Genomic DNA, 56,128 nt, shown 5'->3' with positions numbered 1-56,128 from the left:
CAAATCTCACATCGACTCTTGACGCCGACCGTGCTCGCCGGTCACTGTAACCCCCAGCCTAGAACCTAGAACCTAGATTCTAGGTTCTCGAGGTGGCCGCGGCCCAGGATGCGGTCCCCCGACTCCGCGGACGGCAATGACGCCGGTCCGCGCGATCCTCGACGCAGAGAGGCCACCCATGAAGGTCACCGACCAAGTCGTCCAAGGGAAGATGAGCGGGCTCCAGATCCGCGCCGTCGTCGTCACGGTCGCCCTTGTCGTGCTCGATGGCTATGACGTCTCGCTGACCTCGTTCGCCGCGCCCTACCTCGAGCAAGGCTTCGGGGTGTCGAAGGCCCAGCTCGGACTCGTCATGTCCGGAGCCCTGATCGGCATGCTCGTCGGCTCGGTCATCGTCGCGCCGCTCGCCGACCGCATCGGCCGACGCAAGATGGGCGTCATCTCCACGGTCACCATCGCCATCGGCATGCTCATCGGCCCGTTCGCCACGCCGGAGACCGGGACCGGCCCCCTCGTCGTCAGCCGCATCATCACCGGCATCGGCCTCGGCTCCCTGGTGGCCGTGGCCGGCGTCATCCTCGCCGAGTACACGGGCAAGCGCGTGTACTCACTGGTGATGGCCGTCTACGCCGCCGCGATCAACATCGGCGGGCTGCTCGGCTCCATGATCGTGGGCCCGATGCTGGGTGCGCACGGCTGGCAGCTGGGCTGGTGGGTCGGATTCGCCCTGAGCGCAATCGCCGCGGCCGCCACCTTCGCCTTCCTCCCCGAATCGCTCGCCTGGCTCTCCGAGGGCCGTCGCACGGACTCACTGCAGCGGCTCAACGCGCTCCTGACGAAGATGCACCGCCCAGCACTCGAAGCGCTCCCGGAGTCGGACTCGACGAGCGTCAAGGCGAAGGGCTCGCTGCGCACCGTGTTCACCGGCCGGACCGGCTTCTTCACGCTGCTGATGATCGTCGGGTACGTCGCGTACATGCTCAGCTTCTACTTCATGACGAACTGGGCGCCGAGCACCGTCGCGGACGCCCACCACAACCCGGCGCTCGCCTCGCAGCTCGTCACCTCCTTCAGCGTCGGCGGCATCCTCGGCAACGTGCTCTTCGGCTACCTCGGCGGCAAGTTCAACGTCCGCTTCCTCACCCCGATCTTCCTGGTCCTGGCCACCGCCTCCCTGTCGCTGTTCGGCATCGCCGGCCCGGGGATGCCGACCGCCTGGTGGACCCTGTTCCTGGCGTCGTTCTTCGTCTGCGCGGGCACCGCCGCCTTCTACGCGATCGTCCCGACGCTGTATCCGACGCTGGCCCGCTCGACCGGTTTCGGTGTCGTCATCGGCGCCGGCCGATTCGGCGGCATCGCGGCGCCGATCGTCGGCGGCGCGGCCTTCGACGCGGGCATGGGGATGGGGGCGGCCTTCACCGTCTTCGCGTTGCCCATGCTCGTCGCCGGCGTCTGCGTCCTGGCCCTGCACCTGGGCCTTCGCCGCTCCGACGCACCGGATGCCGCTCAGCCCGTGCTCGCCGGTACGTCCGCGTAGCAGCCGTTCACCACTCCACGAAATCCGCAGCTTTCGAGAAAGAGAGCCACTCCATGACGCTGGCCGTCGCAGCACTCTCCCATGCGCCGTCCTTCGGCAATGTCGACCCGGGCGGGGAGACATTCGCCGAGATCAATGCCGCCATCGACGAGGTCAAGGGGTTCGTCGCCGAGTACGACCCCGACCTGGTCGTGGTGTTCGGGCCCGACCACTTCAACGGCCAGCTCTACTCTCTGATCACCCCGTGGGTGATCGGTGCGGTCGCCGAGGGCATCGGCGACTACGGCACCACCGCAGGGCCGCTCCCCGTCGACGGCGACGCCGCCCGGGCCTTCCACACGGCGGTGCTGGGTGAGGGCATCGACATCGGGCGCAGCGAGCGGATGAAGGTCGACCACGGCGTGGTCCAGCCGCTCGACTTCGTGTTCGGGAAGGGCTTCACTCAGCCGATCGTGCCGGTGTTCGTGAACTCGATCGGCCTGCCGCTCTCCCCCATGCAGCGAGTGCGCCTGATGGGCGAGGCGTTCGGCCGGGCCGCCCAGGCCATGGACAAGAAGGTGCTGTTCCTCGCCTCGGGAGGCATCTCCCACAGCCCGCCGATTCCGCGCTGGGACGGTGCCCCCGGCACCGTGCACGAGCGCCTGGTCGCGTACGCGCCCTCACCCGAGGAGCGGCACGAGCGTGAGCAGATGATCGTCAAGGGCATCCAGGCGATCGCCGACGGCAAGGCGCCGAGCGACCCGCTGAACGAGGAGTGGGACACGCTCGTACTCGATGTGCTCCGCTCCGGCGACCTGAGCCCGGTCGACGGCTGGGAGAACGGCTGGTTCATGGCGGAGGGCGGCTCGGCCGCGCACGAGATGCGCAGCTGGATCGCCGCCTACGCGGCGCTGTCGACCGCCGGCCCCTACCGCTTCGCCGTCGACCGCTACTGGGCGGTCGAGAAGTGGGGCGCCGGCTTCGCGATCCAGGCGGCGGTGACCGCATGAGCCAGGCGGAGAAGACTCACTTCGCGACCTTGTGGGAAGAGATCGCGGACCTGGAGCACACGCTGCGGTACGTGGACGCGGGCGGCTACCGCACCCGGGTGCTCGACATCGCCGGAGCAGCCCCCGACGCGCAGACGGTCGTGCTCGCCAGCGGCACGAGCGGCCACATCGAGGCGTGGACGCAGAACGTCCGCGCGTTCGTGAAAGCCGGTTTCCGGGTGGTCGGCTACGACTACCCGGGCCACGGATACACCTCGCTGTCCGACCATCCGCTCGAGATCCGCGACTACGAGGAGCACCTGCTCGCCCTGCTCGACGCACTGGCGCTGGAGCGCGTGCACCTCGCCGGTGAGTCGCTCGGCGGCTGGCTCGCGCTGAAGTTCGCACCGAAGCACCCCGACCGCCTGCGCACGGTCATCCTGTCCGCACCGGGCGGGCGGGTGGTCGGGGAGCCGCAGCTGGACAGGACCCAGTCGGTGAGCGCCCAGGCGGTGAGCGAGCCGACCTTCGACAACGTGAAGAAGCGCCTGCAGGTCGTGATCCACGATCCGCAGAACATCACCGACGAGCTCGTACGCGTCCGCCAGGCGATCTACGCCCGCGACGGGTTCAGCATGGCGTACGTGTCCGCCCTGCGTGAGCCGGAGCGGCGCTGGCGCAACCGGGTCACGGACGACGACTTCGCGACGGTCCCGGTCCCGGCCCTGATGGTGTGGACCGACAACGAGCCGACCGGCGACGAGGCCGAGGGCGAGCGCCTGTGCGGACTGATCCCGGACGGCGAGTACCTGCTCGTCCGCGGCGCCGCGCACTGGCCGCAGTGGGAGGGAGCCGCGGAGTTCAACGCCGCGGCGGTCGCCTTCCTCAAGAAGCATGCCTGACGGGCTTCCTGAAGAAGCATGCCTGACGAAAGGACCGGAGTGAGCGTCACTCAGGAGACCATCACCCAGATCGCGCGCGAGCTGTTCGAAGCGAAGCGCGGCGTGTACACCGTGCCGTACGTGAGCCCCCGGCTCCCCGAGCGCGATCTAGACGCGGCCTACGCGATCTCCGCCGAGTTCGCCGCCCTCCGCGAGCGCGAGCTGGGCGTGAAGCTGGTGGGCCGCAAGGTCGGCCTGACCAACCCCCTCGTGCAGCAGCGCGTGGGGATCGACGAGCCCGACTACGGCATCATCCACGACGACATGGTGCACGCCTCGGGAACGCTCCTTCCGCTGTCCAGGTACAACCGCCTGCTGATCGAGGCCGAGGTCGCGTTCGTGCTGAAGAGCGACATCCTCGAGGCCAGCCGCGAGGCCGTCGAGGCCGCGATCGACTACGTGACCCCCGCGTTCGAGGTCGTCGACTTCCGCTACGACGGTTCGGTCGGGCAGATCGTCGACACCATCGCCGACAACGCCGGCTGCAGCGGCGTCGTCCTCGGCGAGGAGCAGCACCCGTACGGCGAGGTCGACCTGACCAAGGTGGAGATGGTCATCACGGGCGGCGACACCGAGATCACCCGAGGCGTCGGCAGCAACGTGCTGGAGGACCCGGTCAACGCGGTGATCTGGCTGGCCGAGACCGCGATCCGCACCGGCGAGCCGCTGCGCGCCGGCGAGGTGCTGCTGTCCGGGTCCATCGGCTACATCGAGCCGTGGCCCGCCGACGTCGAGTGCGTCGCCACCATCACCGGACTCGGTCGCGTCGTCGCGACCGCGGATTCGAAAGGCTGAACATGAGCGACTACCGCCCCGTCGACGCCATCACCCGCGTCGAGATCGAGCAGCTCATCGCCGAGATGCTCTACCGCCTCGACCACAACCAGGCGGACACCACCTGGGAGCTGTACACCGAGGACGGCGTCTCGGTCGGCCCGATGGGTGGCATGGACCGCGAGGCCATGAAGGCCTGGGGTGCCAAGCGCGCCAAGCAGACCGACATCGTCGGCCGTCACTTCATCGGCGGGATCCGCCTCGTATGGGACGGCGAGGAGGTCGAAGGAACGGTGCAGTACCTGACGTTCCGCGACACCAACGAGCCGCAGACGCAGCCCGCTTCCGTCGGCGAGTTCCGCGAGCGGTACCGGAAGGTCGACGGGCAATGGCGGTTCGCCCGCCGCGAGATCGTGCCGGTCTTCGGCGGCAAGGCGGCCGTGGCGCACGCCGCGCGGCTGGCCGGGCGGGAAGGGTCGGCGCAGTGAAGCAGGCAGCGCCCGGCGGCACCAACCCCGTCCTGTACCACCAGTCGGTCCCCTCGTTCTCGATGCCCGAGTGGGCAGCGGCAGCCGGCTACGACGGGGTGGTCCTCGACCTCCAGCACGGCGAGCTGGGGCTCGAGGCGGCATGCGGGATCCTGCGCTCGATTCCGCGGGACAACGCCTACGCGTACGCGCGCGTGGGCTCGCTGGATCCCGCCCCCATCCTGCGGCTGCTCGACAGCGGGGCCCGCGGCATCGTCGCGCCCACCGTCGAGTCCCGGTCCCAGACCGAGGCTCTGGTCGCCGCCACCAAGTACCCGCCGGTCGGGAACCGCAGCCTGGGTCCGTCCAGGCCGGCGCTGTACCCCGGCGACTCGTACACCGAGGCCGGCAACCGCGCGGTGTGCGCCATCGCCCAGATCGAGACGAAGGCCGGCGTCGACCGTGCCGAAGAGATCGTCTCGACCCCGGGCCTGGACTCCGTCTACATCGGGCCGGCCGACCTGGCCGTCTCGTACGGTCTGCCCGGACGCGGCGACTGGGAGGACGGCCCCGTGCGCGAGGCGATCGCGTACCTGCGCGAGGTGACGACCGCGCACGGCGTCACCCTCGGTATCTACTCCGGCCGGCCGGAGTACGCAGCCGGCCTGTTCGCCGACGGCCTTGTCGACTACGTGGGCCTCGGCATCGATCTCGTCCTGCTGAACCGCGCGTTCGGCGACACCATCGCCGGGCTGAACTCGGCACGATCCACTGGGAGCAATTCATGACCACCGCTTGCGACGTCCTCGTCGTCGGTGCGGGCCCCGTCGGCCTGACCCTGGCCAACCTGCTCGGGCAGCAGGGCGTCGACGTCCTGGTCGTCGAGCGGGAGCACGAGCTCATCGACTACCCGCGGGCCGTGGGCATCGATGACGAGGCACTGCGCGCGATGCAGACCGCGGGCCTGGTCGGCGAGGTGCTTCCCCACACCATCCCCGACCAGAAGATCTACATGGTCAACGGGGACCGCATGATCCTCTCCGAAGTGAACCCGACGACGCGCGAGTTCGGCTGGCCGCGCCGCAACGGCTTCGTGCAGCCGCTGGTCGACCAGGTGCTGCTCGCCGGCCTGGACCGCTTCCCGAACGCCACCGCGCGTTTCGGCGCCGAGGTCACCGACCTGGCCGAGGACGAGAACGGCGTGGTCGCCACCCTCGCCAACGGCGAGACGGTGCGCGCACTGTACGTCGTCGCCGCCGAGGGCGGGGCCTCGCCCACACGCAAGCGCCTGGGCATCTCGTTCGAGGGCGAGACCCGGCCGACCGACGGCATCGTGATCGACGTCGCCAACGACCCGATCGGCACGCCGCACGCCGTTTTCGGTGGGGATCCGGCCCGCAGTTACGCCTCCATCGCGCTGCCGCACGGCATCCGGCGCTGGGAGTTCACGCTCTTCGAGGACGAGACCGAGGCCGACGTCGACAACGACGAGTACATCTTCGGCCTGCTGGCACCCCACGTGCCGGACCCGTCCAAACTCGACATCATCCGGCGGCGCGTCTACCGGCACCACGCCCGCATCGCCGGGCAGTTCCGGCACGGGCGGATCTTCCTCGCCGGCGACGCCGCCCATGTCATGCCGGTCGTCGGCGGCCAGGGCTGGAACTCCGGGATCCGCGACGCCTTCAACCTCGGCTGGAAGCTGGCCGCCGTCGTCAAGGGCCTGGCGGCCGAAGGTCTGCTGGACACGTACGAGACCGAACGCCGGGGCCACGTCACGCAGATGGTGGCCGTCTCCCTCGGGATGGCGAAGGAGATGACCGACCACGATCCGGTCAAGGCCGCCGAGCGCGACCGGATCGCCGCCAACCGCACCCCCGAGGAGCGGGAGGCCCAGAAGCGGCAGGCATTCAAGCCCCAGCCGAAGTTCGAACAGGGCGTCGTGGTCCACACACCGCTGCCGACGTTCAAGTCGGTACCCGACCGCGACGTGCCGCGTCTCGCCGGCTCGATCTTCCCGCAGCCGCAAGCCACCGACGCGGACGGCATCGAGATGCTGCTCGACGAGGCCACCGGGCAGGGCTGGCGGATCCTCACCTGGAACAACGACCCGAGGGCCTTCCTGTCGGCGGAGCGGCTCGCCGTGCTCGATCGCCTCGGCGCCCGCCTCGTGCAGGTAGTGCCGAAGGTGCAGTTGCCGTGGGCGCGCAAGCAGGCCACGGCCGGCGTCACCGTCGTCGGCGACCTCGGCGGCGAGTGGGGCCTGCAGGCCTGGTTCGACGCACGCCCGGTCGGCGCCGTCATCATCCGCCCCGACCATGTGATCGCCGCCGAGTGCCTCGCCCAAGAACTCGACGACGTCGTTGCCCGCGTCCTCGGGGCCGCCCGCGTCGCGTGATCCCGGCATGTCCCCGAGAAACCCCGAACACGACGGAGGGCTGATGACCGACCCGAGCGAGGCCGCCCAGATCGACGATGTGTACTGGCGCGACGAGTACACGCACATCACAGAGGACGACGCCTTCCTCGAAGGCATCGTCGCAGAGGCCGACCTGCCGTCGCTACTCACGGCACTGGCGGCGCTGACCGGAGATCACACGCTGATTCCGGCGGAGCTGCGCCCCCCGCTTCCTCCCGTCGACACCACCCCGCCTGCCCACGGCGGCATGAGCGGGGCCGCGCAGGCGCATGCGCGTGAGCTCGCGCTGTCCGCGCTCAAGCGCGTCCGCGACGAGGGGCTCACCTGGCCCCGTCTGCTGGAGCCGGAGGAAGCACGCACCATCGTCGACTTCATCACGGGCGGGGCCAGTGCCGAGGACGCGGCACTGATGATGCACGAGCTCGACCTGGTCACGCAGCGGCCGGGAGCACCGACCTGGCACATCGACGAGGTCGCACCCGACCGCGACTTCGAGGTCGCGGTCATCGGCACCGGGATGAGCGGCATCGCGGCGATGTACCGCCTCAAGCAGGCGGGTATACGGTTCGTCGCGTTCGAGAAGCACCCCGAGGTCGGCGGCACCTGGTGGGCCAACACCTACCCCGGCGTACGTCTCGACACCCCGACCTTCGGCTACAGCTTCTCCTTCGCGCAGCGGGCCGACTGGCCCGACGCGTACGCCGAGGGCGCGGAGATCGAGGCGTACGCCCTCGAGATCGTCGATCGCGCCAAGCTGCGCGAGCACATCGAGTTCAGCACCGAGGTCGTCTCGATGACCTGGGACGAAGCATCGGCCACCTGGGCGGTCGTCGTACGGCGCGACGGCGTCGAGCAGTACCGGCGGTTCCACGCCGTCGTCGCCGCGACCGGGCAGCTGGAGAAGCCGAACATTCCGGAGATCCCCGGACAGGACGACTTCGGCGGCGTGCAGATGCACTCCGCGCGGTGGGACCACGACGTGGACCTGACCGGGAAGCGCGTCGCGGTGGTCGGCACCGGCGCCAGCGCTTACCAGATCGTCCCGAGCATCATCGACCGCGTCGCCCACCTCGATGTATTCCAGCGGTCCGGACCGTGGACGGTTCCCGCCCCGAACTACCACGACCCGACACCGCCGGCCCTGGCCTGGCTCAGCGAGCACGTCCCGCACTACGGGCAGTGGTACCGCTTCCAGGCGTTCTGGGGTGCGCGCACGGGACGGCTGCACACCGTCGAGGTCGATCCGGAGTGGGACCGCACCGACTCGGTCTCGGCGACCAACCTGCGGGTGCGTGAGGCACTCACCGCGATCATGCGCGAGCAGTGGGCGGACCGTCCCGACATGCTCGATGTCGTCGTGCCCGCGTATCCCCCCGGCGGCAAGCGGATGCTCCGCGACAACGGCGTGTGGGCGCGCGCCCTGCATCGGGAGCACGCCGAGCTCGTCACCTCACCGATCGAGCGGTTCACGTCCGACGGCATCGTCACCGCCGACGGCGAGCAGCACCCGGTCGACGCCGTGATCTACGCGACCGGGTTCAAGGCGTCCGACTACCTCGACCCGATCGTGGTCACCGGGCCGTCCGGGCTGACACTCAAGGAGCACTGGAACGGTGATGCGACGGCCTGGGCCGGTATCTCCGTGCCCGGCTTCCCGAATCTCTTCCTCGTCCAGGGACCCAACACGAACTACGTGGTGCACGGCCAGTTCCACTTCATGATCGAGTGCGGGGTCGAGTTCACCACCGAGGCGATCCACCAGATGCTGCGCCGCGGGGCGACGTCGCTCGAGGTCAAGCAGGAGACCCTGGACCGCTTCCTCGCCTGGATCGACCAGGGCAATGCCGAGCGTGCATGGGGGCAGCCGCAGGTACGCACCTGGTACAAGAACTCCCGCGGCCGGGTCTCGCAGGTATGGCCGTACAGCCATCTCGAGTACTGGAAGCTGACACGGGGCGCCGACTTCGACACCGACTTCACGCTCCGCCCACGACCGGAGGCGAAGCCGTGACCGCGCGGCGTGACGTGCTCGTGGTGGGTGCCGGTCCGATCGGGCTCGTCGCCGCTCTCCTGCTCGCCGATGCGGGGGTGCGTACGACGCTCGTGGAGAAGGAGAGCGAGCCGGGCGACCTGCCGCGCGCGATCAGCCTGCAGGACGAGTCGTTCCGCACCCTTGAGCAGCTCGGTGTGGCCGACGCGCTGAAGGCCGAGTCCCTGCTCGACACCGGCAGTCGCTACTTCGGGCTCGGGGGCCGCCTCCTGCTCGAGGCGAGGCCGGTCGCGTCGCGGCTGGGGCATCCCGCCAAGACCCAGTTCGACCAGCCGATCCTGGAGCGGCTGCTGTGGGAGCGAGCAGTCGCGCACGAGGGGCTCGAGTTCCTGCGCGACGCCGAGGCGACCGTGATCACGCAGGACAGCGACGGGATCGGCGTGACCGTGACGATCGGAGAGAAGACGCAGACTCTGACCGCCGACTGGCTGATCGGCGCCGACGGCGGACGCAGCTTCACCCGCCGGGCGGTCGGGATCGATCTGGCCGGTACCACCCAACCGCAGCGGTGGATCGTCGTCGATCTGCACAACGAGCCGTGCGCGCGGGACCCGTTCGCCGAATTCCACGGCGACGGGGAGCGGCCGTACGTGCTCGTGCCCGGCGTCAAGGGACGCCTGCGGATCGAGTTCATGCTCTTCGACGACGAGGACCCCGACGAGATGACGACGCCGGAGCGGATCCGCGCGCTGGTCGTGCCGCGCTTCCGGGCCGAGCTGACGCCGGATGACGTGCGCCGCGCGGTCGTGTACATCGCGCACCAGCGTGTCGCGCGGACATACCGTGCGGGGCGCACGTTCCTCGTCGGTGACGCCGCGCACCTGATGCCGCCGTTCGCGGGCCAGGGCCTGAACGCCGGTATCCGCGACGCGACCAACCTCACCTGGAAGCTGATCGAGGCGATCACCGGCGGCGCGACCGAGCGGCTGCTGGACTCGTACGAGGTCGAGCGCCGCACCCACGGAGCCGCGATGGTGACGGTCTCGCGCCGCATCGGCGCAGTCGTCATGGCGACCCACCCGGTGGTCACTCGCGTACGCGACACCGTAGTCCGCACGGTCAGCCTGATCCCCCGCGTACGCGAATTCCTCGCCAACATGCGCTTCATCGCACCACCCGACTACACCGCAGGGGTCGCCGTCGCAGCCCACGGCGTCACCCTCGACACCGTGACCGTCGGCCGCGCCCTGAGCCAACCGGTCGTACGCGACGCTACCGGTGCCGAACGCGGACTCGACGCCCACCTCGGGCGCGGGTGGGCGCTGCTGCAGATCGGAGGTCCGCCCGACGCGGCGGTCGATGCGTACTGGGACGCAATCGACGCGAACCGGCTGTGCGTCCGCGCACCGGGCGGCGAGCCGATCGACGGCATGGTCACCGAGACCACCGCGGTGCTCACCTCCGGCGCCGGCACCCTTCCGGTCTTCGTCGCGGTACGTCCCGACCGCTACGTCGCGGCGGTATTCGACTCCGCCGGCGAGCAACGCGTCGTCGAGCGCCTCCGCGCCTTCATCGACGACCGCTCCCGGCGGACTGATCCATACCCCGCAATCCCGCACTCCCGCACACCACTGAACAGGAACAACTGATGAGCAAGTTCGTCAGCTACTACCGCGCCGACCACAGCATCGCCTGGGGGCGTCTCGACGCCGAGACCGTCTATGACGCGGCCCCGACAGCACCTTCACTCGCTGAGGCCATCGCAGCCGGCGCCCTCGATTCCTTGGCGCACTACACCGATCGCCCAGTGGCGCTCAGTGATGTGCGGCTCGCTCCGGTCATCCCGGAGCCCGGCAAGATCATCTGCATCGGGGTAAACTACCGCACCCACCAGGAGGAGATCGGCAAGGCGGCTCCTCAGGCCCCGGTCGTCTTCGCCCGCTACGCCGACAGCCAGATGGGCCATGGCGAGGACGCCCTCAAGCCCGCGGACTCCGCGCAGTTCGACTACGAGGGCGAGGTGGCTCTGGTCATCTCCAAGCCCGCGCATCAGGTCTCCAAGGCCGAGGCCTACGACCACGTCGCCGGCTATGCCGTGTACAACGACTTCTCGGTGCGCGATTGGCAGCGTGCCGCCAGTCAGTGGCTGCCCGGCAAGACCTGGCCGGGGACCGGTGGCTTCGGTCCTTGCCTGGTGACAGCCGACGAGGTCGGCGATGTCACCGAACTCGAGTTGACCACCCGGGTCAACGGTGAGGTACGCCAGCGCGGCCAAGTCGCCGACCTGATCAACGACATTCCGTCGATCATCGAGTACGTCACCGCGTTCACGCCGCTCTCCCCCGGCGACGTCATCGTCACCGGCACGCCGGGCGGTGTCGGGCTCTTCATGGAGCCGCCGGGATTCATCGTCGACGGTGACGTCGTCGAAGTCGAAGTCAGCAAACTCGGGACGCTTCGCAATACCGTCCGCGACGTCTCCCGACCTGCGTAGGGCGGTAGCCCCAGGCAGAGGGTGGCAGCCCCAGGCATCAGAGCGGCTACCACTCCATTCCTGTAGGTGCGACACAGACGATCAGCCACGGCATCCTCCCGGCAGAAGAGACTCCCTCTCCACCGCACGGTACGGCGGCGTTCCGCCGGTCGGTGCCCGTCGATGTACGCCTGGTTGCGCTGCCGCGCCTCGGCCACCTTCTCCTCGCCGCCGGCCTCCGCGACAAGTTCGTCGCGGAGGCCGCTCCACGTCCGGACGCCCGTCATCGCTGCCGGGTCAACTATGCCGTCTCGCGCGTCAACATCGTCCCGCCAAGCCAGGCCATCGCCCGGGAGTCAAGCAAACTGCTCGCCGCGACTGGCCTGCACGGCTGATCGACCTACGCTCGTCCGGCCGTCAGGCGGCCGCCGAAGCAGACCGCCGCCCGGGCCCTGGTCCGTGCCGGACTCCAGGTGGCCCGGTGCACGGTCGAGCGGCTGATACGCAAGCTCGGCATCGAGGGCGTCATCCGCGGGCAACGCCGCCGCACCACGGTCCCGGAGCCAGCCGCCCCACGGCCTCCGAACCTGGTCAGCCGACGGTTCACCGCCGAGCGACCGAACCAGCTGTGGCTTGCCGACCTGACCTATATCCGTGCCTGGTCGGGTTGGGTCTACGTCGCTTTCGTCCTGGACGCTTGCTCCCGTCGGATCGTGGCCGACTACACCGTCCGTGGCACGGGCGCGGCCGGACACTTCACCGACGCGCTATGCATCGCCAACGCGCTGGGCGCGCACAGCCGACTCCTGGGGGCGCTGTTCGCCGTCGTGCTCCTGGACGCCTCGATCACCGGCGCCGCCGCGGTCACCCTGGCCACCAACTACCCTTTCGGCGACATGTTTAACCTGCGCCACTCCCTGCACCGCAGCTTCGGCAAGGCCAAGGCGTTCTAACGCCACCTACACCGGGATGGTCGCACTCGCCGCAGCGATCGTGCTGATCCCCCGTGCGCCCCTGGGACTGATCACCACCGCCGTGCAGGCCCTGGCCGGGCTGCTGCTGCCCTCCGCCAGCGTCTTCCTGCTCCTGCTGTGTAACGACCGGGCAGTCCTGGGTCCCTGGGTCAATCCACGCTGGCTCAACACCCTGGCCGCCGTCATCATCGCCGTGCTCCTCACGCTGTCCGGCTCGGCGGCGTCTTGGTCGTGGGGCTTCTCGCCGCCGCAGCATGGCTGCGCATCATCCGCGCCCGCCGACCACCGGCCACGCCTCGGCCCCCAGAAGCCCCTCGCGCCGAACGCGAGAGCTGGCGCACGGTGATGACCGCAGGGTTGTCCGGGTCGTCGTCCAGGACTGTGAAGCCGAGGTCGCCGATGGCACCCAGCTCGACGGCCCGCACGCTCGCCCTGAGCTTGTTGCAGCGGGTCGTGGTGATCTCCGAGGAGCGTCCCGGGCGGGCCGCGGACGGGTACAGCAGTCGCCCTTAGTCGTCGGTGAGCGCGAGGAAGAGCAGGCCGTGGGCCTTGTGTCTCCCGTGTGCCCCGGCAGCAGCGCACCGCGGCTGCGCTCGTGCGAGCTGCGCCGGTCGGCGGTCCTTGTTACGGTCCTGTAGGGGGTGCCATCCACGGTGCTGGATGCTTCTCCACGGCAAGGAGGGCCACCCCATGTGCGGGATCTCCGGTTGGGTGTCCTATCAGCGCGATCTGCGGTCCGAACGCCCCACCGCCGAAGCCATGAACGCCACGATGGCCTGCCGCGGACCGGACGCGCAGGGCCTGTGGCTCGACACGCACGCCGTTCTGGGCCATCGCCGGCTCGCCATCATCGACCTGCCCGGCGGCGTCCAGCCAATGAGCGAGCACACACCGGACGGCGACGTCGTACTGGTGTATTCGGGAGAGGCCTACAACTACACCGAGTTGCGTGACGAGCTACGCCGCCTCGGCCACTCCTTCCGCACCGACAGCGACACCGAAGTCGTGCTGCACGGCTACCTGGAGTGGGACGCCGACCTCCCCGAACACCTCAACGGCATGTTCGCCTTCGCCCTCTGGGACGGACGAACCGACCGGCTGCTCCTGATCCGTGACCGCATGGGTATCAAGCCTCTGTACTACTACGCCACCGACGACGGCATCCTGTTCGGCTCCGAGCCCAAAGCCATCCTGGCCAGCCCCTTCGTATCCCGCACCGTCGACCTCGACGGCCTGCGTGAACTGTTCTCCATGGCCAAAACCCCCGGCCACGCCATCTGGGCGGGAATGCGGGAAGTGGAGCCCGGCACCGTGGTGACCGTCGAGCGCGCGGGCCTGCACACCCGCACGTACTGGCAGCTCAGCGCCGCCGAACACACCGACAGCCAGCAGGACACTATTGTGCGGGTACGCGAGCTCCTGGAGGACATTGTCCGCCGCCAGCTGGTCTCCGACGTGCCGCGGTGCGTCCTGCTCTCGGGCGGCTTGGACTCCAGCGCCATCACCGCACTGGCAGCCCAGCAACTCCGGGGTAAGGAAACCGTGCGCAGCTTCGCCGTCGACTTCGTCGGCCAGAGCGAGAACTTCATCCCCGACGACCTGCGTGCGACGCCGGACACGCCGTACGTCCACGACGTCGTCCGGCACACGGGCACCGACCACGAGGACATCGTCCTCGACCCCGAGGGTCTTGCGGATCCGACCGTCCGCGCCGCCGCCGTACGCGCCCGGGACCTCCCCCTGGGCCTGGGCGACCTGGACCAGTCACTGCTGCTGCTGTTCAGGGCGATCCGCAAGCACTCCACGGTGGCCCTGTCCGGGGAGTCCGCCGACGAGGTCTTCGGCGGCTACGCATGGTTCCACGACCCCGCCGCGCGGGACGCCGGCACCTTCCCCTGGCTGGCAGCGCTGGAACGCCTTCATGGCCGCGGTGGCAGTTCGCTGCTCCATCCCGAGCTGCAGGAACGACTGGACCTGCCCGGTTACATCGCCCAGCGGTACGCGCAGGCCATGGCCCAGGTACCTCACCTGGACGGCGAGAAGGACCCCCTGGAACGCCGGATGCGGGAAGTGTGCTACCTCCACCTCACCCGCTTCGTGCGCATGCTCCTGGACCGCAAGGACCGCCTCAGCATGGCCACCGGTCTGGAGGTCCGCGTCCCGTTCTGCGACCACCGCCTGGTCGAGTACGTCTTCAACACCCCGTGGTCGATGAAGACCTTCGACGGCCGCGAGAAAAGCCTCCTGAGGGCAGCCACCTCGGAACTCCTGCCGCGGTCCGTCGCGGAGCGGGTCAAAAGCCCCTACCCCTCCACCCAGGACCCCGCCTACGTGACGAAACTGCAGACCCAGGTCCGCGAACTGCTGTCGGCGGACAACAGCCCCGCCCTCGACCTCCTCGACCGCACCCGGCTGCGGCAGATCACCACCGCCGCACCCGGAGACATCACCACCGGCGAGCGCAACGGCCTCGAACGCACCCTCGACCTCGCCGTCTGGGCCGACCTCGAAGACCCCACACTTACCCTCTGAGACCGGTGGATGTCCTTCTCCAGCCGTGCTGTGGACGACCCGCTATATAGGCGCCGCGGTCACCGCGCTGCGGGCGCTGCCCGCCGATCAGCGCGAACACGACATTCTGGGCGAGGACGTGGCCGGGTTGTCTCGGCTGAAGCACGGGAACCTCAACTGCCCGGGCCGGTACGGCTTCCGCGTCGGCGTCCCCGTAGGCGGGTGGCTGCGGCCGCTGCGCGACCCGGCTGCCACCGACGTCGACGGGGACGGGGCGGCAGCGGCTGAGCCCTCGGCAGGCGTACGGGTCGACAGCGTGTACTCCAGGTTGGTGAAAGTGGCCCGCGGCTGGAAGCGGCCCCGCCGCCGCTGCCGCGTTCTACGCAATGATGATCAACAGTTAGTGACCTTGCTGAGGGAGAACAGCGGGTTCGGTGGATGAAGCGCAGGACGCGGCGGCCACGTCCGCCGACGACGACCCCACGACCGCACGGGCGAAGACCGTCCTGGCCAAGGCCCTGGGGTGCGACGTCGACGCCCCGCGATCCGAGACCGACCTGACGTCTCTCCTCCCCTTCGCCGCGTTGGCGCGAGAACCGAGGCCCTAGCTGTATTGACCCGCAGCATTGTTCACGCGGGTGATCGGTGGCTGGCCGCCGAGTGCGGTGTGGCAGCGGTGGTGGTTGTAGGTGTGCAGAAGTCTGCCAGGACTGCGATGCGTTCGTCGTTGCTGGCGTAGGTTCACTGTATCCACTGGGCGAGGCGTGGTCGGCGAAGTGGACGGCGACTTCCTCTGAGCAGCAGGGCTGACCTGCAGTGCGGCAGGCGCCAACGACCGCAGACCCGCTGAGAAGCTGGCCTGCTGGAGGTGCTCAGGTGCTGCGCAAGCCACCGGCGTCATTGCACACTCCTTCGCACAGCAGGAACGGGCCCATTGCGCGGTCCCGACCACGACGGCCAGCACTCCCACCACAGGCCCGACCACTGCAGGCCAGCGCGCTGCGCAGCCCGGCGGCCGGAAATGCGCAGCCATCCCGACAACAGCGGACCCGGCAGGCATGCGCAATCCGGTACTCGTTGCGCCCCGTCCAGAGACTGCGCAGCACCCGGCATCGCTGTGCATCGGCATGCAGCGGCCTGGTCGACCGGCCCTGGGGGATTGCGCGGTTGCGCAGCCACGGAGGGCTTTGCGCAGCCCGGTCCTCTACGGGAAGGGGGCTCCGCAACGGCTGCCTTGGTCATGCTGTCGTCTCTGGGGGCGAGCGCGGAGTCGCTGGCGGCCGGCGGTCTTAAGTCCGGCATCTCTGCAAGGCACCGCCTAGTTGCCATGGAGCAGGGGCCGGGGATGATGGAAGGCGTGGTTCCGGGGCCGGCAAGTACGTGGCAGGCTCATAGGAGGCGCCGTGAGAAGGAAGATTCTGAGCATCGCAGCAGCGGGTGTCACCACGGTTCTCATGACACTCGGCGCGTGTTCCAACAACACCCATCCCGCGCAGACAACCCCCACCCACACCTCACCGCCAGTGACAACGCCCAAGACGCCTTCAGGGTCGATGCCCACCTACCCGGGGGCCACCGTGACCAGCAACGTCAGCGGGACGACGATGCTGCATTCCGGTGACACGGTCAGCAAGGTGGGGGCGTTCTATGTGGACACTCTGGCCCGAGAAGGCTGGAAGACGGTCTCCAAGCATCAAGGTGAATTCAGTACCAACATTGTCGCCAAGCGAGGCAGAGAAGGAGTAACTGTCCAGGTCAGTCCAACCGGATCAGGCACCTCAATAACCATTTCGAAGTACCCCGTGGGCTGAGGAGCACTACCCGATCCATGCAGGGGCTGAACGGCGCGGGCCCCAAGGCCTGGTGGCCTGCCGGCCGCATGCCCCGCACCGACCCCACTCGACGCCGAGCACCAGCAGCTTCGAACACCCCCGTGCCCCACGACCCCACGCACCGACAGCGTCACTCCGATCTCCGCGATGGGCACCACCCACCCTTCCCCCCGGCTCTTGTCCGTCATGGACGCCACCGGCCCCGCCGGAATCGAGACCCGCGGATCCCGCGCCGGCCGGCTTCCAGTCACGCTCGTGGTCGGAACTGGGATTGGGACCGAGGGATCCTCACGGAGGAGCTCGGTAAGGGCAGGAGCGCGCGAGCGAGTAGGCCGTTCGGGTGACACCTCGTCCTGCGGATGCACACTCGGGTGCATGAGGTGATCCTGAGGCTGCGTCCCCTCTGGCCCGGGTGCCCCATCCGAGGGGGTACCCGGGCTTTCCCTGGCGCGCAGAATGCGGAAAGGAGCCGCTCATGCAGCGCCGAATCGCACATAGTCTCGCCTCAGGTCTCGCGGCAGCCATGCTGGCCACAGGAGCGGGAGTGGCAGCCGCAGGCAGCGCGTCCGCAGCGCCGTCGTCAACCGTCCGCGTGACGTCTACGCACATGGCACAGACCACGAAGAAGTGCCACAAGGTCAAGGGCTACTGGCGGACGATCAAGTCCCACGGCAAGACCAAGCGCGTCTGGGTCAAGCCGCACACCGTCTGCACCAAGAAGTAACCGGCCCGCATTGCTGCCCTGGAGGTCTCCGCGCTCAGGCATGCTGCCTGCGCGCGGAGGCCGCAGTGACGCCGCTGTAGCCGCGATGCGCCAGCGTCCACGCCGCCGGGCCCCGCGTCGTCTCAGTCATCAGGGCCTGCCCCGTGAGCTCCCCCACGGCGTGCGTTTTCGTCACCGCGGGACGCTTCTGAGTCCCAGCACCACCACCGGTCTGCTGGCCGAGCCGTGACGCCGGCCATCGCGAACTCGGCTACTCCGCTCCGGCGCGGCCGAGCGAGGCCATTTCGGAGCGGTCCGGGCAAACGGGCGAAGCGCCCTGCCAACCGGAGTCCCAACGCGGCTCAGTTAAAGACCTGGACTTCGCCGACGCGGCCGCCCACGGTGCTGAAGCGGGTCTCGATCCGCTGCCTGGGGCCGGTTCTGTGGTGATATGACCCGCGCTCGTCGTCGCCGAGGCGGGCCTGTAGGCGGTCGGCTCGGGCTGATCCCTAAGAGGAGCCTGGTGGGCACCCGCCGTCGTGGCTGTCACATTGTGCCGCGCCACTGGAAGAAGCGACGCCCGACCGGAGGGCGAAGAACAACGTGATGGCAGCCGTGATGGCCAACACGACGCTGAGCGCGTCAGCGAGTTCGACGACCGGGTAGGGCGCGTGCAACAGGCCGGGCACCTGGCCGCCGATCAACACTAGGCCCATGAGGAGAGGGGGCCAGAAGAAGCGCTCCAGCTCGGAGTCTTTGGGGCATGGACGAGGTGTAGTGGGACGGGGGTCGGGTCAGGCGAGGGTGGGGATCAGTGAGGCGAGGGCTGCGGTTAGTTCGGGGACCGTGGGCCGGTCGGCAGGGTCTTGACTGAGGCAGTTGTCGATAGCCGTGGCGAGCGCGTGTGGCAGGCGCCGCTGCGATGTGATCGGTGGGGCGGCTGTATCCAGTTGCGGATATTGGAGGTCACCGGTGGTGCGGTCGTACGCGGTCCCGGTTCTTTCGGTGTTTTCGGGGTTCGCGGTCTGCTCGGCATTGTAGGGCGCGTTGCCGACGGCGGTCTCGTACAGTGTGGCGCCGATGCCCCACACGTCGGCCGCGGTCGTCAGCAGGCCGCCGCGCGCCTGCTCCGGCGAGAGGTAGCTGAGCGTGCCCGTCCCGGGTGGTGCGTTTCCGGGCGGCCGGGCCACGCTGAGGTCGAGGACCTTGGCGTGGCCGCGCTCGACGACCACGTTGGCCGGTTTGAGGTCCAGGTGGAGCAGGCCCTGGCCGTGCAGGTAGTGGACCGCGGAGCACAGCTGGATCCCGAGGAGCGCCACGTCGGTGGTGGCCGGTCGGCGCCGCAGCCGGTGCAGGAGGTGGGTGAGTGTCTCCCCGGTCAGCGTCTCCTGGACGACGAGAGGCTGGGGCGCTTTGAAGATCTCGTAGGCGCGGACCAGGTGCGGGTGGGTGAAGTCGCGCAGCCACCGGCCCTCCCGCAGCAGCCGCTCGGTCAGGTGGGTGTCGTCGCGCAGGTCGGGGCGAATCATCTTGACCACGCATCGGCAGGCCCGCTGCTCGCTCCAGGAGTCGTACAGGTCAAGCCAGCCGGTGCGGTCCAGGTGCCCGAGGATCTCGTAGCCGGGAAGCGGTCGGCTGCCCGCGGGCATCGGCGGCGCCACAGGCTCCTGCGTGGCGGTCATGACCACACCGTCCCGTGCGGCGGCGGGCCCGTCTGCGTGGGGGCGGCCATGGCGTGCAGGCGGTGCAGCCGGGCGTAGGGGCCATCGCGCAGGAACAGCTCCTGGTGGGTGCCGCACTGAACGACCCGGCCCTGGTCGAGCACCACGATCCGGGTGGCGTCGCGGACGGTGAGCAGGTTGTGGGAGATCACGATGGTCGTCCGGCCGGACATGAGCCGGCGCAGCGGGTCCATGATCCGGTGGCCCGACTGGGCGTCCAGGCCGGTGGTGGGCTCGTCCAGGAGCAGCACGGGCGCGTTTCTGATCATTGCGCGGGCGATGGCCAGGCGCTGGCGCTGCCCGCCGGACAAGGTCCGGCCGCGCTGGCCGACCACGGTGTCGTAGCCGTCGGGCAGTAGCCGGATGAACTCGTCGGCGTCCGCCGCGCGGGCCGCCTCGACGATCTCCGCCTCACTCGCGTCGGGCCGGCCGTAGGCGATGTTCTCCCGCACCGTGCCGTGCAGGACGAGTGTCTCCTGCAGCACCACGGCGATGCTGTCGCGCACGTCGGACAGGAGCATCTGGCGCAGGTCGACGCCGTCGAGGCGGACGGCGCCCCGGTCGGGGTCGTAGAAGCGCAGTTGCAGCTTGGCCGCCGTGGACTTCCCCGCGCCGCTTGCCCCAACCAGCGCCAGCGTCTCGCCGGGGCAGACCTTGAAGGACACATCCGACAGGGCCCAGCGGGAGGTGTCGGGGTAGCTAAAGCACACGCCGTCGAACTCGACCTCGCCGCGTGCCCGGCCGATCCGCCGGGCGCCGGCGCGCTCGGTGACCTGGGGCCGCTGGTCGAGCAGCTCGGCGATGCGTTCGGCGGAGGCGGCCGCGGCGTAGAAGGCGGGGCCGAGGTGGGAGAGGCCGCGGACGGGGCCGTAGAGCTTGCCGATCAGCGCCACAAACACCAGCAGCCCGCCCAGGGTGAGTTGGCCCTGGGCCAGTTTCCAGGTGCCCAGGCCCATGACGGCCAGGGCGCCGCACACCTCGATGAGCTCCACCAGCGGCCGGTAGACGGCCCGGATCCGCGTCGAGGCCATCGCGGCGTGGAACGTGCCGAGGTTCTCCCGCTCGAAGCGGTTCTGCTCCCAGTCCTGCCGGTTGTACGCCTGGACCAGGGTCACGTTGCCCAGTGACTCCTCGGCGACCGCGTTGAGCGAGCCGCTGCGCCGCCTGCGTTCCCGGGAGGCCTGTTTGGTCAGGCGGGAGAAGTGGCGGGCGGCGCCCCAGAACAGCGGCACGATGACGAGCGCGAGGAGGGTGAGGTCCCAGCGCAGGTAGAAGAGCAGGCCGAGGAAGACGCCGAGCTGGAGCACGTAGTAGGCCACGTCCGCAACACCCGAGAGCAGGAACGTCTCGACGGCTTCGACGTCCCCGGTGATCCGCGACAGCACGTCCCCCAGCCGCCGCCGCTCGAAGAACCCGAGCGAGAGCCCCTGCACGTGCCGGAAGACGTCGCAGCGCAAGGCGAGCAGGAAGCGTTCGCTGACGTACGCGGAGGTCACGTCGTCGGCGAAACCCAGGACGCCGGAGGCGACGATGAGCCCTACATACGTCGGCGCGATCCAAAGGAAGGGGGAGAGGTCCCGCGGGACGAGCACCTGGTCCACCATGATCTTGAACAGCCACAGTTCAGCCGCGTCAACGAGCGGGCCCAGCAGACCGAGCAGGACCAGCGGGCCCAGCCAGCGACGGCGCCCGCGAGTGTAGGGCCAGAACCGGCGGAACACTTCACGCGGAGGCAGCGGCGGCGCGGCCTCGACCACCGCGTCCGACTCCACACCCCCCACCGACAACAGCCGCCGCAGGACACGCCTACGAAGCGGACCGGCCCCTTCGGACGCCGGTCCGCTCCGCTCCATATGCCTAGACGTGGTCAAGATCCCTCATGCGGCCCAAGCCGGTCGCCTCAGTAGCGCCCGTGCCCGCTGCGGCCACCGCGGCCACCATGCCCACTGCGGCCACCGCGACCACCGCGGCCACCATGCCCGCTGCGGCCACCGTCGCCCCAGTCTCCGCCGTGTCCGCTGCGGCCACCGCGGCCGCCGCGTCCGCCACGGCCACCGTGGTCCTTGAGGGCGGGGAAGAGAGCGTTGAAGATCGCCATGACATTTCCTCCTCAAATCTCTCCATCACCGTGTCTCACAGCAGCTACGTACCGAAACAGGAATCAGACGGCAATTTGGACAGAAGGCGGCAAACAACCCCCGCCGCAAACACGTCCTGCACCCAGCGGGAGCCCGGAGCAGGCCCTACGGCCCCCGGAGCCAGCCCTCCGGGATCACGACGATCTTCGCTGTAAACGACCTGCCCGCCGGGACCGGACAGATGGCAGCGCCCGGCACCCCAGCACATCCCGGACACGCTGCCGCATCCGAACGGACCACGGGCTGAAGCCGGAGAGGGTGGCCACCGACAGCACCTCGTACCCCATCAGCCCGTTCAAGATCCTCGGCTGCAACCTCAGCCCCCGCTTCAAGGACCTGGACGGTCAGAGCTTATGGCGCGCGCAGATGCCCGGCGTTCACGCGCAGATGCCCGGCGTTCAAACGGGCGCCTACGCGGCTCTGTCACTTCGCGAGTGAGCCATTTGGAGGTGATCCCGGGAGGCACCTTGCATGGCCCAGCAAGATCCATGCCAGTGAGTCTTGATGCCCTGGGAGGCGGACGATCCGCGTGTTCGTCGCCAGCAAAGACGGTCACGGCGTCACGGCCGCATGAGAAGTACTTGCACGCAGAACGGCCCCAGATCCGCAGCGTTGACGTGGATCTGGGACCTACCCATGCGAGGTAATGACAAACTACCCCAAACAGAACGCTCTCAGGCCATGAGTGAACGCTCAGGTTCGCAAACAGTCTTCTCGCTCCCCCACCAGCGCTGCACAGATATGCGCCATCGGCGCCCGCGCCAGGGCCCCGACCACAGACCAGACCACTGCAGGTCGGCAGACGCAGACGGGAGGGGGCGTGTGCACGCTGGTGGCCCGCTGCCGCCAGTGCAGCCGGCCCGTGTCCTCACCCCGCCATTCCGCCCCAGCGTGTGTCGGCCCGTGCCCACTCCACATCCGGCGGGACCATGACCAGCATCCAGGCGGTGCAGTGCCGCGTTGGCCCGGCTGGCTCGTCCCGGCTGCTCCAGCGCAACGAGCGGGCACGGCTCTACGGCATCAACCAGCCGCTGATCGACGGACTCCAGCGGGCTTTCACCCTCGCCGACGCCCGGCCCGACCTACTGCGCCGCGCACCAGCCGAACCCATCGCCTGACGCGGCCGCATCACCAGCAGAACACCGCTCGGGCCGCCGATGCGCCTCCCAGCAGCGCAGGGGGCTCGTAACCAAGCTGCTCATGCCTGGCCCAGCCCACTACACAGAAGGAGGCGGGGCGACAGCGATCCTGCTGCCACCCCGCCCCTCATGCACCGCCTGTCCTCAGCGGCGACCAGCCGCCTGATACCGGTCAGCGCTGGCGGTGGCCACCCCAGGAGGGCGTCGGTTCGGCCGGTTCTGTGCTCAGGGGATGTGCCGGGCCAGGCCTGTCGCCTTGGTCATCAGCCATTCGAGTGGTCCGCGCTGCTGGAAGCGCGACCAGACGGTCGCGAACACCATGGCGGCCGCGATGAAGCCGAGCAGGACGTGCAGGGGCGATCCGGGCAGTTCCTCGATGCCCAGGAACCGGATGCCGAAGAGATGGAAGACGTAGGCGGTCATCGACATGGAACCGACTGCGATAACCGGCCGGGCCAGGGACTGGAGCCGCGGGAGGGCGTCCGTCGCGGCCAGACACGCGGTCACGGCCATGATCGCCGCGCCGGTGCTGCCCAGGATCGACAGGGTGGTCTCACTGTGCGGGGAAGCAGCCATCAGCCAGGCAGGAGTGTCCCCGGACGGATAACCCGCGGTGTCGGACCACCACACGCTCGCCCCACCCCCGGCCGACGTCGACGCGCCGATGGCGTTGGCGGCGCCGGGAAAGACGTGCAGCAAAAGCCAGGACCCTCCGTAGCCGGTGATCACAAGGGCTGCACCCGTGAGGGCCAGGCGTATCCGAACAGCGGTGGCAGCCAGGTCCAGGCGCGCCACGGCCATGCCGGCGATCACGAACGGGATCCAGGTCAGAGCCGGGTAGGCGCCGGTGAAGAGCAGCGAGACGATGCCGTCGGGCCCACCGGGCGAGCGGACGTCACTGTTGCCGATCGCCTGCTGCACCACGTAGAGCACCTGGGGCAGGACGAGGGCCGTTCCTGCGGCGATCGCCGCCAGAGGGCCAGCGCCGAGCCGGTACAGCGGGAGCACGAGCAGGAAGTACAGGCCGTAGAAGGCAAGGATCACATCGACCGGGGTGCCACCCATGGTCAGGGCGGTGCCCACGGCCAGAAGGATCACGGCCCGGATCACCACCTTGGCCACTGCCTGGCGCCCGGCCCGCCCCGTCTTCGGCGCCCTGCGCCCGGTGATGAGAACAACGGCCAAGCCCGCCAGGAAGGCGAAGAGCGCGGAGGACCTGCCGTGGGCCAACTCCATCAGGAAGCCGGTCACACCACCCTGGTCAGGGTCGGGTCCCACATGAGCCGCGTACATGCCGAATACCGCGAGTCCGCGGGCCAGGTCCAGCCCGATCAGCCGGCCCGCCGGTGCCTTCCCGCTGTCACGCACGGGGGCCGGGGCGGCTACCGCAGGAGTTGCGACGTCTGAGTACTGTGTCATGCCTTCCAGGTTTGAGAGTGGGCTGATCGCCGAGTGACCGGCAGATGTCCGGGCCGCCCCCGCTATCCGGCGAAGGCCCACCTGCCGGGCGCCTGGAGCCGCTGCTCGCGGAGCCGTCCTGGTCATCCCGGGCTTTGGGCTCGGTGCAGCAGTGCAGCAGGCATGCACAGCCACCAGCCAGCGTACTTTCGAATGTACAGCCGACCGCCGCGAACGGACGGCGAGGCGGAACGCATGTGATCCAGCTCGCGGTGGTGGACGACGAGCCACTGCTCCGATCCGACTTCCGGCTCATCCTCCACGTGGCCGACGATATCGAGGACGTCGCGGCGGCGACCGGTGCCGGTCGTCGACATCGTCCGCGAGGAGCGCCCTGACATGCTACTGCCGGACATCCGGCTTCCGTCGGATGATCGGTACTGGACGATGGTTGATGCGGCCTACCGGCCCGTCGTGGAGGCGGACGAGTGGCTGCTGCACGTCCGGCTGGGCCGTGACTGCGCGGAGAGATCACGGAGGCGTACGCGCGGTCGATGGGACTGTTCCTGGAGTGGTGCTCGGCGGTCGGCCAGAGCTGGCGTGATACGCCTGGCCAGTTCGGCCGGTTCGTGTACTGGCTGCAGCGCTACAACCCGGACACTCCTGCCTACGCCCCGGTGCGTATCTTCCTGGCGCGCAGCGGGTAAATGCGGTGCTGGCCGCGGTGCGGGAGAGTTCCATGCCGCACTGCCGCCACGCTCCGCATCACCACCGCGGACTACAGGCAGGGCTCGGTTGCTGTCCCACACGCTGACTTCCACGGCGTGCGGTGTCGCGGTCAGGGTGAGCAGGCAGCAGCCTGGTGCGTGCGGCAGGCGTTGGTGACCAGCTCGCTCACCACCAGTTGCACCGTCTGCTGATCCTGTACGTCCACGGGCCGTCCGAAGACGGCCTGCGTCTGTCTGACGAAGGTGCGGGCGACGGCGCGGGCCTCGGCCACGCGCGCCAGATCGCCGTCGTAGGCGGCGGACACGGTGAGCGGGTCATCACCGAGGCGGAAGACAGGCGTATCGGCGGCGACGGTATTGAGCTGACCAGTTTCGTAAGTCCGCGGCCGTGTGATCAAGCGGTCTACGGGCAGACGGGATCGAGCCCGAAGCCGTCGCGCAGGTGGTCGATCACCTTCTCGGCCTCGTCCGGGGGACGGTCGAGAGCATGTGACGTCACAACGGCCGGCCGTTGTCTCACGTCCTGTCACGCGCCCTGGGACCCGGTGGTGAGGAGGCCGGCTCGCTTACCACGGCAGCTGGCAACGCCCAGGACGTCCGACCATGGGGCCGACCCAGCAGGAGACGAGCAGCAGGCCGCCGATGCGCAGCAGAAGGAGCGCGAGGGTGACGGCGAGGGCCTCGTCGTCGAGAACCAGCTTGGCGAACGGCGGTGACACGGGGCAGCGGCCCGGGCCGGTGGCGGGTGGTGGGGCCGACCCGGGACGCCTCACAGTCATGCTCAGGCAGCAGTGTGTGCGTGTCGGGGCTACCGCGCCGTCTGGATGATCACGCCGAGGAGGAGACGGTGCTCCGGACCGCACGGGATACGGTCCGGGCACTGCGGGGCCGGCCTGCTGCAACCGGGGCACGCGGACCGGCCAGTCGTCACCGCAGCCCGGACCAGAGCAGTGATGGGGGCTACGGCGACGCGCCGACCACCAATACCACGGTTGCCACCGCCGTGTCCCCGGGCGTGCGTCACAAGTCGCCGTCGCAGACGCCCTGGGCCCAGGTCCCGGTGACCTGAGGCAGTCCGGGGCGGGCGCCAGCCAACGCCCACCGACGCGCCGCAACGCTGAGCCCGCAACGCCACGCCGGCCTCGACGCCCTCGACATGCGCTGGTAGAGGGGCGTCCGCCTGCCCACCGTGGACTTCCGACGTGACAGCGTCCGATGACATCGGGTAGCACTCAGCTTCATGTGCTTCGGTCGCTGAGGGCATCGTGGGCCTGGTCACGTAGCAGTGGATGGCGCGCACGCCGCCTGAACCTCGGCAGCTCTGGAAACAACTCACGATGGCGTCAGCGCATCGTCCAGCGAGTCGTAGATCGAGAAGACGTGATGCAGGCCGGTGAGCTGGAAGATCTTGTGGATCTCCCGTCTGGTGATCACTAGTCTCAGTTCGCCCTCGTGTGTACGGATGCGCTTCAGGATGCCGACGAGAACGCCAAGGCCCGTCGAGTCCATGAACGTCACCCTCCGCAGATCGACGATGAAGCGGAGCCGACCCTGCTCGATGAGCTTCACCAGTACACGCGGTCAGGCCAGGCGTGAGCAGTTGCGGCCACTTGATGAGGATGTGGCGAGGTTGCCGAGGAGCTCGATGTCGGAGAACCGGCCAAGAGCCATCACCTGTCGGGCGGCAGGTAGTTATGGAGGACGCGGAAGGGCCCCACACGGTCTTCGAGGTTTTCACCGGCGTGCTGGTCCCGCGGGGTGATGCCGTCGCCGAGCCGATGAGCATGGAGGAACGCGTCCAAGCCGCTGGGATACCAGGACTCGAACCTGAACTGACGGAACCAGAAACCGTCGGGCTGCCAATTACCCCATATCCCACTTGCCCCGAAGACCGCGGGAGGTCGGCTGACCGGGGCGGGCCCGTGTCGGCCACCGAGCATCTGACCTGGATGGTGACCCACAGCGCCGTGCGGGCAAGCCTCCTTCCCTTTCAGCCGGGGATATCGGCCGTGACGAAGATCGTGCGCGGTAAGTGGCCGGCCGATGAGCGCTGGCTGCTGAGGGCCACCGAAGACGAATACACAGCCGCAGCCCGGGCCCTGGCGACCTGCCAGGTGGGCAAGGACATCGCCGAACGGCTCAACGACCAGGAGACCGCCGAGCTGCTCGCCATACTCAGCCGGCACGACGAGGTGCTGCTGGAGACCAGCGAGGACAACCTCGCCCGACGGGCCAGGACCGTGGCAGCGGCCACCGAAGCGCCCCCGCCCCGGGGACAAGCCGCCGAAGACGGCAGTCTGCTGCAGGCGATCATGCACAGAGCGCGGGCGGCCAGGACCCGGCTGCGGGCCGTGCTCCACAGGGTCACCAGACGCCCCAGCGGCCCGGCCCAGGAAGCCCGGCGGAAGATGCCCGCCGCCACCCGTGTAACCGACAAGGTGAAGGGCGCGATGACCCGCGAAGAAGCCCTGCCCATCCCCGGCTTCAGCCAACTCAGCGTTGCTGAAATCCAGCAGCCCCTGCGCGGCCTGTCCCAGAAGGAACTGACAGTGATCGAGGGCTACGAACGCGCACACGCCTACTGAACGCCATCCGGCACCCCAGCACAGCCGAGCCCTGGACCCGCCACGACGCACCCGAACACATCACGACGCACCTGCACGACGTGCCCGACGACGGAACCCGACAAGTGCTGGAGTACGAACAACAGCACCAACGCCACCCGCAGACCATCTCCGCAGCTCAGGCACGCATACACACATAGCGCTGCGTTACTGCCGAGCCTGCTGGACCCCTTCGTCATCCGCCACTACACCGCTGAAAGCGGCCCCGCGCGGGTCGTGTGAAATCACGCGGAGGCAATGACGGAACGAGCATCTGCGGCAAGGCCTGCTCAGTGCACTCAAGGTAATGCGAGAGTGACGGGGTGGAATCGCCTCAGACGTGTCTGGGTGTATAGACCCTGTCCACACGGGTAGGTGGCAAGTGAACGCCGAATCGGAAGCCACTCGGACCGAAGGACGACCTGCCAGGGCCCTCGGCGAGCTACGACGAATTCTCTTCCCACGGCTAAGTGCGATTCCTGTATCCGCACCCGACACTTTCCGCACCACGTTGGTTTCGCACAGTTTCTCTCCGCAAGGAGTTTTCGTCTCGGAGTTCGCCCCGGCCGAGGCAAGGAGGGCAGGAGGCCTGACTTCCGGTGGGTGAGGAGGACACAATGGCCGGAAACCATGAAGAGCTGCCGGACGAAGGTCTATCCATTCCGGAGGACCACCAGATGACCGCCGGCGCCGCACCGCCCGCTGAGTCAGGCGTTTCCGAACTCGGGCCCCCACAGGCAGCCCCACGGAGGGGCTGGCGCCCGACACCGTTGACCCCCGTACTGGCGGTGTTTGTCATGGTCCTACTTCTGGTGGTGGCGCTGGCGATCTTCCAGGCCGTGAGGTGAGGACACGTCCCGGGCCGTAGGGGACGGTCAACGGGCTGCCTCTCGATGGCGTCTTCGATGGTGGTGACGTCGGTGTCCGCGTCGGGTGGCTGGTTCCTCAACCACCACGCCTTCTCCGGTCCAGCGTCGGCCATCGCCGCTGTGGTGTGATGCGGGCCGGCGAACGTGAGACCCGTAGCGCCAGCCTGGTCACGGCGTCAGCGGCGTGGCTCTCGGGGTAGGTCCCGCTCGGCCAGCCAGGTGGCCACCGCATCGCGCTCGCGTCGCTCCGCGCGGGCCGCGGCGGCGGCCTGAGCGGCATTGCGCTGAGCGTGACCCACACCGCCGTGCGGGATGATGGCGCGCAGACTGCGCTTGACCTGCTCACTGATGGCGCTCAGCAGGTTTTCCAGTGATCCGATCGGCATGCGTATTCCTCTGTAAGACGTCATCTCCGAGGCCTGGCGGGCGCCGGAATGGGCACAGCAACCTTCAGTACCTTTCGACCGCAAAGCTAGCGGATAGGGAGTTTCGCTTCCCGCTGGACGGACACCAACGGCCGAACATGTCACACATCGCGACTCCGGTTGATCGTGAGCTCGTATGCCGGAATTGGCGCGGTGTCGTACGGCTTCACGAGTTAATTGAGGGAGGGCGATCGGAGTACTTACTTATCATCCGATATTTCCACTCGCGGGGTCTGTGACGGACCATGAAAAAAGGGGGGGTGGGATGTAGGCGGTGATGGGGATGAAGCGTTCGATCCAGGTCGGAAGCATTCGAGGATTGGAGATTCGGGCTCACTGGAGTGTGCCGCTCGTCATGCTCTTCTTCGCGTACGGTCTGGCCCGGTGGACGCTGCCCGGATATGCGCCGGGTCTTGCACCGGTGATCTACGCGGTCGTCGGTGTTGTCGGTGCTTTTCTGTTGCTGGTGAGTCTGGTGGTGCACGAGGCAGCGCATGCACTGATGGCCGCGGCAGGGCCGGGATCGTAGTGCGGGATGTGACGCTGTGGGCGCTGGGTGGACTGACCCGGATGGATCGGCCGACAACCGCCCGGACGGCGTTCAGCGTCGCCGTCAGCGGGCCGGTCGCCAGCCTGCTGCTCGGCGGTATCTCGCTGGGCGCGGCGGCCGGGGTGGAGACGACGCTGAGATGGCGAGTCCCGGTTGCCGTACTGGCCTGGCTCGGGGACACGAACCTGCTGCTGGGTGTCTTCAACCTGCTGCCCGCCGCACCCTTGGACGGAGGGCGGCTGCTTCAGGCCGTGGTCTGGTGGCGTACGGGCGACCGCGAGCGGGCCCAGCGGGCGGCCGGGCGCAGCGGGCAGGTCATGGGCATGGCTCTGGCCGCGGTGGGGTGGCTGGTCTTCTTGAGGGGCATGACCGGCGGACTGTGGCTGATGCTCATCGGCCTGTTCGTGTCCACTGCCGCCGGGGCCGAACGGCGGTGGGCCGAGCTGGTCACATCCCTGCGCGGCGTCCGGGTGGGCCAGGCGATGACCACGCCGGTGGTCACCGGACCCGACTGGCTGACCATGGGCCGCTTCCTGTCCGAAGTGGCCGCCCAGGCCAGGCACTCGGTGCTGCGGTTGCTGGACTTCGACGGCCACCCAAGCGGCGTCGTGCGGCTGCGCCGACTGGCTGCCGTGCCGCCCGGGCAGCGGGAGCTGCTGCGTGCACGGGACGTGGCAACCCCGCTGTCCCGCCCATCCTGGTCATGGATGACGGCCGGCTGGACGGGATTCTCACTGCCCACGACATCGACCAATCTCGCCGACTCCTGCGAGACCCATCAGCTCGGCGCGGGGCCCTTCATCACAGTGAGTTATTCGCTGGGGCGACGAATGCATCGACAGCCGTGCATCGCGCGAGCAGGGACCGCGACCGGTCGGGCGACGGCAGCCGACGAGGACCGAGCCAGGCAGTGGGACCTCAGTGGCCAGGTCCGTTTGCCGGTTCGAGCCGGACCACATCGAATTCCACCTGGACATCATCGGCCAGCCGCAGTGCGCCCAGGAACGCGGTGTAAGGCCTGATTCCCCAGGTGGACTGCGTGACGGTCGCCCAGCCGCGGACCAGTCCGTCGCCGTTACCCTTCCCATGCACCGTCACGGGGCGGGTGAGGCCCTTGATGGTGAGCTCACCGTAGATCTCGAAGGACTGCGCAGTCCCCGCGATGCCGGTGGAACGGAAGTTGATCAGGGGGTGCTCTGCGGTGTGCAGCAAGGCCTTGTCCCCCAGAGTCCGTTTGATCTCGGCTCGGTCGGTATCGGTCAGCGGTTTCAGCCCACCCGTTCCCTCCCGGACTTCCAGCGAATCCGCCTCAACCGTCACATCGACCCATGATCTGTCGGGGTCGCCTGCGACAATCACCGCCTCGCCGGACCACCGGGTGACCTCGATCGTGAGGTCGTGCCCCGCCTTGCGACCCAACCCGGCCCGACCAGTCTTGATCAACAATCGGCCGTTCGACGGCCCCAGCCTGTACTTCCCCCTGTCAGCGTCACAGCGCCGAGAGTATGGGGCGAAAAACAGCCGGGCCATCGAGGCAAGCAATCGGCGTGTCCCACATTCCACTGCCTCGGCGCGATGCTTCGCATTCCCCATGCCGAAGTCCCGAGTGGCGACGGGGACAGCGGCGAGCCGTGGCTGCCCGAGCTGCTGTTTGCTTCATCTGCGGCGGCTGGCCCGCAGTATCTGGCCCAGGGCGCGGCGTATCGGCGCGGGCAGCTGGTGGTCGGCAGTCGTGGCCACCAGCTGCTGGGCGACGGTGTGCAGTTGGACGTTGCCGTGCTGGGAGACGGCCATCAGCACCGGCCAGGCTTCGACAGACGTGCAGCGGCCGATCGCCATGATCATGCCGCGGGCCTGGTCGATCAATGGCCGGGATGCGAGAGCGTGACGCTGCTGCGCGTTCTCCTCGCGCAGCAGCGCCAGCTCCGTGGCGATCTCGCCGTCCGTTTCCGGCTCGGGCTGGTCCGCAGCAAGGTCGGGGCGCTGGGGCGTCACGGTTGCTCCCATTGCCGGGGTGGTCTGCCGCCAGTGGCTACGGTGGTTAAGCATGTGGGTCGCGACCCTGAGGGCCCAGGGCGGAGTCGATGTCGCGTTCCAAGGCGAGGTCGCTCAGGGCGATGACGCCGACCCGTCGACCGTTGTCGACGACCGGGAGCCGGCTCAACGCCTTGGACCGCATCAGCTGCACGGCTTGGTCGACATCGTCGTCGGGCGCGACGGTGACCAGCTCGCCGCTGCACGCCTCGGCCACGGTGCGACTGGCCCCATCACTGCCGTCGGCGAAAATGCACACGGTCAGCTCCTGGTCGGTGACCAGCCCGCGCAGTCGGCCGTTGTCGACCACCAGCACGGCGCCGATGTTCTCGTCCCGCATCACGGTGGCGACCTTCTGCACCGACGTGCTTGGTCCGATGCCTGCTGCAGCGATCTCTCGGCGCCAGCGAGCCGATCATGGGAGCAAAACCACCCCGGGTGCCGGGGACGTCGCCGACGCCGATCAGATCCCGCAGCACCGCGGAGTGGGTCATCAACAACACTGGGCTCCGCCGGCACCCTCACAAAATGTAAGGAAGCGGCGCACAGCTCCCGCGCCGCTTTCCCCCTCTCCGCTCCCCGACTGAGCCGTCGACTGAACGAGCGCAAGCTGGCTGCCGGGCCAGCAGCCGCCTCACTGAAACTCCACCCCGCCAGCCGCAGACAATGTTCTGAGCCTGCGACCCCTCTTGACCCCTGCCCGATCTCGAAGGTGGCATGCTCACCTTCCGTCAGCTCGCGCTACCCACTGTCCTTGATCTCTATACCGAGCAGTCCGCGGAAAACCCCAGTCCGCTTTCGGGGGCTTCCCGAGCCCGCTTTCGCGACTGCCGTCGCGGCTGTGCGCGACGGTCATCGCGCACAGCCATTCTCCTACTCCTCGGCTTCTTCAGCCCCGGCCTCCTCCGCCGCGCTGGTCGCCGGCTCTTCAGCCCCGGCCTCCTCCGCCGCGCTGGTCGCGGGCTCTTCAGCCCCGGCCTCCTCGGCTGCGGTAGCGGCGGGTTCTTCAACTCCCGTCTGCGCCGACTCGGGGGTCGGCTCTTCGCCCTGCTCAGGGCCGGCCTCAGTCGTGGCCTGCGACTCCTCGGGGGTGGTCTCCGCCTCTGTCCCTTCGGCCGCAGTGGGCTCCTGCTCGGTGTCGCTCACGTGCTCACCGCCTTCCCGTACTGAAAGCAGGAAGAGGCTCCAGGGTCGCCCGGTCGGGCGACCGTCATTTGCGGAATTCATTACTCATGATGTCACCGAACAAGGCGATTTGAGGCTTATCACGAGGCCAGTCGGAATACATCGGAAATGTGCCGTAGGCCGCTGTGATCAACCCCGACGGCTGGCGGCGGGGCGCGTGAGGCACCATGCCGAGCGGCCGCGTCGTCGCCGGGCCCCACCTGCCGCTGGGAGCGGACGGAGATGTTGCGGGAGCGGGCCAGCCTCGGGGGTGGAGGGCCGCGCTCGACGTCATGGGTGAGCGCGGTCGGACACGGAAAGGCGGCACCTCGGTGCCGGGCCTGTTCGGGTGCTTGGGTCAGACGACGCGGATGTTCTCCGCCTGGGGGCCTTTCTGGCCTTGGGTGACGTCGAACTCCACGTGCTGGCCCTCCTGCAGTTCGCGGTAGCCCTGACCGGCGATGTTGGAGTAGTGGGCGAAGACGTCCGGGCCGCCGCCCTCCTGCGCGATGAAGCCGAAGCCCTTCTCCGCGTTGAACCACTTCACAGTGCCCTTGGCCATGCCTGTCTCCTTCGAGGGTGTTCGGCCCGCACGGTGCTGCGGATCCGGAGGTGATCGCCCTGGTCCGGAGAGGGCTGCGCAGCAAAGCGCCCGCGGGCAAAGTGACCGCGGGCGAACGACTTCGGAACCACGACTGCTCTGTTGATTACGCTAATCCCTTTGCCGGGGCACTGCCAGGTCCAAACCCCGCCAGCCCCGTCGTGCGCCGGTGCAGGCACTGCCGCGAGCCGTTGAAGGCGACCGCCCGCAGCGACGCTCCGTTCTGAGCCTCGGCTCGTGGTGGCGTCCGGACTTGCGGAAGTAGACCGCGACCAACCCGTCGGCGGGCGGCCGGGTCAGACCGTGCGATGTGGACAGCGACCGCACCGAAACCGCGGCGGGCGTACAGCCCCGGGGACCACGCGGACGCCTGCCGGACGCGAGTCAGCAGCATGGGGGTGGAGGTGCCGCGCTCGACGTCATACGTCAGAGCACTGTGGCGGACAGGCGGTCCCGGCCGGTGTCCGGGCGGACACGTCCAGCGTCGCAGTCCGGGTGGCTTCGTGTGGTTCTCCGAGGGCGAGAAGATGGAGCACGGGCGACGGCTGACCAAGACGTCACCTTCGTCTTCACCCTCAACAATCCCTTCGGCATCGTGCCGACCCACCCTCTAGGCTGGAGGCCCCACACCGCCACCACCGAGGGCTATCCCGCCGTTTCGTGTGATCATCAGGAAGGTGCCCCACCGTGCCTGACGCCACCAGCCTTCCGCCCGCCGGCTGCGAGGTCGCCCGCGTGGACGGAGTGTTCTACGGCGACACCGGCGGCACGGGCGACGGCTCCAGCATGCCGGTGGTGCTACTGCACGGCTTCCTGTTCGACCAGAGCATGTGGCGTGCTCAGGTCGCTGCGTTGAGCGCGCGCGGTCATCGGGTCATTACCGTCGACCTCCCCGGCTTCGGCGCCAGCGCCGTACCGGAGGAGCCGGCGACGATGTCGGCCTACAGCACCGCGGTCGCGGCGATCATCGACCAGTTGGCGCTGCCGCCGGTCGCCCTGGTCGGCTACTCCATGGGAGGCCAGGTCGCGCTGGACACCTACGCCGCCCGCCCCGATCTGGTCACACGCGTGGTCCTGGTCGACACCGTGGCGCACACCGACCTGCCCGAGGTCGCCCAGGGGCGTCGGGATCTGGCGGCCCGGCTCGAGCGTGAGGGCATCCGCCAGTACGCCGAGGAGTTCCTGCCGCAGCTGCTGCGCCTCGACGGCGCTTCCGCGGCGGCGGTCATCCACGCGCGCACCATGATGCGGGCCGCCGATCCGGTCGGGGCCGCCCGAGCGTTGCGTGCCCGTGCCGACCGCCCGGACTACGGGCCGGTGCTCGACGCCTGCCCGCTCCCGGTGCTCGTCGTCGTCGGCGAACACGACCCCTTCGACCAGGGACGCTTCGGTGCCGGGATGGCCGAACGGGCGCCCTACGGCACGCTCGAGGTGGTCGCAGGTGTCGGCCACACGCCGCCCCTCGAAGCGCCCGACGTCTTCACCGGCCTGCTCGCACGCTTCGTCGGCAACTGAGGGGGCGCCACCGGCGACATCAGGCCGCTCAGGGCGACCGTTGCCTGGCCACGAACGCGCCGCTCCCGCTCCAGCACGAGGCGCACCGCTGCTCCGACCAGCAGCCCCCAGAACGCTGCTCCGATGTGCCACACAGTGATGTCAGAGACCGTGACAAGGAAGGTCACCAGCGCCCCGGTGGCGTAGGGGCCGACGAACGTGGTCTGGAACGCTCCTTGGAGCGGCTTGAGCATCGCCAGGCCCCCAGCGCCGCGACGTACGCCGCGGGCATGGTCGTGATGACCCGGACCATGCCTGGGGCGAGGAGACCGAACCCGATCGCGAGCACCCCGCGCCAGATCGCCGCCGTGTAGTGGCGACGTGGCTCGCCCGAGGCGGTGACGAGAGTATTGGTCGGCCCTGCCAGACACGTCGAGGCGCCGCCGAACGGCGCGCTGAGGAGTGATGTCACGCCGCAGACGGCGGTGATCTGGTTCATCCGCGGCTCGTGCGCGGCACTGCGTAGCACCGCCATCCCCTGACCGTTGTGCACCAGAAGGACGGTGACCAGCAGCGGAATGGTGAGCTGGACGAAGGCCGAGCCGGTGAACCTCGGAGTCGTCCAGACCGGGTGCGCCAGCCAGCGGCCGGAGAGTCCGACGCCCGTGTGATCGCCGAGCAGGACGGCGACGGCGCCGAGCGCCAGTGCCACCAGGACGGCGGGCCGCCACCGAGCCAGACGCGGCACCGCGCTGACCACGATGAAGGCGATCACCATCGGCCCGGCCACTGCGAGGTCGGTGTCGACGGCCCGGACCAGATCAGTGCCGAAGCTCAGGAAGACCCCGCCACCATTGCCATCACGATCGGCATCGGCAGCAGTCGCATCACGCGGTCGACCTGACCGCTCAGCCCCAGCAGCACAAGCAGCGCCGCCGCCATGCAGAAGCCGCCGACGACCTCGGGCCACGTCGTACCGGCGGACCTCGCCTGACCGACCACCACGGTGCCCGGAATGGTCCAGAAGTAACCAACGGCTGCCGGCTCAACAGCGACGCGACTATGGTGAGGACGCCGTTGAGACAGAACACAGCGCTCACCCAGGAGGCGACGACGGCGCTCGAGAGGCCGGCCGACTGGCCGACTGGCCGACTGGCCGACCGCCAGGATCACGGCCACCGGGCCGGTACAGGAGAAGAGGAAGCCCGACGAAGCCGTTGGCGAGTTCGAGGCGTCCGAAGGCACGTGGATGAGCCGCGACCGCGGCGGGCTGGAGGCGGGTGGTCACCGATGAGGCTCCTGTTGTTCGGCGGCGCGGGCCGCGAGCTCGGTCCGGCTGCGCAGGCCGTACTTCGCGTAGATACGGGTCAGGTGGAATTGCACGGTCTTCGGCGAGATGAACAGCCGCGCCGCAACCTCGCGGTTGGACAGCCCCGAGGCGACCATCTGGGCGACGGTCTCCTCCTGTGGAGTCAGCTCCCCGGGCGTCCGCGGGCCCTGTGGCGCGCGGACTCCGCCGGCTCGCAGCTCACGATCCGCGGCCTCGACGCGGGTCCGTGCACCGAGTGCGTCCCAGAGGTCGCGGGCGGTGGCGAGCATGACCTCGGCGTCGCGGCGCTGGCCGGCTCGCCGCAGAGTCTGCCCGTAGACGAAGGTGACGCGGGCCTGCTCGTAGCGCAGCGGCAATCCGTCGAGCTGGGCCAGGGCGGCGTCGAAGGATCCTCGGGCCTGGTTGAGCTCCCCTCGGGCCCCGTGCCACCGGCCGCGCGCAGCGGCAAGACGGGCTTGTGCGGAGTGGTGACTCTCCTCGGCCGCGCGCCGCTCGTGCGGGGCGAGCAGCTGGTCCGCTTCGTCGAGACGCCCATCGGTGATGAGCGCTCCCGCCAGCGTGTCGGCCCACGGCCAGATGCCGGGCTCGGTGAGCGAGCTGCCGGGCCGGGCCTGGGCGAACGGCGCCAGGATGCGGCGTACGCCGGCGTAGTCGCTGCGCGCCTCGGCCAGGTGGGCGCGGGCCAGCAGCGTCGGCACCCGCATGATCTCGTACCCCTGGGCCTCGGCCTCGGCGGCACGGGCAGCCTCGGAGGCGGACTCCCACTCGCCCCGCAGCACATGGATCTCGGCAGCGGACCACTCCAGCAGGGGCGTGACCAGCACGATCCCCGACCTCGCGGCCAGTAGGCGTCCGCGGGCGACCGAGGCCATGGCCAGGTCCCACTCGCCGGTCAGGAACTGCACTCGGGCGAGCCAGCCCAGAGCCCACAGCGAGATCCGTGTCGAGCCACCGAGAACCCACGGATCGGTGACGCCCTCGAGACGGCTGCGAGCCTCGTCCGGATCGTCGTTCAGGACGCCGAGCCAGCCGTGGCCCATCTGCACCCGCTGTGCCTGGGCGCCGTGCCGTACCGTGCTCGCCAGGGCGCTGTACGCCGTCTGTGCTTCGGCGAACCGGCCGGACACGGCGAAGCCGAGCCCTCGGATGGCGGCCGCCTCGATGCCCGCGCCCGAGTCGGGCCCGGCCAGCTCGATGGCGCGGTCGGCCCAGTCGATCAGGTCGGCGCCTCGGCATTGAGCCAGTGAGTGCAGCACATGCCGTTGCGCGATCAGCGCCGCGGTGGCCGGGTCCCGTGTCGCGTTGACGATCTCCCACGCCCGCCTGAGTCGCACCTCGGCCTCGTTGGCTCGACCTCGCACGATCGCGAGATACGCCAGTGCGGCATTGCGCAGCGGGGTCTCCCGCATGCCCTCCACCGTCGAGACGAGTGCGCTCGCACCGGCACAGTCGCCTGCGGCAACGAGTGCGTCGACCGATCGGATCAGCCGTTCGTCCCTGGGCGCCGGGTCCGAGGTGAGTCTGCTGGCATCCCGGAACAGGTCCGCGGCCTGCGCCCAGGCGCCGTCCTCACCACGCTGGATCGCCAGCACGGTGATCCGCTCGGCCAGATCGTCGTCGGGGACCGGCGTCGCGGCGGCCAGATGGCGCATCTGGGCGACCGGGTCGGTCACGATCTGCGCGGCACGTCGATGCGCCTCGGCCGCGTCACGCGCCCCCATGGTCTCCAGCACCGCCGTCGCGGTCAACGGTGTGCGCCACCGAGGCTCGTGGATCGGCCGGGGATCGATCAGGCCGCTGCTGCGCAGGTCGTCGAGCGCGGCGAGCGGATCCTCGAGGGCACCCAGCGCCGCGGCGTGTCCGAGCTCCGCGCCCGGGCCCAGGACGGCGAGCGCCTCGGCGAGCGCGCGTCCCGCAGGCCCGGCATCAGCCAGGGCGCGCGTCACCTCGACACGGACGTGCCCAGGCGCCGGCAGCTCCCGGTCGGGGCGGATCCACCGCGCCGGCGGCAGCTCGTCGAGCAGCGCGAGCGCGTCCCGTGAGTTCCCGTCGGTGTGACGCGTGAGCGCGGCCGCCATGCTCGGGGGGAGCATGCGCCCGCGCAGCGCGGCGAGCTCGACGATGGCCGACGCCTCCAGCCCTTCGATGCGGAGCGCGTCGTCGGCCAGTTCGCTCAGCCGTGGTGCACCGTGCGTGGCCGAGAGCACGATCAGCACTGGTATCTCGGGGTGGCGGTGCCGTACCGAGCGGAGGGCATCGAGCGAGAGGTCGTCGGCCAGGTCGGCATCGTCGACAACGATCAGCGTGGGCTGCTCCCCCAGCCCGGCTGCCAGGCGGTCGGCAGCGTGGCTGGGGTGGAGCGGAGGCTCCCGGCGCAGGAGCTGCCGCAGGACGGCGCCCGCCTCGTGCCGTTCCCAGGCCACGGCCTGGGCATGGCGGGTCGGAGCGCCGGTCGTGCTGACGAACGTCCGGAGCAGCGCTGTCTTGCCGATCCCCCGGTCACCGAGGACGAGCACCGCTGCCGCTCCCGATGTGCGGGTGGCGGCCAGTCGCTGCTCGAGCTCGGCGAGCTCGTGCTCGCGTCCGACGCATCCGGCTCGTTCGATGATCACTGTCACCCCTGGACGCAATGCCGTTGTTTTATGCCGTGTCCCTGGGATCAGGCGATGAAGTCGCGGCTCATCCGAGGTCGCCGCCCGCGACCGGCAGCACGGTCCCGGTGATGTAGGCGGCCTCGTCCGAGGCGAGGAAGCAGATCGCCGCGGCCTGCTCGTCCAGTGTCCCGTAGCGGTGCAGAAGCGACGACTCCAGTGTCTGGTCGATGTGGGCCTGGAACCACGCCTGCTCCACTGGGTTCGTGGGCTGAGGGGTGCCCCGGGAGATGCGTCGCGGCGGGGCGTCGGTGCCGCCGGGCGCCGTCGCCACGACGCGCACCCCCGCGTCGGCGTACTCCATGGCGAGCGAGGCGGTGATCGCGTTGATGCCGCCCTTCGCCGCGGAGTACGGGATCCGGTGGATGCCTCGGGTGGCCGCCGATGAGACGTTGACGATCACGCCGTGGCCCGCTGCGACCATGGCGGGGAGCGCCGCGCGACAGGCGTAGAGCGTGGTCATCATGGAGCGGGTGACCTCGGCGTCGATCTCGGGGGCGCTGAACTCGACGAACGGCTTGAAGTTGATCGCGCCGCCGACGTTGTTGATCAGCACGTCGATCCGCCCGTACGCCGCCAGCGTCTCGCGCACCACAGCGGCCGCACCGTCGTACTGCTCGAGGTCGGCGCAGACCGCGCGAGCAGGGACCCCGGTGGCGGCGAGGTCGGCGGTGACCTCGCGGACCAGCTCCGAGCGGTCGACCAGCACCAGCTGTCCGCCCTCGGCGCCGATCCGCCGAGCGACCGCCTCGCCGATGCCCTGGGCGGCGCCGGTCACGATGACAACCCTGCCGGTGAAGCGGCCGGGAGCGATGAACCGCGGCGTGGTGCTCGCGACGCGGTCGGACATCGCGCGGCGCATGGTCTGCTTGGACCGCTCGGCGTGCGCGGCGATCAGCGTCCGGGCCTGCCCGCGGTCGCCGGCCTCGAAGGCCGCGACGATGTCCAGGTGGTCTTGGGCGCAATGGGGGTGGCACCAGGTCGCCTCGCGCAGCACCTCCTCCATCCGGGCCTTCACCCCCAGCGCCTGGTAGGCCTGTAGTAGATGGGCGTTGCCGGTCAGGGCGAGCAGGTAGTCGTGGAAAGCGGCGTTCGTCTCGGTGTAGCGGTGCGGGTCGGTGAACCGCGCACGCGCTGTGTCGACGTACGGCACCGTGGACTCGGCCAGGAGCCGGTAGCCGGCCAGCTGCTGTGAGGTGAGCCGGCCGATGGTGAGTTCGAGCGCGCCGAGTTCCAGCGCCTCGCGCGCCTCGAAGAGGGCGTCGGAAGCCTGGATGTCGGGGTGCTCCTCTCCGATCTGGTAGCCGTCCTCGGCGATGGTGGTCGGGGCCTGCTCCTCGATCGCGGCGAAGACCTGCTGACCGGTCACCGTCCGCGCGTCCGCGTCCGGCAGGAGCGCGCCGTCGACGTCGAGCGCCGTCCGCGCCTGGTCCGCCGCGGCCCCGGCCGACGGCGGTGCGACCAGCTGGCCGGCGATCCGCCGGACCGTGTCGTCAGGGCCGTCGGCAGGCACCGCCTCTGAGGCGATGGTGGCCGCAAGGGGTGCCAGCGCCGTCGCCGGAAGGATCTCCTGGCCGGCGTGGCCGCGGGCGTCGGGCGAGAGCAGCAGCTGCTCGCAGGGCGCGACGCCCACCGGCTCCACGGCGCGCGGCGGGCTCGTCTCGGCGGTCGTGGCCGTCGCGGCCAGCGCGAACTTCTCGTAGTAGAAGCCGGACGGCTCGATGCCGGCCTCGGCCACGTGAGTACGCACCGACTCCACCATCGGGGGCGGGCCGCACAGATAGACGGCCGCGGCACCGTCGTGCAGATGGTCAGGGCTGAGCAGCGCGGTCACATAGCCCTGGTTGCGGGCGGTGGTGGCCGGATCGGAGACGCAGTGGTCCCAGGTGAAGTGCGGCAGCGCGGCGGCCAGTTCGCGGAGCTCGTCGAGCTTGACCACGTCGGTGTCGCTGGACACGCCGTAGATGAGGTGGAGCGTGCGGGGCGAGTCCTCGAGGCGGAGCTTGCGCAGCATGGAGAGGATCGGCGCCAGGCCGGTGCCGCCTGCGAGGAGCACCGCGGGACGGTCTGCCTCCCGCAGGAAGAACGAGCCGTGCGGACCGGTCAGGGTGAGCTGGTCGCCGACGGCGGCACGCTGGTCGAGCCACTCGGACATGACGCCGCCCGGGGTGAGCTTGACCAGGAAGGTCAGCCGCTCCTCGCTCGGCGCGTTGCTGAAGGAGTAGGACCGTGTGACGTCCGTGCCGGGCACGGCCACGTTGACGTACTGCCCGGGAAGGAAGGCGAGATCGGCCCGGTTCGGGAGGTCCACCGAGAGCTCGATCGTGGTGGCGCTGAGCCGGTCGATGCCCGCGACGGTGCCGGTGTAGGCGGCGGCGCTGGTCTTGGCCACCTCGCTGGTGCTGTTGATCTGCAGCACGAGGTCGGTGCTCGGTCGCAGCTGGCACGGCAGCACATAGCGCTGTGCGGCCTCGTCGGCGGACAGAGCGTCGTCGATGTAGATGCCGTGCTCGTACTCACCTGCTTCGCAGAACGCCTTGCACGTTCCACAGGCACCGTCGCGGCAGTCGAGCGGGATGTTGATGCGCTGGCGGTACGACGCGTCCGCGACCGTCTGGTCCGCGCGACAAGTGATGAACCGGGTGACCCCGTCCTCGAAAGCGAGCGCGACCTGATGGGTCGCCGCCTCGCGGGATGCCTCGAGCCTGGTGGACGTCATGGGGACCTCAGAAGTGATACACGTCGACGACGTGGTGGATGTAGTCGTTCTTCAAGATCACGGTCTTGCGACGGATCAGCGGCTGCTCGCCGGAGAAGTCCATGGTGTAGAACGACGTGCCGTAGTACGGGTCGACGGTGTTGTAGCGGAAGTACATCGTGTGCCAGTTGAAGCGCACGTCGACCACATCACCGCGGCGCTCGATCACCTCGACGTTGCTGATGTTGTGCGAGGTCCGCGGCTCGGGGAGCGACGTCGCCGACGAGCGCTCGGTGCGGATGCGGAAGACCCGGTCCTCCAGACCGCCCTTGTTGGCGTAGTAGATCAGCGACATCTCGGTCTGCGGATCCTCGGTGAGCCGGTCGTCGTCGGCCCAACAGGGCATCCAGTAGACGACGTCGTCGGCGTAGCAGGCCAGCCACTTCTCGAACTCGCGGTCGTCGAGGTAGCGGGCTTCGCGGTAGAGGAACTGCTCGATGGCGTTCTGCGTGATCAGCCTGGCCTCGGCGGGTGCGGACCCGGTCGGTGGTGTGGTCATCTCAGTTCTCCCTACCTTGTTGATCGGGATGAGCGAGCCATTCGTAGGGTTGGCTCACCCAGGGGGGCCGGGTGTGGCTTTCAGTTCTCTGCCGATCGTGGCTGCTGAGGATTCGCCGCCCGGCCCCCACGACGACTCGGCTGCTCATCAGGAATTGCGGCACTGATCGCTCTGTAGGGACTCGACAGCGAGGTCGTCTGTGGTGCACGACAGCAAGCAACCCGTGGAGAGACGAGTGACAGCGATCTGGGCCGGCATCGACGCCGGCAAGACCCATCACCACGCAGTGGTGATCGACGACACCGGCAAACGCCTGCTGTCCCGCCGCGTGGCCAACGATGAAACGGAACTGCTCCAGCTCATGGCCGATGTCCTTGCGCTGGGCGAGGTTACGGCCTGGGGCATCGACCTGGCTGACGGCGGCGCCGCCCTCGTGATCGCGATCCTGCTCAACCATGGGCAGCACCTGCTCTACATCCCCGGCCGCTCCGTCAACCGGGCCTCCGAGGGATACCGCGGCGACGGCAAGACCGACGCCAAGGACGCCGCGGTCATCGCCGACCAGGCTCGTGTCCGCCGCGACCTGATGCCCCTGCGGCCCGACGATGAACGGGTCACCGAACTCAAGGTCCTGACCGGCCGCCGCCGTGACCTGTCGGACGACAAGACCCGCACCGTCAACCGACTCCGCGGCCATCTCACCGGGATCTTCCCCGGCCTGGAACGCGAACTCGACCTCGCCAACGTCGCTCCACTGGTGCTGCTGACCGGCTACCAGTCCCCGGCCGCCATCCGCCGCACCGGTGCGCGCCGGCTGACCACCTGGCTGCGCAACCGCAAGGTCATACGCCCTGACCAGCTCGCGGCCAAGGCTGTCCAGGCCGCCGAAGGACAGCACACCGCCGTCCCCGGAGAGAAGATCACTGCCCAGGTCGTGCACTCGCTCGCTAAGGAGGTGATGGCCCTCAACGAGAAGATCGCCGAGATCGACAAGCTCATCGAGGGTCGGTTTCGCGAGCACCGGCACGCCGAAGTGATCAGCAGCCTGCCCGGCATCGGCCCCCTGCTCGGCGCCGAGTTCATCGCGGCCACCGGCGGTGACATGGACATCTTTGAGAACGCCGACCGCCTCGCCGGCTTCGCCGGGGTCGCTCCCGCGGCCCGGGACTCGGGCAGGATCAGCCGGCCCAAGCGATACAGCCGACGCCTCCAACGCGTCTTCTACACCTCGGCGTTGATCAGCATCCGCTGCTGCGACGAGTCCCGTCGCTTCTATGACCGAAAGCGCGCCGAAGGCAAACGACACGTCCAAGCGGTCCTCGCGCTCGCCCGCCGACGAGTCAACGTCCCGTGGGCACTGCTGCGCGACGGACGGTGCTACAGCCTCACACCACCAGTCACCCTCGCAGCTTGACAACTCCATTAGGAATCCTCCTCGGCGGCGACGGCGGCGCGCATCGTCTCGAGCCAGTAGCTGTGCTGAACCGGGTAGAGGCCCTCGTCCTCGTTGCGTTTGCCGGCCGAGACGACGCCCGGCATGTCGAGCGCGGTCGCGACCTCGTCAGGGCCTGAGACCCAGTGCTCGGCGCCGCGGCTCATGTCGTTCCACGGGGCTACGGTGGCGCGGAAGGTCAGCTGGCAGGAGCGGAACTCCTCGAGATCGTCCGGGGTCGCCATGCCGGAGGCGTTGAAGAAGTCCTCGTACTGCCGGATCCGCCAGGCCCGCGACTCGGCGCTCTCCCCCTTCGGGGCGATGCAGTAGATGGTGACCTCGGTCTTGTCCGGCGCGATCGGGCGGAAGTGGCGGATCTGGGTGGAGAACTGGTCCATCAGATACACGTTGGGATAGACGCAGAGGTTGCGGGAGCCCTTCACCATGAACTCGCCCTTGGCCTCGCCGTAGGTCTGCTTCAGCTGCTCCATCCGGTCCCACAGAGGCCGGTCCTGGGGGTTGGCCGCCCAGGTCCACAGGCACAGGTGGCCGTTCGGGTAGGACCAGTAGCCGCCTCCGGACTTGCCCCAGCTGCCGGCGTCCAGGGTCTTGGTGGCGTTCGTCGACTCGCCCGTGTCGCGGCGCGAGGTGGTGGCCGCGTAGTTCCAGTGCGTGGCGGTGACGTGGTAGCCGTCGGCACCGTTCTCGGCCTGGACCTTCCAGTTGCCGTCGTAGGTGTAGGTGGAGGAGCCCCGGAGCACCTCCAGGCCGTCCGGCGACTGGTCGACCAGCATGTCGATGACCTTCGTCGCGTCGCCCAGGTGCTCGGAGAGCTCCACGACGTCGGGGTTGAGGCTGCCGAACAGGAAGCCCCGGTAGGAGTCGAAGCGGGCGACCTTGGTGAGGTTGTGCGAGCCGTCGGTGTCGAAGCTGTCCGGGTAGCCGGCGCCGTCCGGGTCCTTGACCTTGAGCAGGGCGCCGTCGTTGCGGAACGTCCAGCCGTGGAAGGGACAGGTCAGCGTGGTGCGGTTGTCGGTCTTCCTGCGGCACAGCATGGCGCCGCGGTGCGCACAGGCGTTGATCAGCAGGTGCAGCCGGCCGTCCTTGTCACGGGTGATCACGACGGGCTGCCGGCCCATGTACGTCGTGACGTAGTCGCCCGGCTCGGGGACCTGGCTCTCGTGCGCGAGGTAGATCCAGTTGCCCTCGAAGATGTGCTTCATCTCCAGCTCGAAGAGCTCGTCATCGGTGAAGATCTGCCGGTTGGCGCGGATGACACCCGCCTCCCGGTCATCGACGACAGCCTGGTCCAACAACTCGCTGACGCGGCGGTACGGGCCGATGCGACGCTCCTGCAACTCGGTCATGGTGCCCTCCAGGAAATCGATGGCATCGACCGTCGCATCACTATGGCGAGCCTCGTACCCGGTAAATGCCTAGTCCTGACCTAGCACTCCATTAATAAGCAGCCACTCTTAATCGAGTCGAAACATGTCTTTGCCCCCTATGGATTGCCCGACCTAGTGTGACGGGCACGACTTGGCGTCACTGGGACTCCAGCCGATCTGCCGACCTGAGGACGGGCGTCATGGACCTGCGGCACCTGCGCTACTTCACCGCCGTGGCCGAGACCTGCCACTTCGGGCGTGCCGCAGAGCGCCTCCACGTCGCCCAGCCCGCGCTCTCGCAGGCGATCCGTCAGCTGGAGACCGAACTCGGCGTCACGCTGTTCAACCGCACCACGCGACAGGTCTCGCTCACCCCTGCCGGTGAGTTCCTCCAGACCGAGGTGGCCCGCATCCTGGGCGCCCTGGACGACAGCCTGCGCGGCGTACGGCGGATCGCGGCCGGACGGCACGGCCTGCTGCGCCTGGGCCTGACCGGCACGTCGTCGTTCTCGCATCTGCCCCGGATCGCCCGGCTGCTCAAGCGCGAGCTGCCCGGTGTGGCGCTGGAGATCCACGCCGACCTGCTCACCTCCGAGCAGTGCGACGCGCTGCGCGCCGGCACGATCGACCTCGGCCTGCTCCGGCCGCCCGCGGCGGGTGAGGGCATCGAGCTGAGCCTGCTCGACGAAGAGCCGCTGGTCCTGGCCGTGCCCGCCGATCACCGTCTCGTGGCCGAGCCCATCATCGCGATGGCCGACCTGAGCGCCGAGCCGTTCATCCTCTACGACGCCCGCCAGTCGGTGGTCAACGACGCGGTCACGCGCGCCTGCCGTACCGCCGGGTTCGTGCCCCACCGCGAGCACGCGGCACCCGGCACCTCCGTCCTGTTGGCGCTGGTGGCCGCCGGCCTCGGGGTCTCACTCGCCCCGGCCGGCGTCCGCTCCCTCCCCCTGGACGGCGTCGTCTTCCGCGATGTCGCCGACGCGGGCTCGGTGGGCCTCGCGCTGGGGCGCCGCGCCGACGAGGACAACCCGCTCGTCAACGCCGTCGTCGCACTGCTGACCGCCACGTTCGGCGCGGCCTCCGTCCCTACCGAGGAGCCTGCATGAAGATCGTCCGGGTCGAGGCGATCCCGTTCTCCATCCCCTACCTCAAGCCGCTGAAGTTCGCCTCCGGCGAGGTGCACGCGGCCGAGCACGTGCTCGTCCGGGTCCACACCGACGACGGGATCGTCGGCGTCGCCGAGGCACCACCCCGGCCCTTCACCTACGGCGAGACGCAGCAGGGCATCGTGGCGGTCATCGAGAACGTCTTCGCCCCGCAGATCGCCGGCCTGACGCTCCTCCAGCGCGAGGTCGCCCACCAGCGGATGCACCGCACGATCGGCAACCCCACCGCGAAGTCGGCGATCGACATGGCCATCTGGGACGCGCTCGGTCAGACCCTGGGCCAGTCGGTCAGCGACCTGCTCGGCGGCTACACCGACCGGATGCGGGTCAGCCACATGCTCGGCTTCGAGGAGCCGCAGAAGATGGTGGCCGAGGCCGAGCGGATGCGCTCCACGTACGGCATCACCACCTTCAAGGTGAAGGTGGGACGGCACCCGATATCACTCGACACCGCGGTGGTGCGCGCGCTGCGGGAGCACTTCGGTGCCGAGGCGGAGCTGTACGTCGACGGTAACCGCGGCTGGTCGCCGGCGGAGTCGGCCGCAGCGATGCGCGAGATGGCCGACCTCGACCTGCTCTTCGCCGAGGAGCTCTGCCCCGCCGACGACGTCCTGGGCCGCCGCTGGCTGGTCGCTCGGACCGCGGTGCCCACGATCGCCGACGAGTCCGCGACCACGCCCGCCGAGGTCACCCGGGAGATCCTCGGGGGATCGGCGACGGCCATCTCGATCAAGACGGCGCGCACCGGGTTCACCGTCTCTCAGCGCGTGCACCACCTGGCCGAGGGGCTCGGCATCGAGGCCGTCATCGGCAACCAGATCGACGGCCAGCTCGGCACCGCGTGCGCAGTCGCGTTCGCGGCGGCCTACCGCCTGACTTCGCGCCGCGCGGGGGAGCTGTCCAACTTCCTGGACATGAGCGATGACCTGCTCGCCGAGCCGCTCCAGATCCGTGACGGCCGCCTGAGCGTGCCGTCCGGACCCGGCCTCGGCGTCACGATCGACCCCGACAAGCTCGCTCGCTACCGCACCGATGGTCGGGCCTGATCCACTACGGGCCCCCTGGGCCGAGAGAACCAAGCGACAGGAGAAGCACCATGACCTCTGAGGTTGCCAGCGCCGCCGCCTCCGGCGCCAACGCCACCGCGCGCTTCCAGAACGACAAGTCTCCCTACGAGGCGGTCAAGGACGTGCCGAAGGAGCGCGCCGACAAGCTCGCGCGCCGCGTGCTCGAGGCCGTCCACGCCACCATCCGCGAGGAGAACGTCACCTACGCCGAGTACAACGCTCTCAAGGCGTGGCTGATCCAGGTCGGGCTCGACGGCGAGTGGCCGCTCTTCCTGGACGTCTGGGTCGAGCACGTGGTCGAGGAGGTCGCCACCTCCGACCGCCAGGGCAACAAGGGCACCATCGAGGGCCCGTACTACGTCCCGAACTCGCCGGTGATCTCCGACGAGAAGGGTGTCGGCACCGTCCCGATGCGCGAGGGCGAGGGGGGCACGCCGCTCACCTGGACCGGCACCGTCACCGCGGTCGACGGCACCGCCCTGTCCGACGCGAAGGTCGAGATCTGGCACGCCGACGACGACGGCTTCTACAGCCAGTTCGCCCCCAACCTGCCGGAGTGGAACCTGCGTGGCACGAACCACGTCGGCCCCGACGGCTCCTTCGAGATCCACACGGTCCAGCCCGCGCCGTACCAGATCCCGACCGACGGTGCCTGCGGCGCGCTCATCGAGGCGGCCGGGTGGCACGCCTGGCGCCCGGCCCACATCCACGTCAAGGTCTCCGCTCCGGGCTACCAGCTGCTCACCGCGCAGCTCTACTTCCCCGGCGACGCCCACAACGACGACGACATCGCCTCGGCGGTGAAGCCGGAACTGCTGCTCGCCCCGCAGCAGCAGGCCGACGGCTCGGCAACCGTGGCGTACTCCTTCGTCCTCGACCCGGAGGCCTGAGTGCTCTTCCACGTGCGGATGGACGTGCGGATCCCGCACGACCTCGACCCCAAAGTCCGGGCTGCGACCGTCGCCCGGGAGAAGGCGTACTCGCAGGAACTGCAGCGGGCCGGCAAGTGGCCCCACATCTGGCGGATCGTCGGCGAGTACTCGAACTACTCGATCTTCGAGGTCGAGTCGGGCGACGAGCTCCACCAGATCCTGTCCGACCTGCCGCTGTTCCCCTACATGGACATCGCGGTGACGCCGCTGGCGACACACCCGTCCGACATCCACGGATAGCCGTCTGCCACCACGGGGCTGCTCGACCGGAACGACCCGGTCGAGCAGCCCCGCTCCCTTCCACCACCTCCCCCTGCGCCTCGGACGAAAGACACTCTGCATGAGCACCGCCACTCGCTCCACGACACCTCGGATCGCCATCGTCGGCGCCGGCATCGGCGGGCTGACCCTCGCCCTGGAGCTACGCCGCAAGGGGTGGGAGGTACACCTCTACGAACAGGCCGAGGAGCTGCGCGAAGTCGGCGCCGCCGTCGCGCTCTCGGCCAATTCGGTGCGCCATCTGCAAGCGCGGCTCAACCTCACCGAGCCGCTCGCCGCGGCGGCGGCCGACGTGGACGGCCTGGTCCTCCGCTCCGGACGCACCGGCGACGTGGTCGGCCGGGTGCTCTCGCGTGCCGACTACCACCAGCGCTGCGGAGCGCCGTACTACGGCATCCACCGAGCCGACCTTCAGGGGATCCTGCTCGGCGCGCTCGCCGGCCCGGGTGCAGGGAGCGGGGTGGAGGGTCTGCACCTCAAGAAGCGGCTTGTCGACATCGACGACTCCGGCGCGCAGGCCCGTCTCCACTTCGCCGACGGCTCCTCGGCCGAAGCCGATCTCGTGATCGGAGCCGACGGCGCCCGCTCGGCCGTACGCCGCCTCCTGCTCGGCTACGACGACGCGCTGTACTCCGGCTCGTCGGCCTGGCGTGGCATCGTGCCGGCCGACAAGCTCGATCTGCTGCCCGATCCGGAGGCGATCCAGTTCTGGATGGGGCCCGGTGGCCACCTGTTGCACTACCCGATCGGCAACGGTGACCAGAACTTCTTCCTCGTCCAGCGCACACCGGAGCCTTGGTCCGCCTCCAGCTGGGTGACACCGGTCGAGCGCGAGGGCGAACACCTCACCATGTTCGCCGAGTGGCACCCGGCGATCGTGCAGATGATCAGTGCCGTCCCGGTCACCGAGCGCTGGGCGCTCTTTCACCGCCCGCCCCTGGAATCGTGGTCGAAGGGCCGGGTGACCCTGCTCGGCGATGCCGCGCATGCGATGGTCCCCCACCACGGTCAGGGTGCGAACCAGTCGATCGAGGACGCCATCGTCCTCGCCGACTGTCTCCTGGCCGACAGCGACTGGGAGGAGGCCCGCGCACGCTATGAACAGCTACGACATGCCCGGACCCGCCGCGTGCAGACGGCATCGATCACCACAGGCGACGTCCTGCATCTGCCCGACGGTGAGGCGCAGCGCCGACGCGACGCGCGGCTCGCCGCCCCGGACGCGTTCGACCGGCACCTCGCCTGGATCCATGCTTTCCACGCCTCTGGAGAGGCATGAGGGGCTCCCGCGCTCGCCCCGGCCCGGCAGGTCAAGCCACTGCTGCGCCGGGGCACGGTACCCGTCCCGGAGGTGTGTCCGCCGATGCATTGCGCACCGCGCGTACCGTCCGCGGCCGGTACGCGGAGCTGAAGCTGGATCTTGTGGATTCGGTGAACGTCGTCCGAGCCGGACAGTACGAGACGGATACCGTGCGCACCCTCGACAGGCGTGACTTTGGCGCCATCCTCCCGCTGACCCCTCACCCCGCTTTCGGGCTCCTGCCCGACGACCTGCAGGCAGCCTCACCACGCAAGGGAGAAACAGACGCTGCCAGCGGCGGCACCCCTCGCCTCAGCCGCAACCACGAGACACGAGCCGGCGTGTGAGGACAGCAGCGCTGATGCACCGCCGGGCTCCGGGCTCACGCACGGGGCGAAGGACGCGCTGTGCCACAGGATGATCACCTGGCTGCGTCACAGAGGCAGAAGATCCAGGCCCAAGCCGCCGACCGTCTCCGCCGCCCTCATGTTCGCACCCCCGCGCTACGGCGTGATGCGCACCCCGGCGTGCACCCGGGCCGCGCCATCGGGCCCGGGCCTCGCGAGCCGATCCGCCACATCCGCCCATCCGCAGCCTCGAGGCTTCGCGGGAGCCAGTAGTCTGGGCTGGCAGCGTCGGCTTCATTCATCGACCCAGGGGAGGTGTACCGTGACCGCCGAGATGATCGCTCCCGCGTGGATGCACACGCAGATCACCGCAGAGCAGTACGACTCCTGGTCCGAGGAGCAGTGTGCGGGTATCGAGATCGTGGACGGGATGGTCGTCGTGAGTCCGAGCCCGTCCAAACGGCACAACCGCCTCACCCGGATCCTGGCCAACGCCTTGGACGCGGCGGCAGGCCCGGAGTGGAACGCGGACACGGACTTCGACGTCCGGTTGCAGGACGTCCCGCTCACCAACCGCCGCCCGGACGTGACCGTCTACCGGGCGGACAGCATCGACGTCACACCGACCCGCCCCGAGCACGTGCTGCTCGTGGTCGAGGTTGTCTCGCCCGGCTCCGAGACCACCGACCGGATCGTAAAGCTCGAGCAGTACGCTCGAGCGGGCATCGCCTTCTACTGGCGGGTCGAGCAGTCCCCCGGCACGGTTCCGCTGATGTACACCTACCTCCTCGACCCGGCGAGCGGCTCCTACCGCCAGGGCGAGGTGTTCACTGGGACCGTGAAGGCCGGTGCGCCCTTCCCCGTGGAGATCGATCTCGGAGCGCTGTGACGCATCCCGGGCAACCCGGATGCCGGGGAATCCGGAGCTTCCCCCTGAGTGGTGGACCTGCGGCTGCCGCCGCCGTCACTGGGCCACGCCAGCCAACAGCCAGCGACGTACATGCACTTCCAGCAGCACACGCTTGCTTCCGGGGCGGGTGGGAGCGCATACATCCCACCCATATTTCTGCTCGAACGCGGTCACGACCTCGCGGGGGAACTCCTCACGGATCAACGATGCGTCTCCTTCGGCGACGACCGGGAACCGGCCATCCTCCAAAGCCAGGGAGACACGGGGCTCCTTGTGGATATTTCTGACCTTGACGGAGCTGTGATCCGAACCAATCCACCACCTGGAACTCTGGTAGACGAACCAGACGGGCGTGACGTGGGCAGATCCATCCGGACGCACCGTGCACAGCCAGACATTCTTCTCCTCGGCCAAGCGCAGACGGACGGCTGGCCCTGGCTCGTTGGCAAGATCACTCACTCCGGTATCCCACCAACCTGCGTGATGGAACGCATCGGGCAGCGCGTCGGACCATCGCCCTAGGTCTCGCGGCCCAAAAGAAGCGATGCCTTCAGCGGACCAGGCAGCAGGTGTTCCAGCCGCGGCCGTCGCCTATCAGCGCGCCGGACCGTTTCAGGTGGGCCGGGTGGTAGGCAACGGCGTTCTCCACGACGAGTACGTCGACCGGATCGTCGCCGCGAACAGTTGCGGCGGGCCCACCGCGGCAGCCGGCCGGCGGGCACCGGCTGCTTGGGGCATCGGCGGTGAAGCCCTGCGCGGCCGCCCGTGTCCTGTTGCCCACGGCCGAGGAGGTCCTCGCCCTCGGACCTGAGTGGCAGGGCTGACCTGCAGGTGCTGCTCCAGGTGGCGCCGAAGTCGACCACCGTCACCGGCAGCCGCAGGCACGGCCGGACGGGCTGACCGGACCGGGCGGTGACCGCCAGGGCGAGCACGGCCGGCAGGGCTAGGGGCCGGCTTCCTCACACACCTCGATGACCAGCCAGGACGTGGACCTGCGCCAGCCCGGGAGCCCGGGCGCAGCCCGCGCCGCAGGGGGATCACCGGGAAGCCCCGTATATTCCCTGGTCAGTGGCCGCCCGGCGGAACAGAATGGTCCGGCGGCGAACGAATAGGGGGCACGGCGGGCCGAACAAGCCCCGTCGGCCTGTGGGAAGAAGGGTGTTCAGGTGGTGGAAGGAGCGGCGGAACAGTAGTAGTTGGGTTCCGCGACGGATCCGGTGAACGTCCGACACGGAAGGGAACGGTCCGGGTAGCGGCCCGGGGAGGGAGGTACGGCCTTGGCAGAACAACCGGCGATCCCGGATGAGCCGCCCGCAGTCCTCGGACCCCGGCTGATCGGACGGTCGGCGGAACTCGACCGGGCCGTGCGCGCCCTCACCGCAGCCACCCCCGCGGCCGTCCTCATCGAGGGCGAGGCCGACATCGGCAAGACCCGGCTGATCCAGGAGGCGCTGGAGACCCTCGCGCTCGACGGAGTGCTCGTGGCCGGCTGCCTGCCGTTCCGTGAGGCCCTCACCCTCGGTCCCGTCGTGGACGCCGTACGCCAGGCCCACTCTCGGGTGGACGGTCTGGGCCTGTCCGCCCTGGCCGGCGCGCTGCGCCCGCTCTTCCCGGAATGGGCGCACGTCCTGCCGCCCGCGCCCGAACCACTCGACGACGCCGGTGCCGCCCGGTCGGCGGCCAGGTAGCCCCGCCCCAGCTCCAGCGCCCGGTCCAGTATGCCGCGACTCAGGTGGGAGAGATCGTCGTGACCGGCCGGCATGTATCGCCCGGCTACTGGGCGAACGAGGAAGACGACGGTCGAGAAGGAGCGCATCACGTTCTTCGGGGTGTCACGTTTCCGCACATCCACGGTAGGGCTCGTCATCGCCCTTCGCAGGGAGAAGCCCAGCTCGATACAACACCAAGCGGGGCACGATGACCCTCGGATCAAGGCCGTCCGGCCCATCGCCCTCCTGCCGGACGGCGAGGACGATGAAGGTCAAGGGACCTGTCCTGCGGGCCTTGCGACCGGGATCACCCGGGAAGGGAGGCGGAGATGATGTTCTGGTATGGACACGGCATGAACGGCTGGGGCTGGTTCGTGATGTCACTCAGCACGCTGCTGTTCTGGGCGGTGATCATCGGCGTCGGCATCCTTGTCTTCAGGGCTCTGGCCCGTCCCACCCCTCCGAGAACGCAGCAGCACCTCAACTGGCAGGGGACGTCTCCAGGTAGCGGCCCCGAGCAGATCCTGGCCGAGCGGTTCGCTCGCGGCGAGATCGACGAGGATGAGTACCAGCGCCGTATGGCTACGCTGCGAGGATCCTCTCCAGGCGAATCCAAACCTCCTGTCTCCTGAAGGGGCGTAAAGTCCCCGCCGCCTCCGATGCGCCCCGAACTACACGTCTCCCGTCAGTCCGGCTCCATGCGGGGGCGGTGGTGAAAGTGCTTGGCCGATGCCCGCGGACGGACGGCTGCCAGTGCCTGGTCGACCGCGGGTTCCGAGGAGCCACCGGTGTTGGCTGGAACTGGGACGCTGTGCGTGAGCGTAGCGATGATGCCGTACGACATGCCGGTGACTCAGCCAGGGTCGGCGGTGCACCAGTACGCGTCGTCCGGGAGCAGGTCGAGCGCGAGCGCGGCTGTGATGTGATGGGCGACGACCGCCTCGTGTACATGGACCGCGCTCTCGAGCCGGTGCCGTCTTGGTGATGACGTGCTGGATCGTGTGCCGTCCTCAGCCGCGCGTCGCCACGTCCACGCAGCTCAGATCCCATGAGCGACGCGAGAGCGAAGACTGCTGGTGGACCGGCGGACTCCTTGCCGCGCTGCTCAGGCCGAATGGACGAGTGTCTTCCGGCGTGCAGCCGCGGACCAGTGACCGGACGACCTGCCGCAGGGGCCCGACGGCCTTGTCTAGAGGCGTTCACACGCCTCGTGACGCGTCCGCTGAGGGCGGGCCCGGCGGTTCTTCGAGGACGCTCCAGGCGATCGGTCCCAGGAGGTCGGCCAGCCGTTGGAAGACGTCCACGGTCAGCACCCCCACAACTCGGTGCTTGTCCAGAATGGGAAGGCGGCGTACCCCGAAGCGGCGGAAGAGCCGATATGCCACGTGGACGTCGTCTTCGGCACCCACCGTGATGACATTCTCCGACATCACGGCTTCCACGAGAGACCCCGGTTCCAGGTCGGCGCCGAGCCCACGCACGGCAAGGTCGCGGTCGGTGACGATGCCGCGTAGTACCCCGTCCTCGACGACGAGCACCGAACCAACCCCCTGGGCGGCCATCTGCTGGGCTGCCTCCGCCACCGACGCCCGAGGCGGGACGGCAACGGCCGGAGTGCTCATCGCCTCGGAGACCCTCATACCTTCTCCTCAGCGCGGGCTGTAGGTCAGGCAGTCCGCGGCTTCCTGGCCGGGACCAACGGCAATGCCCCGGGCTTGGCACTCAAGCTTGACGGTGTACCGGCAATGGGCCATTTTGCATGCTCCGACCTGCGCGGTGGCGGCCGGATCACCGCCTTTGAACGAGGTGATGAAATACGTGTCGCACTGAGCGCGCGGGGGCCGCTGGAGGTGATGGCCCGTGCGTGGCACGCGTTGCCGACGTTGTAAGAGCACGTGTCCACCGCGCACTCGCTGATGTAAGGCGTGTCCATGAAGCCTCCTGGTATCCGGGCCAGGCCCAGGGGCCGACAGCAGTGGTGGACCCGCGGGGCGGGCGATTCACGCCAGCGCGTACCGCACAGCCCAGCGCAGCGCCGCGTACGACGACGGCGAACCGTCCACATGCGGCCCACGTACCGGTCGACTTCGAACTGCGGGGCTGTCCCATCGACCGCCGCCAGCGCCAGGCGGGAGACGTTCACATCGCCGCCCGCCTTCGCGCCCACCAGGATGGCGAAGTCGATCGTGTCGATCGCCCGGTTCGGGTCGCTCTTCACAAGGTCCACCGCGACCTTCGCGAGGACCTCGGCGGCCTTGGACTTCAGTTCACCGGAGACGTCCCCGGTGACACCCAGGCACGCCTCAGTAGTCTTTGCCATGCGTCAGCTCCATCTGACGTGGGCCCTCGGTCGGCGTTTCTCAGGCCCCGACCGGGGGCCGCTTCGTACCAGGAGGCGGTTCCGGCTACCTCCTGTGCGGGGTACCCTACACACCGAGTTCCGTGGAGGGTACCCCGCACAGGCGGGTCGTCGGGCCGTCAGGGTTCCGAAAGGGTGATCGTGGGCGAGGAAGACCCTCAGCTAGAGGAGGAGGTGCAGCGAGTACTGGACGCGATCGATGAGCTTGGCTCGCCAGACGTCCCTGCTGCGGAGCGGGCGAAGCGCCTTACGCAACTGCTCGATGAGTGGCCGGATGCCCATAGTCGGGTGCGCGCCATGCGCCAAGCCGCCATGAAGGAGCTTCAGGACGGCGGCCTGTCCCTCCGTGCAATCTCGGCTGAAACCGGCGTCAGCTTCGGCCGCGTCCGGGAGATCATCCAGGGCGTCACCAAGCGCACCAAGGAGAAGGGCGGCACCAGCCAGGGCGAGGCCAGCTGAGCCGCTGCGGCCCGAGGCAGCAGGAAGCCCCCCGTCGCTGCGCGGTGACGGGGGGCTTCTGCATGGCACCGACGCTGCTCAGTCGTCGATTGCGGCGCTTTCCCGAAGGCTGTCGAGACTGAGGGTAGCAGGGCGCTCGCTCAGCGTGCGGGTCGATGTGATCTTGCGCTACGGTCCTGGCTAGTGGCTCGTCACGCAGCCTTGGCCGGGTAATCGGTCCATGATCGGATCGGTGAGTCAGGCGCGAAGTTCGTCTTCGGTTCCGCGCGGGTGTTGTGCCAGCGGACGTAGGCGGCGATGGCGGCGTTCTGTTCGTCGTGGCTGCGGTGGTCAGTCCCGTTGAGTGCGAAGTAGCGCAGAGCCGCGAACTCGGCCTCGATCCAATTCAGCCAGGAGCCGTAGGTCGGCAGGAAGACCAACTCGATGTCGTTGTCGGCCGTCCAGGTGCGGACCTTGGCGTGCTTGTGCGGGGAGAAGTTGTCCAGCACCACATACAACTTCTGACCGGGCCAGCGGGCGCGCAGGGCCTTGAGGAGGTCGAGGAACTCGCGCCACCGCTTGCGCGGGCGAATGCGGTAGTACAGCTTGCCGGTGGCCAGATCGAGGGCAGCGAGCATCTGCCGCACGCCGCCGTAGCGGTTGTAGGTGGCCCGCAGCCTGCGCGGACGCCTCACCGGCCCCCACGCCTTGCCCTTGCGGGGCATCAGGTTCAGCGGCCCGAACTCATCGACGCATATCACCCGCCCGTCGGCGGGCGGGGTGTCGTACAGCGCCAGGACGCGGTGCATCTTGGCGATGAAGTCGGGGTCGGTGGACGCCTTCCACGTGGTGGTGGTCTTCCAGGAGATCTTGCCGGCGCGCAGGATCCGGCGCAGGGTCTCCCGGCTGATGGCCGCGGTCACCTTCTGTTTGATGAGGTGGTCAGCGAGCTTGCTCAGGCTCCAGGTGGAGAACGCCGTGATCTTCCAGTCGGCGGGGGACGTCCGGGCGATCAGGCAGATGTGCTCGCGCACCGGGTCACTGATCGTCTTGGGGCGTCCCCCGCTCCATTTTGGGTCCAGTGCGTCCAGCCCCCTCTCGTTGAAG

The 56,128-nt window shown here is 69.2% G+C and carries 57 protein-coding genes, 1 tRNA gene and 2 pseudogenes; 36 read left to right on the top strand and 24 right to left on the bottom strand.

From position 1 onward, the window contains the following. The first annotated feature begins 178 nt into the window (after positions 1-178). The 17 genes and pseudogenes from BZY54_RS22885 (at position 179) to BZY54_RS50330 (ending at position 16,865) form a co-directional block, all read left to right on the top strand. A complete protein-coding gene (locus BZY54_RS22885) occupies positions 179-1,537 on the top strand; it encodes an MFS transporter (RefSeq protein WP_086727213.1) in 1,359 nt (452 codons plus the stop codon). Between the two features lie 53 nt (positions 1,538-1,590). Then, positions 1,591-2,526 (top strand): 3-carboxyethylcatechol 2,3-dioxygenase, encoded by a 936-nt coding sequence (locus BZY54_RS22880; protein WP_086727206.1) that lies wholly within the window; start codon positions 1,591-1,593, stop codon positions 2,524-2,526. Next, entirely contained in the window at positions 2,523-3,407 is an 885-nt protein-coding gene (locus BZY54_RS22875; RefSeq protein WP_086727205.1) for an alpha/beta fold hydrolase, read from the top strand. Before BZY54_RS22880 ends, BZY54_RS22875 begins: the two co-directional genes overlap by 4 nt. A gap of 39 nt (positions 3,408-3,446) precedes the next feature. Beyond that, on the top strand, positions 3,447-4,241 hold the full coding sequence (locus BZY54_RS22870) for a 2-keto-4-pentenoate hydratase (protein ID WP_086727204.1): 795 nt from the start codon (positions 3,447-3,449) through the stop codon (positions 4,239-4,241). A 2-nt stretch (positions 4,242-4,243) separates the two neighbouring features. Beyond that, positions 4,244-4,708, top strand: coding sequence for a nuclear transport factor 2 family protein (locus BZY54_RS22865; RefSeq protein WP_086727203.1), 465 nt, complete (start codon positions 4,244-4,246; stop codon positions 4,706-4,708). Further along, a complete protein-coding gene (locus BZY54_RS22860) occupies positions 4,705-5,475 on the top strand; it encodes an HpcH/HpaI aldolase family protein (protein ID WP_086727202.1) in 771 nt (256 codons plus the stop codon). The genes BZY54_RS22865 and BZY54_RS22860 overlap by 4 nt, the downstream gene beginning before the upstream one ends. Next, positions 5,472-7,085: a bifunctional 3-(3-hydroxy-phenyl)propionate/3-hydroxycinnamic acid hydroxylase MhpA gene (mhpA, locus tag BZY54_RS22855; protein WP_086727201.1), complete on the top strand. Its 1,614-nt coding sequence runs from the start codon at positions 5,472-5,474 to the stop codon at positions 7,083-7,085. Before BZY54_RS22860 ends, mhpA begins: the two co-directional genes overlap by 4 nt. Before the next feature lie 43 nt (positions 7,086-7,128). After that, positions 7,129-9,117 (top strand): flavin-containing monooxygenase, encoded by a 1,989-nt coding sequence (locus BZY54_RS22850; RefSeq protein ID WP_086727200.1) that lies wholly within the window; start codon positions 7,129-7,131, stop codon positions 9,115-9,117. Beyond that, positions 9,114-10,745, top strand: a complete 1,632-nt coding sequence (locus BZY54_RS22845) for an FAD-dependent monooxygenase (RefSeq protein ID WP_158103902.1) — start codon at positions 9,114-9,116, stop codon at positions 10,743-10,745. The genes BZY54_RS22850 and BZY54_RS22845 overlap by 4 nt, the downstream gene beginning before the upstream one ends. Then, positions 10,745-11,590: a fumarylacetoacetate hydrolase family protein gene (locus tag BZY54_RS22840; protein WP_086727198.1), complete on the top strand. Its 846-nt coding sequence runs from the start codon at positions 10,745-10,747 to the stop codon at positions 11,588-11,590. The genes BZY54_RS22845 and BZY54_RS22840 overlap by 1 nt, the downstream gene beginning before the upstream one ends. Before the next feature lie 152 nt (positions 11,591-11,742). Then, the gene (locus tag BZY54_RS55110) at positions 11,743-11,964 is read left to right on the top strand and encodes a hypothetical protein (RefSeq protein WP_341868701.1); all 222 of its coding nucleotides are present in this window, start codon (positions 11,743-11,745) and stop codon (positions 11,962-11,964) included. A 51-nt stretch (positions 11,965-12,015) separates the two neighbouring features. Next, a pseudogene (locus tag BZY54_RS53445) lies at positions 12,016-12,285 on the top strand (DDE-type integrase/transposase/recombinase); the annotation flags it as partial. A gap of 253 nt (positions 12,286-12,538) precedes the next feature. Further along, positions 12,539-12,889 carry a hypothetical protein gene (locus BZY54_RS55505; protein ID WP_425276302.1) on the top strand — a complete coding sequence of 117 codons (351 nt, stop codon included), beginning with the start codon at positions 12,539-12,541 and terminating at the stop codon, positions 12,887-12,889. A gap of 344 nt (positions 12,890-13,233) precedes the next feature. Further along, positions 13,234-15,075 carry an asparagine synthase (glutamine-hydrolyzing) gene (gene asnB, locus BZY54_RS22825; RefSeq protein WP_086727197.1) on the top strand — a complete coding sequence of 614 codons (1,842 nt, stop codon included), beginning with the start codon at positions 13,234-13,236 and terminating at the stop codon, positions 15,073-15,075. A 25-nt stretch (positions 15,076-15,100) separates the two neighbouring features. After that, positions 15,101-15,496, top strand: coding sequence for a hypothetical protein (locus BZY54_RS22820; RefSeq protein WP_086727196.1), 396 nt, complete (start codon positions 15,101-15,103; stop codon positions 15,494-15,496). Continuing rightward, positions 15,489-15,662 (top strand): hypothetical protein, encoded by a 174-nt coding sequence (locus BZY54_RS50990; protein WP_158103901.1) that lies wholly within the window; start codon positions 15,489-15,491, stop codon positions 15,660-15,662. The genes BZY54_RS22820 and BZY54_RS50990 overlap by 8 nt, the downstream gene beginning before the upstream one ends. Positions 15,663-16,457: 795 nt before the next feature. Further along, on the top strand, positions 16,458-16,865 hold the full coding sequence (locus BZY54_RS50330; RefSeq protein WP_143668100.1) for a hypothetical protein: 408 nt from the start codon (positions 16,458-16,460) through the stop codon (positions 16,863-16,865). A 1,518-nt stretch (positions 16,866-18,383) separates the two neighbouring features. Here BZY54_RS50330 and BZY54_RS22810 read toward each other — a convergent pair. After that, entirely contained in the window at positions 18,384-19,271 is an 888-nt protein-coding gene (locus BZY54_RS22810) for a serine/threonine-protein kinase (RefSeq protein WP_086727194.1), read from the bottom strand. Beyond that, positions 19,268-21,082 carry an ABC transporter ATP-binding protein gene (locus BZY54_RS22805; RefSeq protein ID WP_244217289.1) on the bottom strand — a complete coding sequence of 605 codons (1,815 nt, stop codon included), beginning with the start codon at positions 21,080-21,082 and terminating at the stop codon, positions 19,268-19,270. Before BZY54_RS22805 ends, BZY54_RS22810 begins: the two co-directional genes overlap by 4 nt. 624 nt (positions 21,083-21,706) lie before the next feature. Between BZY54_RS22805 and BZY54_RS22795 the strand changes: the two genes are divergently transcribed. Continuing rightward, entirely contained in the window at positions 21,707-21,886 is a 180-nt protein-coding gene (locus BZY54_RS22795) for a hypothetical protein (RefSeq protein WP_086727191.1), read from the top strand. Between the two features lie 491 nt (positions 21,887-22,377). Then, the gene (locus BZY54_RS22790) at positions 22,378-22,566 is read left to right on the top strand and encodes a hypothetical protein (protein WP_244217288.1); all 189 of its coding nucleotides are present in this window, start codon (positions 22,378-22,380) and stop codon (positions 22,564-22,566) included. 246 nt (positions 22,567-22,812) lie between these two features. Here BZY54_RS22790 and BZY54_RS22785 read toward each other — a convergent pair whose 3' ends face one another. Continuing rightward, entirely contained in the window at positions 22,813-24,006 is a 1,194-nt protein-coding gene (locus BZY54_RS22785) for a DUF418 domain-containing protein (RefSeq protein ID WP_086727190.1), read from the bottom strand. 122 nt (positions 24,007-24,128) lie between these two features. Then, the gene (locus BZY54_RS22780; RefSeq protein WP_143668099.1) at positions 24,129-24,362 is read right to left on the bottom strand and encodes a hypothetical protein; all 234 of its coding nucleotides are present in this window, start codon (positions 24,360-24,362) and stop codon (positions 24,129-24,131) included. A gap of 177 nt (positions 24,363-24,539) precedes the next feature. Here BZY54_RS22780 and BZY54_RS50980 point away from each other — a divergent pair, with 177 nt between their 5' ends. After that, complete coding sequence (locus tag BZY54_RS50980; protein ID WP_158103899.1) at positions 24,540-24,692, top strand: hypothetical protein; 153 nt, start codon at positions 24,540-24,542, stop codon at positions 24,690-24,692. A gap of 131 nt (positions 24,693-24,823) precedes the next feature. Here BZY54_RS50980 and BZY54_RS22775 read toward each other — a convergent pair whose 3' ends face one another. The 4 genes from BZY54_RS22775 to BZY54_RS22765 form a co-directional block, all read right to left on the bottom strand. Continuing rightward, entirely contained in the window at positions 24,824-25,111 is a 288-nt protein-coding gene (locus BZY54_RS22775) for a hypothetical protein (RefSeq protein WP_143668098.1), read from the bottom strand. A gap of 168 nt (positions 25,112-25,279) precedes the next feature. Then, positions 25,280-25,432, bottom strand: a complete 153-nt coding sequence (locus tag BZY54_RS50975) for a hypothetical protein (protein ID WP_158103898.1) — start codon at positions 25,430-25,432, stop codon at positions 25,280-25,282. Between the two features lie 613 nt (positions 25,433-26,045). Further along, positions 26,046-26,282: an STAS domain-containing protein gene (locus tag BZY54_RS22770; RefSeq protein ID WP_244217287.1), complete on the bottom strand. Its 237-nt coding sequence runs from the start codon at positions 26,280-26,282 to the stop codon at positions 26,046-26,048. A 237-nt stretch (positions 26,283-26,519) separates the two neighbouring features. After that, a tRNA-Gln gene (locus tag BZY54_RS22765) sits at positions 26,520-26,591 on the bottom strand. Between the two features lie 131 nt (positions 26,592-26,722). Here BZY54_RS22765 and BZY54_RS22760 point away from each other — a divergent pair. Then, on the top strand, positions 26,723-27,298 hold the full coding sequence (locus tag BZY54_RS22760) for a hypothetical protein (RefSeq protein ID WP_143668097.1): 576 nt from the start codon (positions 26,723-26,725) through the stop codon (positions 27,296-27,298). Between the two features lie 635 nt (positions 27,299-27,933). After that, positions 27,934-28,164, top strand: coding sequence for a DUF6480 family protein (locus tag BZY54_RS55500; RefSeq protein WP_425276301.1), 231 nt, complete (start codon positions 27,934-27,936; stop codon positions 28,162-28,164). A gap of 197 nt (positions 28,165-28,361) precedes the next feature. Here the strand turns inward: BZY54_RS55500 and BZY54_RS22750 are convergent, their stop codons facing one another. Continuing rightward, the gene (locus tag BZY54_RS22750; protein WP_086727184.1) at positions 28,362-28,571 is read right to left on the bottom strand and encodes a hypothetical protein; all 210 of its coding nucleotides are present in this window, start codon (positions 28,569-28,571) and stop codon (positions 28,362-28,364) included. 322 nt (positions 28,572-28,893) lie between these two features. On the opposite strand from BZY54_RS22750, the gene BZY54_RS55105 reads away from it, so the two are divergent. Both BZY54_RS55105 and BZY54_RS55100 read left to right on the top strand, forming a co-directional pair. Then, positions 28,894-29,139: a zinc metalloprotease gene (locus BZY54_RS55105; RefSeq protein ID WP_341868700.1), complete on the top strand. Its 246-nt coding sequence runs from the start codon at positions 28,894-28,896 to the stop codon at positions 29,137-29,139. Positions 29,140-29,180: 41 nt separating this feature from the next. After that, positions 29,181-30,182, top strand: a complete 1,002-nt coding sequence (locus tag BZY54_RS55100) for a site-2 protease family protein (protein ID WP_341868699.1) — start codon at positions 29,181-29,183, stop codon at positions 30,180-30,182. On the opposite strand, the gene BZY54_RS22740 is transcribed toward BZY54_RS55100, so the two are convergent. The 5 genes from BZY54_RS22740 to BZY54_RS22720 form a co-directional block, all read right to left on the bottom strand. Next, positions 30,079-30,603, bottom strand: a complete 525-nt coding sequence (locus BZY54_RS22740) for a YceI family protein (RefSeq protein WP_244217286.1) — start codon at positions 30,601-30,603, stop codon at positions 30,079-30,081. The genes BZY54_RS55100 and BZY54_RS22740 overlap by 104 nt on opposite strands. Before the next feature lie 213 nt (positions 30,604-30,816). Further along, the gene (locus tag BZY54_RS22735; RefSeq protein WP_244217285.1) at positions 30,817-31,155 is read right to left on the bottom strand and encodes an ANTAR domain-containing protein; all 339 of its coding nucleotides are present in this window, start codon (positions 31,153-31,155) and stop codon (positions 30,817-30,819) included. Between the two features lie 46 nt (positions 31,156-31,201). Next, entirely contained in the window at positions 31,202-31,573 is a 372-nt protein-coding gene (locus BZY54_RS22730) for a CBS domain-containing protein (RefSeq protein ID WP_341868702.1), read from the bottom strand. 494 nt (positions 31,574-32,067) lie between these two features. Beyond that, positions 32,068-32,340, bottom strand: a complete 273-nt coding sequence (locus BZY54_RS22725) for a hypothetical protein (RefSeq protein WP_086727181.1) — start codon at positions 32,338-32,340, stop codon at positions 32,068-32,070. Positions 32,341-32,716: 376 nt separating this feature from the next. Then, positions 32,717-32,920, bottom strand: coding sequence for a cold-shock protein (locus tag BZY54_RS22720; RefSeq protein WP_086727180.1), 204 nt, complete (start codon positions 32,918-32,920; stop codon positions 32,717-32,719). Positions 32,921-33,646: 726 nt separating this feature from the next. Between BZY54_RS22720 and BZY54_RS22710 the strand changes: the two genes are divergently transcribed. Beyond that, positions 33,647-34,474 carry an alpha/beta fold hydrolase gene (locus BZY54_RS22710; protein WP_208640726.1) on the top strand — a complete coding sequence of 276 codons (828 nt, stop codon included), beginning with the start codon at positions 33,647-33,649 and terminating at the stop codon, positions 34,472-34,474. Here BZY54_RS22710 and BZY54_RS55495 read toward each other — a convergent pair. The 4 genes and pseudogenes from BZY54_RS55495 to benB form a co-directional block, all read right to left on the bottom strand. Further along, positions 34,375-35,455, bottom strand: a pseudogene (locus BZY54_RS55495) (benzoate/H(+) symporter BenE family transporter). The gene BZY54_RS22710 and the pseudogene BZY54_RS55495 sit on opposite strands and share 100 nt — an antisense overlap. 282 nt (positions 35,456-35,737) lie before the next feature. Next, positions 35,738-38,401, bottom strand: a complete 2,664-nt coding sequence (locus BZY54_RS22695) for a helix-turn-helix transcriptional regulator (protein WP_086727177.1) — start codon at positions 38,399-38,401, stop codon at positions 35,738-35,740. A 61-nt stretch (positions 38,402-38,462) separates the two neighbouring features. After that, complete coding sequence (gene benC, locus BZY54_RS53440) at positions 38,463-41,153, bottom strand: benzoate 1,2-dioxygenase electron transfer component BenC (RefSeq protein ID WP_086727176.1); 2,691 nt, start codon at positions 41,151-41,153, stop codon at positions 38,463-38,465. A 7-nt stretch (positions 41,154-41,160) separates the two neighbouring features. Next, positions 41,161-41,691: a benzoate 1,2-dioxygenase small subunit gene (gene benB, locus BZY54_RS22685; protein WP_086727175.1), complete on the bottom strand. Its 531-nt coding sequence runs from the start codon at positions 41,689-41,691 to the stop codon at positions 41,161-41,163. Between the two features lie 235 nt (positions 41,692-41,926). Between benB and BZY54_RS22680 the strand changes: the two genes are divergently transcribed. Then, positions 41,927-43,105 carry an IS110 family RNA-guided transposase gene (locus tag BZY54_RS22680; RefSeq protein ID WP_086727174.1) on the top strand — a complete coding sequence of 393 codons (1,179 nt, stop codon included), beginning with the start codon at positions 41,927-41,929 and terminating at the stop codon, positions 43,103-43,105. Positions 43,106-43,113: 8 nt separating this feature from the next. Here BZY54_RS22680 and benA read toward each other — a convergent pair whose 3' ends face one another. Beyond that, the gene (gene benA / locus BZY54_RS22675; protein ID WP_086727173.1) at positions 43,114-44,490 is read right to left on the bottom strand and encodes a benzoate 1,2-dioxygenase large subunit; all 1,377 of its coding nucleotides are present in this window, start codon (positions 44,488-44,490) and stop codon (positions 43,114-43,116) included. Positions 44,491-44,711: 221 nt separating this feature from the next. Here benA and BZY54_RS22670 point away from each other — a divergent pair, with 221 nt between their 5' ends. The 7 genes from BZY54_RS22670 (at position 44,712) to BZY54_RS22645 (ending at position 50,494) form a co-directional block, all read left to right on the top strand. Next, positions 44,712-45,620, top strand: a complete 909-nt coding sequence (locus BZY54_RS22670) for a LysR substrate-binding domain-containing protein (RefSeq protein WP_086727172.1) — start codon at positions 44,712-44,714, stop codon at positions 45,618-45,620. Beyond that, positions 45,617-46,726 carry a mandelate racemase/muconate lactonizing enzyme family protein gene (locus BZY54_RS22665; RefSeq protein ID WP_086727171.1) on the top strand — a complete coding sequence of 370 codons (1,110 nt, stop codon included), beginning with the start codon at positions 45,617-45,619 and terminating at the stop codon, positions 46,724-46,726. Before BZY54_RS22670 ends, BZY54_RS22665 begins: the two co-directional genes overlap by 4 nt. 50 nt (positions 46,727-46,776) lie before the next feature. Continuing rightward, the gene (catA, locus tag BZY54_RS22660) at positions 46,777-47,637 is read left to right on the top strand and encodes a catechol 1,2-dioxygenase (protein ID WP_086727170.1); all 861 of its coding nucleotides are present in this window, start codon (positions 46,777-46,779) and stop codon (positions 47,635-47,637) included. Then, on the top strand, positions 47,638-47,919 hold the full coding sequence (gene catC / locus BZY54_RS22655) for a muconolactone Delta-isomerase (protein WP_030178745.1): 282 nt from the start codon (positions 47,638-47,640) through the stop codon (positions 47,917-47,919). Positions 47,920-48,019: 100 nt separating this feature from the next. Then, entirely contained in the window at positions 48,020-49,237 is a 1,218-nt protein-coding gene (locus BZY54_RS22650; RefSeq protein WP_086727169.1) for an FAD-dependent monooxygenase, read from the top strand. A 74-nt stretch (positions 49,238-49,311) separates the two neighbouring features. Then, entirely contained in the window at positions 49,312-49,605 is a 294-nt protein-coding gene (locus BZY54_RS50320; protein ID WP_143668095.1) for a PIN domain-containing protein, read from the top strand. A 322-nt stretch (positions 49,606-49,927) separates the two neighbouring features. Continuing rightward, on the top strand, positions 49,928-50,494 hold the full coding sequence (locus BZY54_RS22645; protein ID WP_086727168.1) for a Uma2 family endonuclease: 567 nt from the start codon (positions 49,928-49,930) through the stop codon (positions 50,492-50,494). A 75-nt stretch (positions 50,495-50,569) separates the two neighbouring features. On the opposite strand, the gene BZY54_RS22640 is transcribed toward BZY54_RS22645, so the two are convergent. Both BZY54_RS22640 and BZY54_RS22635 read right to left on the bottom strand, forming a co-directional pair. After that, positions 50,570-50,974, bottom strand: coding sequence for a pyridoxamine 5'-phosphate oxidase family protein (locus BZY54_RS22640; protein WP_086727167.1), 405 nt, complete (start codon positions 50,972-50,974; stop codon positions 50,570-50,572). A gap of 91 nt (positions 50,975-51,065) precedes the next feature. Further along, entirely contained in the window at positions 51,066-51,296 is a 231-nt protein-coding gene (locus tag BZY54_RS22635) for a hypothetical protein (protein WP_086727166.1), read from the bottom strand. 496 nt (positions 51,297-51,792) lie between these two features. On the opposite strand from BZY54_RS22635, the gene BZY54_RS22630 reads away from it, so the two are divergent. Together BZY54_RS22630 and BZY54_RS22625 are read left to right on the top strand one after the other, a co-directional pair. Next, positions 51,793-52,203, top strand: coding sequence for an AAA family ATPase (locus BZY54_RS22630; protein ID WP_086727165.1), 411 nt, complete (start codon positions 51,793-51,795; stop codon positions 52,201-52,203). A 350-nt stretch (positions 52,204-52,553) separates the two neighbouring features. Then, positions 52,554-52,856, top strand: a complete 303-nt coding sequence (locus BZY54_RS22625) for an SHOCT domain-containing protein (RefSeq protein WP_086727164.1) — start codon at positions 52,554-52,556, stop codon at positions 52,854-52,856. Positions 52,857-53,423: 567 nt separating this feature from the next. Here the strand turns inward: BZY54_RS22625 and BZY54_RS22620 are convergent. Continuing rightward, complete coding sequence (locus BZY54_RS22620) at positions 53,424-53,864, bottom strand: CBS domain-containing protein (RefSeq protein WP_086727163.1); 441 nt, start codon at positions 53,862-53,864, stop codon at positions 53,424-53,426. 26 nt (positions 53,865-53,890) lie between these two features. Beyond that, a complete protein-coding gene (locus BZY54_RS52290; protein ID WP_208640725.1) occupies positions 53,891-54,544 on the bottom strand; it encodes a DUF1540 domain-containing protein in 654 nt (217 codons plus the stop codon). Between the two features lie 174 nt (positions 54,545-54,718). Here BZY54_RS52290 and BZY54_RS50970 point away from each other — a divergent pair, with 174 nt between their 5' ends. Further along, positions 54,719-55,042 (top strand): hypothetical protein, encoded by a 324-nt coding sequence (locus tag BZY54_RS50970; protein ID WP_086727162.1) that lies wholly within the window; start codon positions 54,719-54,721, stop codon positions 55,040-55,042. 191 nt (positions 55,043-55,233) lie between these two features. On the opposite strand, the gene BZY54_RS22605 is transcribed toward BZY54_RS50970, so the two are convergent. Then, the coding region (locus BZY54_RS22605; RefSeq protein ID WP_107419775.1) for an IS630 family transposase at positions 55,234-56,128 on the bottom strand (895 nt) is incomplete at its 5' end.

Source organism: Streptomyces carpinensis, from assembly GCF_002154505.1.
In the GTDB taxonomy this organism is placed as follows: Bacteria; Actinomycetota; Actinomycetes; order Streptomycetales; family Streptomycetaceae; genus Streptomyces; species Streptomyces carpinensis.
The sequence above is the reverse complement of the archived record's forward strand: the minus strand, read 5'-3'. Positions and strand labels throughout refer to the sequence as shown.

Bases quoted from the DNA above. Each gene is read 5' to 3' on its own strand.
- BZY54_RS55500 (WP_425276301.1), top strand. From the start codon at position 27,934: ATGGCCGGAAACCATGAAGAGCTGCCGGACGAAGGTCTATCCATTCCG.
- BZY54_RS22620 (WP_086727163.1), bottom strand. From the start codon at position 53,864: ATGAGGGTCTCCGAGGCGATGAGCACTCCGGCCGTTGCCGTCCCGCCT.
- BZY54_RS22880 (WP_086727206.1), top strand. From the start codon at position 1,591: ATGACGCTGGCCGTCGCAGCACTCTCCCATGCGCCGTCCTTCGGCAAT.
- BZY54_RS22840 (WP_086727198.1), top strand. From the start codon at position 10,745: ATGAGCAAGTTCGTCAGCTACTACCGCGCCGACCACAGCATCGCCTGG.
- BZY54_RS22885 (WP_086727213.1), top strand. From the start codon at position 179: ATGAAGGTCACCGACCAAGTCGTCCAAGGGAAGATGAGCGGGCTCCAG.
- benB (WP_086727175.1), bottom strand. From the start codon at position 41,691: ATGACCACACCACCGACCGGGTCCGCACCCGCCGAGGCCAGGCTGATC.
- BZY54_RS22780 (WP_143668099.1), bottom strand. From the start codon at position 24,362: ATGTCGACGACCGGCACCGGTCGCCGCCGCGACGTCCTCGATATCGTC.
- BZY54_RS22665 (WP_086727171.1), top strand. From the start codon at position 45,617: ATGAAGATCGTCCGGGTCGAGGCGATCCCGTTCTCCATCCCCTACCTC.
- BZY54_RS22865 (WP_086727203.1), top strand. From the start codon at position 4,244: ATGAGCGACTACCGCCCCGTCGACGCCATCACCCGCGTCGAGATCGAG.
- benC (WP_086727176.1), bottom strand. From the start codon at position 41,153: ATGACGTCCACCAGGCTCGAGGCATCCCGCGAGGCGGCGACCCATCAG.
- BZY54_RS22650 (WP_086727169.1), top strand. From the start codon at position 48,020: ATGAGCACCGCCACTCGCTCCACGACACCTCGGATCGCCATCGTCGGC.
- asnB (WP_086727197.1), top strand. From the start codon at position 13,234: ATGTGCGGGATCTCCGGTTGGGTGTCCTATCAGCGCGATCTGCGGTCC.
- BZY54_RS22720 (WP_086727180.1), bottom strand. From the start codon at position 32,920: ATGGCCAAGGGCACTGTGAAGTGGTTCAACGCGGAGAAGGGCTTCGGC.
- BZY54_RS22750 (WP_086727184.1), bottom strand. From the start codon at position 28,571: ATGCCGATCGGATCACTGGAAAACCTGCTGAGCGCCATCAGTGAGCAG.
- BZY54_RS22810 (WP_086727194.1), bottom strand. From the start codon at position 19,271: ATGACCGCCACGCAGGAGCCTGTGGCGCCGCCGATGCCCGCGGGCAGC.
- BZY54_RS22670 (WP_086727172.1), top strand. From the start codon at position 44,712: ATGGACCTGCGGCACCTGCGCTACTTCACCGCCGTGGCCGAGACCTGC.
- mhpA (WP_086727201.1), top strand. From the start codon at position 5,472: ATGACCACCGCTTGCGACGTCCTCGTCGTCGGTGCGGGCCCCGTCGGC.
- BZY54_RS55105 (WP_341868700.1), top strand. From the start codon at position 28,894: ATGAAGCGTTCGATCCAGGTCGGAAGCATTCGAGGATTGGAGATTCGG.
- BZY54_RS22875 (WP_086727205.1), top strand. From the start codon at position 2,523: ATGAGCCAGGCGGAGAAGACTCACTTCGCGACCTTGTGGGAAGAGATC.
- benA (WP_086727173.1), bottom strand. From the start codon at position 44,490: ATGACCGAGTTGCAGGAGCGTCGCATCGGCCCGTACCGCCGCGTCAGC.
- BZY54_RS50980 (WP_158103899.1), top strand. From the start codon at position 24,540: ATGGGACTGTTCCTGGAGTGGTGCTCGGCGGTCGGCCAGAGCTGGCGT.
- BZY54_RS22790 (WP_244217288.1), top strand. From the start codon at position 22,378: ATGACCAGCATCCAGGCGGTGCAGTGCCGCGTTGGCCCGGCTGGCTCG.
- BZY54_RS22850 (WP_086727200.1), top strand. From the start codon at position 7,129: ATGACCGACCCGAGCGAGGCCGCCCAGATCGACGATGTGTACTGGCGC.
- catA (WP_086727170.1), top strand. From the start codon at position 46,777: ATGACCTCTGAGGTTGCCAGCGCCGCCGCCTCCGGCGCCAACGCCACC.
- BZY54_RS55100 (WP_341868699.1), top strand. From the start codon at position 29,181: ATGGATCGGCCGACAACCGCCCGGACGGCGTTCAGCGTCGCCGTCAGC.
- BZY54_RS22785 (WP_086727190.1), bottom strand. From the start codon at position 24,006: ATGACACAGTACTCAGACGTCGCAACTCCTGCGGTAGCCGCCCCGGCC.
- BZY54_RS55505 (WP_425276302.1), top strand. From the start codon at position 12,539: ATGGTCGCACTCGCCGCAGCGATCGTGCTGATCCCCCGTGCGCCCCTG.
- BZY54_RS52290 (WP_208640725.1), bottom strand. From the start codon at position 54,544: ATGGCAAAGACTACTGAGGCGTGCCTGGGTGTCACCGGGGACGTCTCC.
- BZY54_RS22625 (WP_086727164.1), top strand. From the start codon at position 52,554: ATGATGTTCTGGTATGGACACGGCATGAACGGCTGGGGCTGGTTCGTG.